Origin of the sequence: Haloferula rosea, assembly GCF_016595525.1 — a bacterium.
In the GTDB taxonomy this organism is placed as follows: domain Bacteria; phylum Verrucomicrobiota; class Verrucomicrobiia; order Verrucomicrobiales; family Akkermansiaceae; genus Haloferula; species Haloferula rosea.
Genome location: NZ_JAENII010000014.1, coordinates 1 through 56,312, shown reverse-complemented (window position 1 = coordinate 56,312; position 56,312 = coordinate 1). Strand labels below are relative to the sequence as shown.

General features: G+C 60.8%; 51 protein-coding genes (1 of these 51 running past the window's edge). 27 read left to right on the top strand and 24 right to left on the bottom strand.

Annotated elements, in window-relative coordinates; genetic code table 11:
• Together JIN81_RS15860 and JIN81_RS15855 are read left to right on the top strand one after the other, a co-directional pair.
• Positions 1-171, top strand: the 3' portion of a protein-coding gene (locus JIN81_RS15860) for a hypervirulence associated TUDOR domain-containing protein (RefSeq protein ID WP_200282122.1). It extends 51 nt beyond the left edge of the window; 171 of the gene's 222 nt are visible here — the last part of the coding sequence; the start codon falls outside the window, past its left edge; it ends in the stop codon at positions 169-171.
• Between the two features lie 52 nt (positions 172-223).
• Positions 224-805 (top strand): DNA-3-methyladenine glycosylase, encoded by a 582-nt coding sequence (locus JIN81_RS15855; protein WP_200282119.1) that lies wholly within the window; start codon positions 224-226, stop codon positions 803-805.
• A gap of 57 nt (positions 806-862) precedes the next feature.
• Here the strand turns inward: JIN81_RS15855 and JIN81_RS15850 are convergent, their stop codons facing one another.
• Entirely contained in the window at positions 863-1,621 is a 759-nt protein-coding gene (locus JIN81_RS15850) for an SGNH/GDSL hydrolase family protein (RefSeq protein WP_200282116.1), read from the bottom strand.
• A gap of 119 nt (positions 1,622-1,740) precedes the next feature.
• Between JIN81_RS15850 and JIN81_RS15845 the strand changes: the two genes are divergently transcribed.
• Positions 1,741-2,022 (top strand): hypothetical protein, encoded by a 282-nt coding sequence (locus tag JIN81_RS15845; RefSeq protein WP_234045074.1) that lies wholly within the window; start codon positions 1,741-1,743, stop codon positions 2,020-2,022.
• A 73-nt stretch (positions 2,023-2,095) separates the two neighbouring features.
• Here JIN81_RS15845 and JIN81_RS15840 read toward each other — a convergent pair whose 3' ends face one another.
• Both JIN81_RS15840 and JIN81_RS15835 read right to left on the bottom strand, forming a co-directional pair.
• Positions 2,096-2,974 carry a 3'(2'),5'-bisphosphate nucleotidase CysQ family protein gene (locus tag JIN81_RS15840; protein WP_200282110.1) on the bottom strand — a complete coding sequence of 293 codons (879 nt, stop codon included), beginning with the start codon at positions 2,972-2,974 and terminating at the stop codon, positions 2,096-2,098.
• On the bottom strand, positions 2,971-4,050 hold the full coding sequence (locus tag JIN81_RS15835) for a phosphotransferase (RefSeq protein ID WP_200282107.1): 1,080 nt from the start codon (positions 4,048-4,050) through the stop codon (positions 2,971-2,973). Before JIN81_RS15835 ends, JIN81_RS15840 begins: the two co-directional genes overlap by 4 nt.
• Before the next feature lie 65 nt (positions 4,051-4,115).
• Here JIN81_RS15835 and JIN81_RS15830 point away from each other — a divergent pair, with 65 nt between their 5' ends.
• The gene (locus JIN81_RS15830; protein ID WP_200282092.1) at positions 4,116-4,514 is read left to right on the top strand and encodes a hypothetical protein; all 399 of its coding nucleotides are present in this window, start codon (positions 4,116-4,118) and stop codon (positions 4,512-4,514) included.
• Positions 4,515-4,597: 83 nt separating this feature from the next.
• Here the strand turns inward: JIN81_RS15830 and JIN81_RS15825 are convergent, their stop codons facing one another.
• Positions 4,598-5,527: a sialate O-acetylesterase gene (locus JIN81_RS15825; RefSeq protein ID WP_200282087.1), complete on the bottom strand. Its 930-nt coding sequence runs from the start codon at positions 5,525-5,527 to the stop codon at positions 4,598-4,600.
• Between the two features lie 310 nt (positions 5,528-5,837).
• On the opposite strand from JIN81_RS15825, the gene JIN81_RS15820 reads away from it, so the two are divergent.
• The 4 genes from JIN81_RS15820 (at position 5,838) to secA (ending at position 11,667) form a co-directional block, all read left to right on the top strand.
• A complete protein-coding gene (locus tag JIN81_RS15820) occupies positions 5,838-6,536 on the top strand; it encodes a hypothetical protein (protein WP_200282084.1) in 699 nt (232 codons plus the stop codon).
• Positions 6,537-6,671: 135 nt separating this feature from the next.
• The gene (locus JIN81_RS15815; RefSeq protein ID WP_200282081.1) at positions 6,672-8,015 is read left to right on the top strand and encodes a right-handed parallel beta-helix repeat-containing protein; all 1,344 of its coding nucleotides are present in this window, start codon (positions 6,672-6,674) and stop codon (positions 8,013-8,015) included.
• 187 nt (positions 8,016-8,202) lie between these two features.
• Positions 8,203-8,511 (top strand): hypothetical protein, encoded by a 309-nt coding sequence (locus JIN81_RS15810; protein ID WP_200282078.1) that lies wholly within the window; start codon positions 8,203-8,205, stop codon positions 8,509-8,511.
• A 213-nt stretch (positions 8,512-8,724) separates the two neighbouring features.
• Positions 8,725-11,667, top strand: a complete 2,943-nt coding sequence (gene secA, locus JIN81_RS15805) for a preprotein translocase subunit SecA (RefSeq protein WP_200282075.1) — start codon at positions 8,725-8,727, stop codon at positions 11,665-11,667.
• 86 nt (positions 11,668-11,753) lie between these two features.
• On the opposite strand, the gene JIN81_RS15800 is transcribed toward secA, so the two are convergent.
• From JIN81_RS15800 to JIN81_RS15785, 4 genes are all read right to left on the bottom strand, one after another.
• The gene (locus JIN81_RS15800; RefSeq protein WP_200282072.1) at positions 11,754-12,053 is read right to left on the bottom strand and encodes a GYD domain-containing protein; all 300 of its coding nucleotides are present in this window, start codon (positions 12,051-12,053) and stop codon (positions 11,754-11,756) included.
• Positions 12,054-12,279: 226 nt separating this feature from the next.
• Entirely contained in the window at positions 12,280-13,242 is a 963-nt protein-coding gene (locus tag JIN81_RS15795) for a hypothetical protein (protein WP_200282069.1), read from the bottom strand.
• A 196-nt stretch (positions 13,243-13,438) separates the two neighbouring features.
• Positions 13,439-13,768, bottom strand: a complete 330-nt coding sequence (locus tag JIN81_RS15790; RefSeq protein ID WP_200282066.1) for a hypothetical protein — start codon at positions 13,766-13,768, stop codon at positions 13,439-13,441.
• Positions 13,769-13,865: 97 nt separating this feature from the next.
• The gene (locus tag JIN81_RS15785; protein WP_200282063.1) at positions 13,866-14,417 is read right to left on the bottom strand and encodes a nucleotidyltransferase family protein; all 552 of its coding nucleotides are present in this window, start codon (positions 14,415-14,417) and stop codon (positions 13,866-13,868) included.
• A 46-nt stretch (positions 14,418-14,463) separates the two neighbouring features.
• Here JIN81_RS15785 and JIN81_RS15780 point away from each other — a divergent pair, with 46 nt between their 5' ends.
• The gene (locus JIN81_RS15780) at positions 14,464-14,814 is read left to right on the top strand and encodes a hypothetical protein (protein ID WP_200282060.1); all 351 of its coding nucleotides are present in this window, start codon (positions 14,464-14,466) and stop codon (positions 14,812-14,814) included.
• Between the two features lie 325 nt (positions 14,815-15,139).
• On the opposite strand, the gene JIN81_RS15775 is transcribed toward JIN81_RS15780, so the two are convergent.
• On the bottom strand, positions 15,140-16,015 hold the full coding sequence (locus JIN81_RS15775) for an HAD hydrolase family protein (RefSeq protein ID WP_200282057.1): 876 nt from the start codon (positions 16,013-16,015) through the stop codon (positions 15,140-15,142).
• Between the two features lie 137 nt (positions 16,016-16,152).
• Between JIN81_RS15775 and JIN81_RS19360 the strand changes: the two genes are divergently transcribed.
• The 6 genes from JIN81_RS19360 (at position 16,153) to JIN81_RS15745 (ending at position 23,059) form a co-directional block, all read left to right on the top strand.
• Entirely contained in the window at positions 16,153-17,547 is a 1,395-nt protein-coding gene (locus JIN81_RS19360; RefSeq protein ID WP_200282054.1) for a UPF0149 family protein, read from the top strand.
• A gap of 124 nt (positions 17,548-17,671) precedes the next feature.
• A complete protein-coding gene (locus JIN81_RS19600) occupies positions 17,672-17,833 on the top strand; it encodes a PDDEXK family nuclease (protein WP_200282052.1) in 162 nt (53 codons plus the stop codon).
• A 131-nt stretch (positions 17,834-17,964) separates the two neighbouring features.
• Complete coding sequence (locus JIN81_RS19595; protein ID WP_343217942.1) at positions 17,965-18,246, top strand: ribbon-helix-helix domain-containing protein; 282 nt, start codon at positions 17,965-17,967, stop codon at positions 18,244-18,246.
• Between the two features lie 108 nt (positions 18,247-18,354).
• Positions 18,355-19,671 (top strand): DNA cytosine methyltransferase, encoded by a 1,317-nt coding sequence (locus JIN81_RS15755; RefSeq protein WP_200282048.1) that lies wholly within the window; start codon positions 18,355-18,357, stop codon positions 19,669-19,671.
• Complete coding sequence (locus tag JIN81_RS15750) at positions 19,643-20,824, top strand: MvaI/BcnI family restriction endonuclease (protein WP_200282046.1); 1,182 nt, start codon at positions 19,643-19,645, stop codon at positions 20,822-20,824. The genes JIN81_RS15755 and JIN81_RS15750 overlap by 29 nt, the downstream gene beginning before the upstream one ends.
• A gap of 858 nt (positions 20,825-21,682) precedes the next feature.
• On the top strand, positions 21,683-23,059 hold the full coding sequence (locus JIN81_RS15745; protein ID WP_234045072.1) for an ATP-binding protein: 1,377 nt from the start codon (positions 21,683-21,685) through the stop codon (positions 23,057-23,059).
• A 34-nt stretch (positions 23,060-23,093) separates the two neighbouring features.
• Here the strand turns inward: JIN81_RS15745 and JIN81_RS15740 are convergent, their stop codons facing one another.
• The gene (locus JIN81_RS15740; RefSeq protein ID WP_200282043.1) at positions 23,094-24,449 is read right to left on the bottom strand and encodes an HNH endonuclease family protein; all 1,356 of its coding nucleotides are present in this window, start codon (positions 24,447-24,449) and stop codon (positions 23,094-23,096) included.
• A gap of 350 nt (positions 24,450-24,799) precedes the next feature.
• Entirely contained in the window at positions 24,800-26,080 is a 1,281-nt protein-coding gene (locus JIN81_RS15735; RefSeq protein WP_200282040.1) for a DUF2726 domain-containing protein, read from the bottom strand.
• Between the two features lie 210 nt (positions 26,081-26,290).
• Here JIN81_RS15735 and JIN81_RS15730 point away from each other — a divergent pair, with 210 nt between their 5' ends.
• Complete coding sequence (locus JIN81_RS15730; protein ID WP_200282037.1) at positions 26,291-26,929, top strand: PEP-CTERM sorting domain-containing protein; 639 nt, start codon at positions 26,291-26,293, stop codon at positions 26,927-26,929.
• A 397-nt stretch (positions 26,930-27,326) separates the two neighbouring features.
• On the opposite strand, the gene JIN81_RS15725 is transcribed toward JIN81_RS15730, so the two are convergent.
• The 5 genes from JIN81_RS15725 to JIN81_RS15705 all read right to left on the bottom strand — a co-directional run bounded on the left by JIN81_RS15725 (position 27,327) and on the right by JIN81_RS15705 (position 31,836).
• Positions 27,327-27,659, bottom strand: a complete 333-nt coding sequence (locus JIN81_RS15725; protein ID WP_200282034.1) for a DUF5615 family PIN-like protein — start codon at positions 27,657-27,659, stop codon at positions 27,327-27,329.
• A 4-nt stretch (positions 27,660-27,663) separates the two neighbouring features.
• Entirely contained in the window at positions 27,664-27,882 is a 219-nt protein-coding gene (locus JIN81_RS15720) for a DUF433 domain-containing protein (protein ID WP_200282030.1), read from the bottom strand.
• Positions 27,883-28,145: 263 nt separating this feature from the next.
• On the bottom strand, positions 28,146-29,105 hold the full coding sequence (locus JIN81_RS15715; RefSeq protein WP_200282027.1) for a Fic family protein: 960 nt from the start codon (positions 29,103-29,105) through the stop codon (positions 28,146-28,148).
• Between the two features lie 158 nt (positions 29,106-29,263).
• On the bottom strand, positions 29,264-29,713 hold the full coding sequence (locus JIN81_RS15710; RefSeq protein ID WP_200282024.1) for a hypothetical protein: 450 nt from the start codon (positions 29,711-29,713) through the stop codon (positions 29,264-29,266).
• Between the two features lie 269 nt (positions 29,714-29,982).
• Positions 29,983-31,836 carry a TolB family protein gene (locus JIN81_RS15705; RefSeq protein ID WP_234045069.1) on the bottom strand — a complete coding sequence of 618 codons (1,854 nt, stop codon included), beginning with the start codon at positions 31,834-31,836 and terminating at the stop codon, positions 29,983-29,985.
• Between the two features lie 54 nt (positions 31,837-31,890).
• Between JIN81_RS15705 and JIN81_RS15700 the strand changes: the two genes are divergently transcribed.
• A complete protein-coding gene (locus tag JIN81_RS15700) occupies positions 31,891-32,778 on the top strand; it encodes a serine hydrolase (RefSeq protein ID WP_200282018.1) in 888 nt (295 codons plus the stop codon).
• A gap of 265 nt (positions 32,779-33,043) precedes the next feature.
• The gene (locus tag JIN81_RS15695; RefSeq protein WP_200282015.1) at positions 33,044-33,736 is read left to right on the top strand and encodes a spermine/spermidine synthase domain-containing protein; all 693 of its coding nucleotides are present in this window, start codon (positions 33,044-33,046) and stop codon (positions 33,734-33,736) included.
• Between the two features lie 70 nt (positions 33,737-33,806).
• Here JIN81_RS15695 and JIN81_RS15690 read toward each other — a convergent pair whose 3' ends face one another.
• On the bottom strand, positions 33,807-35,042 hold the full coding sequence (locus JIN81_RS15690; RefSeq protein ID WP_200282012.1) for a hypothetical protein: 1,236 nt from the start codon (positions 35,040-35,042) through the stop codon (positions 33,807-33,809).
• 176 nt (positions 35,043-35,218) lie between these two features.
• Positions 35,219-35,932, bottom strand: coding sequence for a 3'-5' exonuclease (locus JIN81_RS15685; RefSeq protein WP_200282009.1), 714 nt, complete (start codon positions 35,930-35,932; stop codon positions 35,219-35,221).
• A gap of 232 nt (positions 35,933-36,164) precedes the next feature.
• On the opposite strand from JIN81_RS15685, the gene JIN81_RS15680 reads away from it, so the two are divergent.
• A complete protein-coding gene (locus tag JIN81_RS15680) occupies positions 36,165-38,420 on the top strand; it encodes a right-handed parallel beta-helix repeat-containing protein (protein WP_200282006.1) in 2,256 nt (751 codons plus the stop codon).
• Positions 38,421-38,446: 26 nt separating this feature from the next.
• Here the strand turns inward: JIN81_RS15680 and JIN81_RS19355 are convergent, their stop codons facing one another.
• The 5 genes from JIN81_RS19355 to JIN81_RS15655 all read right to left on the bottom strand — a co-directional run bounded on the left by JIN81_RS19355 (position 38,447) and on the right by JIN81_RS15655 (position 43,784).
• Positions 38,447-40,492, bottom strand: a complete 2,046-nt coding sequence (locus tag JIN81_RS19355; protein WP_200281983.1) for an endonuclease/exonuclease/phosphatase family protein — start codon at positions 40,490-40,492, stop codon at positions 38,447-38,449.
• 129 nt (positions 40,493-40,621) lie between these two features.
• Positions 40,622-41,158, bottom strand: a complete 537-nt coding sequence (locus JIN81_RS15670) for a gluconokinase (protein ID WP_200281980.1) — start codon at positions 41,156-41,158, stop codon at positions 40,622-40,624.
• A gap of 65 nt (positions 41,159-41,223) precedes the next feature.
• On the bottom strand, positions 41,224-41,898 hold the full coding sequence (locus tag JIN81_RS15665) for a hypothetical protein (protein WP_200281977.1): 675 nt from the start codon (positions 41,896-41,898) through the stop codon (positions 41,224-41,226).
• Positions 41,899-42,005: 107 nt separating this feature from the next.
• The gene (locus tag JIN81_RS15660) at positions 42,006-42,425 is read right to left on the bottom strand and encodes a CBS domain-containing protein (RefSeq protein ID WP_200281973.1); all 420 of its coding nucleotides are present in this window, start codon (positions 42,423-42,425) and stop codon (positions 42,006-42,008) included.
• A 108-nt stretch (positions 42,426-42,533) separates the two neighbouring features.
• Entirely contained in the window at positions 42,534-43,784 is a 1,251-nt protein-coding gene (locus tag JIN81_RS15655; protein ID WP_200281962.1) for a hypothetical protein, read from the bottom strand.
• A 111-nt stretch (positions 43,785-43,895) separates the two neighbouring features.
• Here JIN81_RS15655 and JIN81_RS15650 point away from each other — a divergent pair, with 111 nt between their 5' ends.
• The 3 genes from JIN81_RS15650 to JIN81_RS15640 all read left to right on the top strand — a co-directional run bounded on the left by JIN81_RS15650 (position 43,896) and on the right by JIN81_RS15640 (position 48,651).
• On the top strand, positions 43,896-45,335 hold the full coding sequence (locus JIN81_RS15650; protein ID WP_200281960.1) for a DUF481 domain-containing protein: 1,440 nt from the start codon (positions 43,896-43,898) through the stop codon (positions 45,333-45,335).
• Between the two features lie 81 nt (positions 45,336-45,416).
• Positions 45,417-46,982, top strand: coding sequence for a S1 family peptidase (locus tag JIN81_RS15645; RefSeq protein ID WP_200281958.1), 1,566 nt, complete (start codon positions 45,417-45,419; stop codon positions 46,980-46,982).
• 256 nt (positions 46,983-47,238) lie between these two features.
• A complete protein-coding gene (locus JIN81_RS15640; RefSeq protein ID WP_234045068.1) occupies positions 47,239-48,651 on the top strand; it encodes a right-handed parallel beta-helix repeat-containing protein in 1,413 nt (470 codons plus the stop codon).
• A 34-nt stretch (positions 48,652-48,685) separates the two neighbouring features.
• Here JIN81_RS15640 and JIN81_RS15635 read toward each other — a convergent pair whose 3' ends face one another.
• Positions 48,686-49,606 carry a hypothetical protein gene (locus tag JIN81_RS15635; RefSeq protein WP_200281953.1) on the bottom strand — a complete coding sequence of 307 codons (921 nt, stop codon included), beginning with the start codon at positions 49,604-49,606 and terminating at the stop codon, positions 48,686-48,688.
• 247 nt (positions 49,607-49,853) lie between these two features.
• Here JIN81_RS15635 and JIN81_RS15630 point away from each other — a divergent pair, with 247 nt between their 5' ends.
• The 5 genes from JIN81_RS15630 to JIN81_RS15610 all read left to right on the top strand — a co-directional run bounded on the left by JIN81_RS15630 (position 49,854) and on the right by JIN81_RS15610 (position 55,795).
• Positions 49,854-51,641, top strand: a complete 1,788-nt coding sequence (locus JIN81_RS15630; protein WP_200281950.1) for a fasciclin domain-containing protein — start codon at positions 49,854-49,856, stop codon at positions 51,639-51,641.
• 21 nt (positions 51,642-51,662) lie between these two features.
• Entirely contained in the window at positions 51,663-52,163 is a 501-nt protein-coding gene (locus tag JIN81_RS15625; protein WP_200281947.1) for a hypothetical protein, read from the top strand.
• A gap of 145 nt (positions 52,164-52,308) precedes the next feature.
• On the top strand, positions 52,309-54,024 hold the full coding sequence (locus JIN81_RS15620; protein WP_200281944.1) for a CIA30 family protein: 1,716 nt from the start codon (positions 52,309-52,311) through the stop codon (positions 54,022-54,024).
• A 136-nt stretch (positions 54,025-54,160) separates the two neighbouring features.
• The gene (dusB, locus tag JIN81_RS15615; RefSeq protein ID WP_200282318.1) at positions 54,161-55,213 is read left to right on the top strand and encodes a tRNA dihydrouridine synthase DusB; all 1,053 of its coding nucleotides are present in this window, start codon (positions 54,161-54,163) and stop codon (positions 55,211-55,213) included.
• Positions 55,214-55,294: 81 nt separating this feature from the next.
• Complete coding sequence (locus JIN81_RS15610; protein ID WP_200281941.1) at positions 55,295-55,795, top strand: phage regulatory CII family protein; 501 nt, start codon at positions 55,295-55,297, stop codon at positions 55,793-55,795.
• The last annotated feature ends 517 nt before the right edge of the window (positions 55,796-56,312 follow it).

The window sequence follows — 56,312 nt, the reverse complement described above, 5'->3', positions numbered from 1 at the left end:
AAGGGCGAGGTGACCGAGGTGTTCCATGAGAAAGTGACGCGGACGATCGATGGGAATGAGGTGACCCGTGATGCAAGTGAGGAAGAGCCTGCCTATCTGATTCGTCAGGACGACGGTGCGCAGGTCCTCAAGTCTGCAAGTGAGGTGGAGAGATCGGATGCCGGGGAGTGAAACCGGGTGATCCAGCATTGAAGGTTCGGACGGCCTTGTCTGGAATCCTTCCATGAGGGCAGGAGTTGATTTCTTTGACCGGCATCACCTCGATGTCGCCCGTGAGCTGATCGGGTCACGCCTCGAATGGGACGGTTGTGCCGGGGTGATTGTCGAAACGGAAGGCTACGGGAGCGAGGGGGATGAAGCCTGTCACACCTTCTTCCGCCGGAGTGCCCGCCAGTTCTTCGAGGAACACGGTCCGGGCACGGTCTATGCCTATATCAACTACGGGATCTACTGGCTTCTCAATGTTCTGGCCAAGGATGGGATCGTGCTCATCCGGGCCCTTGAACCTGTCGATGGCCTCGACGAGATGCGTCGTCGACGGGGTTCGAAGATGAGCGATCTACAACTCTGCTCAGGGCCGGGGAAGCTGGGGATCTCCATCGGGCTTGGTCGGGAAGACCATGGATCCTCGTTGGTGGACCATCCAGATCGACGGATTCTCACGAGACCGGAGGGGGCGGAAATCCAAGTGGCTTCGGATATCCGGGTCGGGATTTCAAAGGCGACGACTCTGCCGTGGCGCTTCCTGATGAAGGACAGCCCGCATGTCAGCGTCCGGCACGGGCGCGTGCGGGTGAAGTCCTGACAGTTTTCCCGGGCTCCGTTCCTGTTCATGCGGATCGGAGACTCGGCCTAAAGTCGACTACTCGGTGGAAGTCTTCGGGAGTTGGTTCTGGATTTCCTTCGCCACTGCTTCGGCGAGGAGGGCCGAGCCTTCGGGCTTGAAGTGGACGTCGCCGGGTTTCTTGCCGTAGCGGTCCATCTTGTCGGCCATGATGGCGTGGAGGTCGTTGATCTGGATTCCGTGTTTCTTCATCACGGCAAGGGCGGCCTTGTTGTAGATTTCGTCATCGCCGACCTTGCGCCCGGCTTCGCCTGCGGGCACCGGTGTGGTGGTCGCGAAGATGAGGGTGGCTCCGGTCTTCTCGAGGCGTTCGACGATGGCTTCGAGGTTGCGGGCGTAGACTTCAGGGGTGTGGGTGAGGGTTCCCTTCACCTTGTCTCGCTTTCCCTGGTTCTTGGATTCCGGATGGCGGTAGCAGAGGTCCCAGAGTCCCCAATTGAAGTGGATCAGGTCCCATGACCCATTCTTCTCATCGAGCCACTTGTCCAGATTTTCGATGCCCATGCCGGTGTGTCCGGCATTGCCCGGGATCCGGTGCACGTTGGCCACGCCCTCGAGCTTCTCGCGCACTCCGGCCGTGTAGCCGATGGAGATGGAATCCCCGATGATGAGGACTCGTGGCAGTGCCGGGTCATCGACGACCTCGCGGAAGGCGGGGTTGGTCTGCCGTTGTTTCTTGGAAGCCTCTCCGGGCGTAATGACTCCCTGCTGTGCGGATACCACCGGAATCAGGAGGAGGGAGACACAGGAGGCAAGACGTCTGAGGAAGGAATGCATGGGTGTTGAAGCTGATGGGTTGGGAAGCGTGTTTCAGCGGTTCGATCGTCGTGGTCCGGTGGTGGAACATCAATTCAGATTTGCCATCATGCGAATGCATCGGATCATGGCCGGGTCTCATGCCATCGCGCGGTCGTCACCAAAGCACATCCAAGGAATGCCTTGCGATCCTAAAGAGGATCGAGGCGATGGAAGGGGTGGCGGGAACCATGATCGGTCGTTCCTACGGAGGGAAGTCACTGGGGCGCGCGAGTCGCACCGGATCGGTGCGCATTCAACGCCGGCAATCCGGAGGCTTGAAGGCCGTGATGCAGTCGGAGAAGGGACTGCAGGAGCTCTTTATCCGCATCGATTCAGGTTTCGAGGAAGCCGTCGAGCAGGCGGTGGAAAAGATGGCCTAGCTTTTCTCCGAGCCATGGGCGCGAAGATCGGTGGCGTCACCGTTCGGGTCGTCCTTCATTCGTGCGAGGGAGTTCAGCCTTTGCCATGAGCGTCCCTCAGGGCTGCAGCCAGATCCGGGGTGGAGGCGAAACACACACCGCGGTGATTCATGTAGGTCGAGTCGGGGCGGTTCAGGTCGAGAGGTAGGCCGTCGAAATCGCGTGCATGGAGTCCGGCCTCATCGAAGAGGCAGGCGGTGGCGGCGAAGTCCCACAGTGACCCGCCACCCTGCTGCATCTTCGGCTTCTTGAAGTAGCAGGCCGGGCCATCCGTCAGCACGTGGCAGGCGTTGAGCACGCCACCCGCCCCTTCAATCACTTCGATCCCCGGGTATCCCTCGCGAGTGGCGACTTGTGCGACCTCCTCGATCAAGGCGTCGCGCTCGGGATGCATGGGAAAGGTGCAGTCGCAGAAAAACTTGAGGGGGCCGTCCGGGCGCAGGATTGGCTGGAATGCCTGACCGTCGATCTCGACACCCGCTCCCGCGACGGCGCGGTAGAGCTTCCGGGTGACGGGGTCGTAGATCACGCCGATCATCGCACGACCATCGTTGCGGACGAGGGCGATCGAAACCGAGTAACCCGGGATTCCCCGGGTGAAGGGAAGGGTGCCGTCCAGCGGGTCGACGCACCAGAAGTAGTCCTTCTCCATCCGTCTCTCATCGTCTTCTCGTTCTTCCGTGAGAATGGCGAGGTCATGGGCTTCGATAGAGGGGTTGAGAAGGTCGACGATGAGAGCTTCGCTCCGTTCATCGACCTCCGTCACGACCTGGGAGGCGAGACCACTACCGGCATCCTTTTCGCGGACCTCCACGTCGTGGTGACAGTAGCCGGCAATGAGTGCCCCGGCCTCCTTGGCGGCGTGGCAGGCCTGGTCGGCGAGGTGATGGAGGTGGTCCGAAGTGAGCTTCATGATTCTTGGTTGATCTGTGCGAGCACCTGTCTGGCGAGGCGTTCGCTGTAGCTGTGGATCTTCCAGTGCCCGGGGCTCCAGCCTTTGAGGAAGCGATGGAAGTCGGTCCAGGCAACCGGATAGAGGTCGCGCCACTCGGATTCGAGGGCATCGGCATCGACATCACTGCCGAGCTCAATGAGCGCGGTGCGCAGTTGTTTGAAATAGACGTCGAGGAGTCCGGGGGCGTGGCTTTCGCATTCATCCTCACCGAAGCAACTGCCGATGAAGTAGGCGACATCCTTCATGCCGCATCCCTTGCCGACATACTGGAAGTCGACGGCTGCGACGTCGTCCCCCTGCGGTGAGAAACAGAAGTTGGCCAGCTTGGCATCGCCATGGACCAGGGTCTGATGGGTGGCATGTCCGAGCATTGCATCCAGTGCTCCGGCAGCCTCCCACAGGACGGGATCCTCCGTGGCGAGCTGCTCCATCTCGTCGGGCCGTGTTTCCAAATGCCAATAGGTCCCGCGTGGCCATAGCCCGTCGGCAGGGCATCCCATGTAGGTGGCATGAAAGTGGGCCAGCCAGGCGAGGCAGGCGTGCAGTTCCTCCGTGCGGACGGTGGTCTTGCGCATCGGGAAACCTGACGCGTCGAGGTCTTCGAGAAGGAAGAGGATCTCGTCGCCGTGCTTGTCGATGGCGAGGCACTCGGGGAGTCGGCATTCGTCTCCCGCGCGCGCCGCGAACTGTTGATACCAGACCGATTCGATCTGGTACGATCGGAGTTTCCGCTGATGGGAGCGATCGGTATTCCATCCGCGTGGATGATCCGACGCTGCCGGCGGAGATATGTGCTTCACGATCAGGCTCTTTCGCGGGGTGCCATCCAGTTCGTAGCGCAACACCCGACCATACCCGCTCCACAGCCGCTGGACCATGCCGATCTCCCGGCAGCGGGTTGCCCCGGTTGCCTCGATGATCCGATTCTCCACCTCCAGTGCCATGCGGATGCGAGGCTGGGCGGAAACCGTCGATTGGTCCAGCACCTCGGCGGACTCATCGGTACCACCCTCTCGCTGCGTGGACTCGGCCAACTTCCGGGTGCTGCCTGCCGGAATCGCTTGGCAAGGTCGGCACGGACGTTCTAGATCCGCGCGCGATGCTTTCCCAGGAACCGATTGAATGGCCGGACGAGATCGAGGTGCTTGTCGACCGACTTGAGAAGGAGGCGGCCGAGCGGGATCTCAGCCGCGAGGAACGCGCGGTGATGGATGTCTATGAGACGGTCCCGGTGCTGGAGAGCGAGGACTGCCTGCACGAGTTCTGGCAGAGTGGGGTGGACCACCAGCGGGTGATCAATTCCTTCGACCTCGTGGGTGCGGCCACCTTGGTCGACCCGCTCAATGCCAGTCGCTGGTGTGAAACGCGTAGCGAGGATCGCAACGACTATACCGAGACCGAATCGGAATACCTCGCGACCATCGAGGAGGAACTCCCCGCCGGCATGGATGAACTCGTCGATCTTCTTCTCGAGTTCATCGAAGAAGAGCTCGGGTGAAAGTGCCTTCTTCCGCGCTCAGCGGGCAGATCGCATGGGCTCCTTCGATCCCGACCGCTTGGGTACGGTGGATCTCGTAGAAATCAGGGCTGCGGTGCCGGGTTGGACCATTTTCGCGCCTCCACATCCTTGAGATAGGCTTTTGCGAAGGCCTCACCGATCGCCATGGTGCCCTTCGCGTCGAAGTGGAGCAGGTAGGGGCGGTAGTGCGCTTGTTCGAGCATGCTGAATTTCCGCCCGTCGATGTCGACCATGGTCGCTCCCTTGACTGACTCCGAGACCTCGGCCTGCTGCTTGCGGATCAGTTCGTAGTTGGCGACCAGTTTCGGGTCTTTCGAATCGGTGTAGATTGTCTGGCTGCTGGAGATCCGTGAGAAATAGAAGCGCAGATCCTTGCCATAGGTCAGGCGGACATCGTTGATGAAGGCTTCAAGGTTCGCGGCGTAATCCTTCGCGCGGTCATGACTGAGATCGGCCTCGCCCTGGACCCAGAGCATGGCCTCGATCCGGTGCTCGTATTCTTTCAGTGCGGGATCGTTCTTCAGGGCCTCGAGTCCCTGGCCGATGACCTTCTGGAAGTTCCGATAGACCGACCCGTCACCCTCGGTCGTGGCATCACCTCCCGCCTTCCATTGCGAGTACAGGTTGGTGCCGCCGCGGGCGAACTTGATGATTGCGACCCGATCGTTCGAAACCTTCCCGTCGTAGTAAGATGCGACCTCTTTGCCGAAGGAGATCTCCGGACCCACGCCATCCTCCACGTGGGAGGCGCCGGGGCGGAGGGTGGTGTAGACCGGTTCGTGCATCGCACCGCCCTTGTGCGGGACGACCGCGTAGTAGAAGGGGATGTCCTCCTGCGGTTTCCGGAGCGAGGAAGGCAGGCTCTTTGAGGAGTCCTGTCCGACGGCGTTGGACTGCCCGCCGACAAGCACGATGTGAAGCACTCCCTTCGCTGCGGCGGAAGCGTTCGCGAGAGGAAGTAGCAGGGAAGCAAGTAGCAGGAGTTTTTTCATCGGGAGGATCGAAGCTCGCTGCGCCCGGGCGGCAAGACAAGGACCCGCTCGGCTTATTGGTTCACACGGTTGCACAGGCGTGCCGGCATTCATGTTGCATCGTGGCTGGAGCGTCCCGCTCCAGTCCGTTGCGGTGGCGTCCCGCCGCGGTCGTTCCCAATGCCGGAGATCGGCATTCCATGGGGGACGCTCCCGCTTGCTCATTTCCATGGTTGGCGCCGTGGTGTCCTCAATTGTGAGGCAACACGGTGACCGGCGTAGGTTCCCTATTCTGCTCGCTTGGCCGGAGGGTGGGTGGCTAGGCTTTTCTATGCGCTTGCTCATCGCACTGCTCCTACCGCTTCTGATCATCTCCTGTGACCGCACGCCGAACACTCCGGAGGCTGTGGCGGAGAAGGTCCTGGCCCGTCTGTCATCGAACGACATCGATGGTGCGGGCAAGCTCTTCGTGCGCGGTGAGAGTCAGGTCAGGTGGTTCAAGCGCTACTATGACGAGCAACCGATCGACCAATTGTTCAGTGGACCGGTCGGCAATGTGTTCATCAACGGCGATGAGGCGGTGGTCACCTACACGCCCGCGAAGACCCTCTTCAATGCATTTGGGAAAGAAGACCTGATGCTTCTCAAGAAGGAGGATGGCGAGTGGAAGGCGGACATCGAGGCCGCCGGTCGGTTCAAGAATGCAGTGAATGGCGGAGGGGTGAAAACGAGCCTGAGCCTGGTGGGTGACAGCATTGACGAGGTGACCCGGAAGCTGGGGCGCGCCCCGGCAAGCGTGCAGGAGATCGTCGACCATCTGGAGGTTGCGGGTGCCCAGTCGATGGTGCGCAATTTCACCCGCAACTACGACTATCACCCGGAGGGCAAGACCATCGATGGTGTGTCAGGTGTGATCTTCTACTCGAAGAGACCCTACCGCTACGGGATGCATCTTGGCGCGACCAAGGACCGCCTGTTCTTGAGCGGCGACGGTCAGGTGGTGATCGATGAGAAGATCTCCTTGTTTTAGGACGAAGTAAGGCTTTCTTGACCGGCCGCGGCGGCAAGCGGTAGGGGCGAGCCCACCGGTCCGCCCGATAGATTCCCGTTGCCATGGCTGTATGCGGGAATTCAGTCACCCATCCATTCCCCGCCGTCGACAAGCATGCTCATTCTCAGATTCCTCGTTGCCATCACGCTTGTCGTGCTTCCGGCGCTCGGCGGCAGCATTCATGTCAGTTCACTGACTGAACTGAATGAAGCCATCTCGAAGAGTGGCAACACCATCCGGATGAAGCCGGGCCGCTACGACCTGGAGCAGCTGCCACGGAAAGAGCGCAAACTCGAATTCTCCGGTTCGGACAACACGGTGGATCTGAGCGGTGTTTACGTCAATGTGACGGTCGGGCTTGTCGATCGCTCCTACATCGAAGTCACGGGAAACGACAACACGATCATCGGCGGGGAGTTCGAGGATACCTACAGGAATGGCGTCACCTTTGTTGAGGATTTCAGCGCCTACAACAAGGACCGCAGGAACCTTGCGGCCGGGCTTCGGGGTGAGGCCGTCATGGATGTGGATGGTGACGGAAATCTGGTCAAAGGGCTCAAGCTGACGGTGAGGGGATCCTGGCCCTACGGCTATGGCAGCTTCTTCGGGATCGGTGCGCCGAGCACCTTCGGGCTGAACAAGCGGTGTGGGATCCTGATCCGAGGCGTGGGCAACACCCTGGATGGCATCGAGCTGCAGCAGCGAGCCTTCGGTCACGGCATCTACATGCAGGGCAAGGCGGACAAGACTGTCATCAAGAACTGCCACGTGGAAGGGCGGGTTCGAAAGACCGGGGATCTCTACGAGGAAACGGACCCTGAAGATCTGCCGAAACGAGCCGGCTATCGATTCCCGAACCGGGACGACTTCAGGATCCAATCCCCCGGAAGTTATCCGATTCCCAAGGACCGGGTGCATTCCCTCTGCGAGGATGGCATCCGCATGTACAACATCCGCGGCAGCATCACGGTGGAGAACTGCACCGTCACGAAGATGCGCGGGGGCATCCGGCTCTATCTGGGCGGCCCCGCGACGGTCAAGGACTGCACGGTGACCTTCTGCGAGTACACCGGCTACAACCTGCCGAGCAAAGGGCAGGTGGAGAACTCTTCGGGCGACTTTGCCTTCGGTCCTTTGACCGACTACCGGGGAGGTCGCGGAGGCAGCCGAGCCGAGTGGACCATTCTTCCCTCCCCTCGTGCGTCGGGCAGCCACAACATCATGGATATCCTCGGCAACAAGCACCACATCACGCTGAATCGGGGGAGGGGACCAATCGTCCGTGACGAGGAGCGGGCCATTGTCATCACGGGCGATGATTCGACTATCATCAACCACACCGAATACAAGGTGGTGCTGGAAGAGGGGGCGAGTGGGAATCAGGTGACCAGTTACGGGCCGGTCAGTGGTGACCTTGGAAAGAACACGGTCAAGAAGCTGGATTCCCCCGGACCGTAGATCGGATTCAGGGAGGGCATTCGTCCTGTCTCCCGGATCGTGGAGCGTCACTCCGCGATGGTGACGCCTCTCTGAAAGCATCGTTTGACAATCCTGCACCCACCCCGATCCTAGTCCGGTCGTTCAGCAGGGAGAAACCCGCTGCACTCCGATGACCGCCTTCCGTCAAAATCTCAAGCCGCACACGATGATCCCATGGGTCCTCGCCCTGCTCGCTGTGTTCGGATGGAATCTTGTTGCCCAGCAGCAAGTCCCGCTGAGGAAGTCGGCTCCCCTGAATGGTGGCAGCGTGACGCAGCTCGCCAGTGAAGCGGCCCCCACGTGCGCGCCCGGTGATCTCCAACTCGGTCTGGGCGGTGGATCCTTCGATGGCATCCGCCTCAGGCAGCCGGATGCCCGGCGTCTCGCCATTGCACCCAGTCGGGAAATTCTCGGCGAGACCCGCCGCGATGCCGCCGTCCAGGGCCGGGCACCGCCGCTGCCTGCCGGTTGCTGAACCGCTTTCCCGCGCCGTCCGTCGCTCGCCTAACACAGGTTGGAGTGCCGCTTGCTCCACCGGGAATCCAGCGCATCCCCGAGCTTCCTCCCGATGACGAGGAAGCCTTCGCCTGTCCTTGTGGCGGGCTCCTGCCGTTTTACGGCTCCCTGAATCCAACAACTTCTATTTTTCCCCGGCGGGGTGCAGCTCCGCCACCACTTATTTCGATCCATGATCACCTGGTCCATTCCATCCATCTTCGGCAGCAAGAACGAGCGTGAGCTTCACCGCATCCGCCCGATCGTCGGCCGCATCAACGACATCGAAGCCAAGCTCCAGAGCGAGCCGTCTGAGAAGCTCCGTGAGCTCACCGACAAATGGCGGGAGCATCTCGCCCGCTACCATCCTCTCGACCTTGCACCGAAGTCCGCCATCGACCGCATGGACGAGGCCGGGCTGAAGCAATGCGCCGAGAGTCTGCAGACCCGCTTCAGTATCCTACGCAAGGAGTTCGCCTCGCTGCCCGCGGAAATTGCGGCCACGCCCGAAGCCATCGAGCAGGCCAAGGCGGCCTTCCACCACATCGAGGATCGCTTCGCCAAGGCGCGTGCCAAGTATCTCCTCCAGATCCTCCCGGAAGCCTACGCGGTGGTGAAGAACGCCGCCCGCCGGCTATGCGGTAGCGAAGTCCTCGTCAGCGGTCAGCCGTTGAAATGGGACATGGTCCACTTCGACGTCCAGCTCATCGGCGGCATCGCCCTGCATCGCGGGCTCATCGCCGAAATGCAGACGGGTGAGGGCAAGACCCTCGTCGCCACGCTGCCCGTTTACCTCAATGCCCTCACCGGCCTCGGCGTCCATGTCGTCACCGTCAATGACTACCTCGCCAGGCGCGACTCCGAATGGATGGGCGCACTCTATCAGTCGCTCGGGCTCAGCGTGGGCTGCCTGCAGAATCAGATGCCGCCCGCGGAACGCCGCCGCACCTATGCCTGTGACATCACCTACGGAACCAACTCCGAGTTCGGCTTCGACTACCTGCGCGACAACGGCATGGCGCAGAGCCACGCCGAGCAGGTCCAGCGCGGCCACTACCTCGCCATCCTCGACGAGGTGGATTCCATCCTCATCGACGACGCCCGCACGCCATTGATCATCAGCGGCCCTGCGGAGCAATCCGCCCAGCCACTTCTCGCGCTCAAGCCCGGCGTCGAGAAACTCGTCAAACGCCAGACCGCGCTGTGCAACCAGCTCGCCGCCGAGGTCGAACAGCAACTCAAGGCCGGCGACGAAGCGGCTGCCGGTCTCGCGCTGCTGAAGCTGAAGCTCGGCCAGCCGCGCCACCGTCGCTTCCTGCGTTTTCTCGAGAGCCCTGAACTCCGCCGGCTCCTTGAGAAAACCGAGCTCCGTTACCAGCGGCAGTCCTTCCAGCGGAACATCCATGGGGTGAAGGAAGAGCTGTATTTCTGTGTCGATGAGAAGCGCCGCGATGCCGACCTGATGGAGAAGGGTCGACTCTTCCTCGCCCCGGAGGAGCCCGACACCTTCACGCTCCCCGACATCGCCGGGCGGCTCGCCGCCATCGATGCCGATCCGGCCCTCAGCCGCGATCAACGGGCCGCGGCCCGGCAGACCCTGCATGAGGAACACGGTGACCGTGCCGCCGCGATCCATGGCATCTCGCAGCTGCTTGCCGCCTACTGCCTTCACGAGCGCGACGTCCACTACGTCGTCCGTGGTGGCAAGGTGACGATCATCGACGAGAGCACCGGTCGTGAGATGCCGGGCCGCCGCTGGTCGGATGGGCTGCATCAGGCGGTCGAGGCGAAGGAGGGCGTCGAGATCGAGGAAGAGACCAAGACCTATGCCTCCATCACCATTCAGAACTATTTTCGCCTCTACGAAAAGCTGGCCGGCATGACGGGCACGGCGGAAACGGCGGCTGCGGAGTTCCACGACATCTACCGCCTCGATGTCCTGCCCATCCCGACCCATGCGCCGAACCTCCGGATCGATCGCAATGACCAGCTTTTCAAGACGCGCCGCGACAAGTACCAAGCGGTCATTCGCAGCATCGATGCCGCCCATCAGATCGGCCAACCCGTCCTTGTCGGCACCGCTTCGGTCGAAGCCTCGGAGACGCTCTCGCGCATGCTCAAGCTCGCGCGGATCCCCCACGCGGTGCTCAACGCCAAACACCACGAACAGGAAGCTGGCATCATCGCGCGGGCCGGCGAACGCGGTGCCGTCACGGTATCGACCAACATGGCAGGCCGCGGCACCGACATCAAACTCGGCGAGGGCGTGGCCGAACTCGGCGGGCTTCTGGTCATCGGCACCGAACGCCACGCCTCGCGCCGGGTCGACCGCCAGCTGCGCGGTCGGTGCTCACGCCAGGGTGATCCGGGTGCCTCACAATTCTTCATTTCTCTCGAGGACGACCTCATGCGCACCCACGGCGATCCCGCGCAGATGGCGGCGCTCATCGAGCAGGCCAAGCGCGGCGGCGCGAAGGCCCCGTCACTCGGGAAACTCGTCGAAGCCGCGCAAACCCAGCTCGAGCAACGCGATGCCAAAGGCCGCAAGCAGGTGCTCGACTTCGATGACGTCATGAATCTCCAGCGTGAGATCGTCTATGATTTCCGGAGTGACGTGCTCACCACCGAAGGCATCCACGGGCTCGCCCTGCAGACCATCGAGGAAAGTGTCGCGAGAAGCGCCCATGCCATCGTGGCCGACGGAGATTCGGTCATCGAGTGGGCAGGCGATACCTTCCTGCTAGAGACCGACGAGCTCAGCGGGCTCGCCCCGCAGGAACTCATTCCGGAGATCTCGCGGCGGGTTCGCCGCAGCCATGAGCAACGCCTTGCCGACGTGCCTCCGGAATTCCTTGAAGCGGACGAGCGGCGCGCGCTGTTGTTTGCGATCGACCATGGCTGGCAGGAGCACCTCGCCGACATGGAGGAACTTCGCGAAGGTGTGTTCCTGCGCAGCCAGGGCCAGAAGGATCCCCTGGTGGAATACAAGAACGAGGCCTTCGGCTACTTCAACGCGCTGATGGACCGGATCAAGAACGAGGCCAGCTTGAACCTCTTCCACCTCGCTGCCAGCGTGGAAGCCATGAGGGCATCGAAGCAAGTCACCCCGCCTTCAGCGACGAGGATGCGATCTTGATCGGGCGCTGTGACGGGACATGGCACGACATCGCCTTCCACCCGCAGTGGAAGGCGGTCGCTCCAAGGTGGTGAAGTGGAATCGGTTCAGGCCTGGCCTGCCTTGGCCAGCACCGCAGCGAAGGCGTCGTCATCGAGCGCCCGCATGGTCTGGGTTTTGACGAACCCGGTTGCATTCAGGTCCAGCATCAGCGCGTCGGCGGTCATCTCGTCGGGCGCATCGAAGGAGATGAGTCCGTCGTAGGGGCCGGTCGTCCAATAGAGCGCATTGATCGTCACGCCGGCTGCTTCGGCGCTGGCGCGGAAGGTGGCGACCCTTGCAGGGCTGTCCTTGATCGAGGCGAATCCCTTCTCGGTGAAGGTGAGGAGTGCAATGTATCGTTTCATGGAGTTGCCGGGGTTTCAGTTTCCCGACCACTATCCGTCTCCGCCATCCGGACGACAATCCACGCGGAGTTTGAGGGTCAACAATCGCAAGATCGGCGGAGTTCCGGCGCCGTCAGGCTGGCTCGTCATCCCCGGGTGGGACACAAAGAACCCCCGGACGAGATGCGCGTCGTCCGAGGGCTTTTTCGAAATGGCAGCCAGGCGACTGCCATGAATTTCAGGCGGGTCAGAACCTCCAGACCAGGTCGGCGGTGAAGCGATCTTCGATGATGCCCGTTTCCTCGTCGGTGAGTGGGAACTCGTAGGCGAAGCCAAGATCGACGCTTTCGGTGATGCGCGAGCGGAAGCCCACTGCGGCGGTCACCAAGTCACGGTTCTGCGAGGCATTGGCCGCACCGAAGTTCAGCAGGTCATTGCCCTCGAAAGTGGCCACCACCGGCACCGCGCCGCCTGCTTGGGAGAAGAAGCTCGCCCGACCGTTTCCGGCTTCCAGCACGTGGTGCCAGTTGAGTTCGACCAGTGGGATGAACCATGGCACCACCTCGTAGCTCACGTGCGTGCTGACGAAGGTGTTGGTCGACATCTGGCCGTCGAAGGGCAGCCGGATCCCTGCGCCACCCGCGAACTGCCAGCGGTCCCACATCTTCAGACCGGAGACGATCAGGTTGACCGCGCCATCACCTTCCCCTTGGAATACATCCTGGTTGCCCGTGGGGAATTCAAAGGTCGCGGAGCCGCTGAGCACGAACTCATTCACCGGATCGAGGATGAAGGCATACTTCAATCCCCCGGCCAGGTTGGCAAAACCCTCCTGCGCCGACCACAGGCCCGGAGTGTCCGGGCGGAAACGCACGTATCCATCCTTGGTGGCCACCAGCGAGAGCCGGTCGGTCAGCGCCCACTCGAGTTGCAGGGCGTAGATCTCCACGTGCCCTCCCATCGCCAGCGGCCCCAGTGTGGTGTCCGCGAAGTCGGGCAGGCGGTGATACATGAAGATCGGGTGCACGTTCGACTGCGGCAGGGCGTTGTCGAACAGGGTCGGGTTCGTGATCGGTCGACGCGTGTTCTCGAAGGCGGTCGTCGTGGTGGCGATCGTGGCTGGCTCGAGGGCCACCGTGCCCGCCAGGGCTGAAACGGCGCAGGCACTGAAAAGACCGGCGGTTTTCGCGACAATGGATGTTCTGTTCATGGTTTGGTTGGTTGGAAAGGAGGCCCGGGATTCCCGAACCACATTCCAATTACCCCCCATTCGAAACCGCGCCACTAAAAAGCGAAAAAAAGTGCATGTATTGTAAGGCGTGTAACATGACTCGTGTAAATGTCAGCTGGTTCATGTGATTCCCTCTGATCCGGGGGGCGCCGTGGTGGTCCGCCGGGTGGTCCGGTCATTGGAGCACCACCATGCAGGAGCCGAACCAGAGGCACAGGCAGAGGATGACCTGTCCGAGGAAGTAGCCGATGGACGTGAGGACCAGGGTGCGGCCGCGGTAGCGGATTCGGAAGACCCGGACGAAGAAAACGAGACAGGTGATGATGGCGATCAGGCCGATCGGCAGCATCCACAGCATCTCCGCACCGTAGTTCCTGCTCCCGAAGATCATCGACATCACGAGGGTGCCGATGGTGGTGATGGCGGGTGGGATCGCCAGAGTCGTCCATAGTGATTTCCGCGGGATCTCCGGGGGAGGGGCGGGGATTTCAGGAGCTTCGTTCATGGGAAGGGTGAAGCTTCAGCTTGCCCGGGATGGCAGGCGGGGAACAGGAGTTTTCCGCGCATGGCGACCGTGACGGAGGCGAGGCCGATCAGGATTTCTAGGAATCTTGAAGCGCTTGGCGAAGCTCCTCATACACCGCAATCGCCCCTTCCGCCTGACACCACCGGCGGATGATCTCGAACTGGACTCGCTGGGACTGACGTCGGCACACCAAGACGGCTTGATCAAAGTTGGCGCGGGATTTCCAGTGGATGTAGCCGGCGAGCCGGTCCTTGACGCAGTCTGTTGGGGACAGCAGTTGAAGGGCACGACCATGGACCTCGAGTTCGTCGGGTACCACAGGGAACTCCTCACCGATCTCCACGGGGCCGGGAGGGAACTCAAGGAACAGGTGCCGGCATTCCGGATGCTTGAAGTAGCGGGACTTGCTCGGAACGAATCCGAGTGAACTCAGAACCCCCTTCAACGCCTCGAAATCGAATGAATCTGCGATCAGATCGAGATCACCAGACCGGTAGAGACCCTCGGTGTAGATGGCGACGACTGCACCGCCTACCAGTACTGAACGGATCTCGGCCCCTTCGAGATGCCAAGCCACGTAGTGCCATAGTTCGGCTTCGCTGCATTGCTTCCAGTCGGGTGGCTCCATGATCTTATGACTTGATTATTGGGTCAAATGACCTTTATTTCGGGTCATGTCTATCTCGGTGCTGGCAGATCTTTTCGGGAGTCGGGCGAGTGAGGCGGTGCTGTTGCATCTTCATCACCATGGCGAAACCTATGGTCGTGCCGCATCGAAGGATTTTGGCGTTTCACTGGATTCCGTCCAGCGACAACTCGATCGCTTCGAGCGTACCGGGGTGATGGTCTGTCGTCGGCAGGGCCGAACCTTGTTGTACACGTGGAACCCGAAGTCCCGGATATCCAAACGGGTGCAGGATCTTGTCGCCGTGGCCTATGAAGGTCTCGGCATCAAAGCGAAGGAATCCGTTTTTGCCGAACGGCGCCAACCGCGAGCCAAGGACAAACCTGTCATCCGTGATTGAGCGTTGCCCGGAAGGGAGGACTGCCGTCCCCCTGAATGGTTTGATGAGCCTTCCACCTCTTTGGAGTGCGGTGGCCTGACACCGCTTTGGGAGTCGCCCTTGGCTCACGCCCGTGATCACGAGGGGATCGCTTCACGGGGAAGTGCCGTCAGTGGATGCTCGTCGGAATCTCCCGCGATGAAATGGAAGCCGCGAAAGGACGCGAAAGGGCGCGAATGAACAGGGAGCCGGGGAGTCGATGGCGGTGCTCCCGTTTGCTCACGCCCTTCGGCGCGAGGCTGCTCCTGTCGCGCCGCTGCGGCTCACGGTGTTGTCACCGCCACCATCACGCCACGGACGACGCGGCCGGCGAGGGTCCCATGCTTCGAAGGAGGTCGAGCAACGAAGCACCGTAGGCTTTGTCGGACACATGGCCATGGCCTCCTTTGCTCCGGGTCAGCGACTGGATCCGGGGATGGGCGTTGGCCGGGCACATGACATGCGGGAATCCCTCGAAGATCGGCAGGTCGTTGAGGAAGTCGCCGACCGCCAGAGCCTCGTCCAGCTCCACCTTCAAGTGGGCGCTCAGCAGGTGAATCCCGTCCAGCTTGTGAATCCCCGGCAGGATGTCGATGTAGCGGTCCGATCGAAGGAACTGCAGCGGTTCGAGGATCCGGGGCTCCAGCTGCGTCCGCGCGAGGGTTTCGATGGCCGCCAGAAATTCCTCACCATCGAGCGTGTCCGGAACCGCGATGGATAGATTGCCCACCTTGTCGAGCGCCGGCAACGGGCACTGGTAGCGTTTTTCCAGACGGGCCTGACCTTGATCGCGGTACCAGTCGAAGAGCCGATGGATGTTTTCCACCTGGCGGTAGCGGGCATGCAGCTCGTCGAGGTCACATCGGGACGCCAGCTCCGCGCAATCGACGTAGTCTCCGCTTTCACGGTCGAAGAGCACGCAGGCATGCTCAAGCAGGACGTAGCGAGCCTTGCGGGTCGGCAGGTGGGCGGCAATCTCCTCGACCAGATTCCACGGACGGCCGCTGTTGAGGATGAAGTGCTCCACCGGGGAGGCGTCCACCGCAGCATTGATCTCGGCAAGCATCTCCGCCTGGGCGGGCGAGGGGGGCTCACCGGGAGTCACGCTGAAATGCTCGCCATCGGCCGGGTTCAGGCAGCCGTCGATGTCCTGAAAAATGATTCTGGGTTTCGTCCGCCGCACGGCGGAGCGAGTGACACACCGGCCGACCGATGTAAATGACCACGTTCGTGGTGAACGCAGTAAGGAGCGCGGCTTTCCAAGCCGCTTCGTGAGACCACCGGCTTGCGTGGGAGAGCCCATGTCCGCATCCTGTGGCGGTGAAGAATCTCCGTGAACGCCTGCTCGATCTCCCTGCCCCGGAACCGGACCGGGTCATGCCTGCGACCTTCTATGCCGAACAAGGTTTCGGGGAGAAGGAAGCAGTCGGCCTGATCGAGCAATGGATGGACCTCGAACTCGAGGAGGAGGAAGAGGAGGTCACCGACGCCGCACTCATGCACGCCTGGAGCATCCTCGCGTATTTCGGAGGGAAAGAAGGGCGCGAATTCATCATCGAGGAACTTCGGGTGGCATGCCGCGTCGATGACGAATTCTTCATGGTGCGGTTTGCCGACCTCATGATTGCCGCTGGCCCGGAGGTGGTCCCCGAACTCATCGCCGAACTGAAGGAAGCCCGGGACCACGAAGCCATCCTTCTCGAATTCGCCAGCGCCCTGACTGAGTTTGCCCGACAGGGCATCGAGCGGGATGCGGCGCTTGGGGCGCAGGTCGAGGTGCTACGGGGAGATCCCTCTCACCGGCTCCTGAAAGGACTCATCATCGCCGGTCTCATCGAGCTCAAGCAGGACCGCTACCTTCCGGAAATCCGGCAGGCCTTCGAGCAGAACCTCGTCGATGTCTCGATCAACGGTGATCTGGAAGACGTGGAGATCGCGCTCGGCGCGCGTGCCGAACGCTCCAGCCCGGCGCCGAATTGGGTCGAGCTTGAAGCCGAGCTTGCCAAAGAGGCACTGGTTCAGCGTCTCGGACCCCTTCCGCAGGAAGGCGACGATGCGGGCATCATTCGCTACTTCCTCGGGCTTTACGGTGGGCCGCCCAGCGTGAAAGGCCTCGCCGAATTCGATGGCTTGATGCTTGGCACTATCCTAGCCCCTGAAATGGTCCCGCCCTCACGCTGGCTGCCTTCAATCTGGGATCCCGAGAACCTCGCCCACGATCCGGCGTGGCGCGATGCGGAAGAAGCCCAGCTCTTTCTCGACGCCGTGCAGAACTGGCACAACGGCATCATCCGCCGACTTGATGAGGGGAATTACGTTCCGCCCATCGAACCGCGGTCCGATCCCCGCGTCCCGACGGAGGAGGAAGTCGAATGGGGTCGGGGCATCCTTTCCAGCATCATGAGTTGGCACAGCTCCCTCACGGATCGCTCGGAAGGTCATCAAGCCCTGATGGCCTGTGCCTTCCATCTCATTCAGCCGGGCGACGACACCCCCAGGGAGGAATTGATCCAGGTCAATCATGTCGTCCGGGCAGCGCACATGCTGCGCGATGCACTCCAGTCCGGCGGGGACTTTCCTTCATCCGCCGCGGGCTCCGGCGGCTACGGCTACAGCACCGCGGAGACCTACGAACGGGAAGCTCCCAAGATCGGTCGCAACGACCCCTGCCCCTGTGGGAGCGGCCTGAAATACAAGCGCTGCTGCATGAATTGAGCCCGATGAACTTCGGAGCGCGGCTTTTCAAGCCGCTTGGTTCTGAGGGCAGAGGCAGGGGTTTCTGGGAACAGGACTTCCTGCTTCCGGGTTGCGAAGATGAGGCTACCTTGAATTTGCTCCCATGACCGACGTCTTCACCCCAACGAAACGCAGCGAGGTGATGTCGCGGATCCGTGGCCGCGACACGAAGCCGGAACGGGTCGTTCGTTCGATGCTCCATCGGCTCGGCTACCGCTTCACTGTCAACGGCCCGCGGAATCGTCAATTTCCTCACATCAGGTGATCTGGTCGCGGAGCGGTCGCAGTGGATGCATGGTAGGGTAGCCCCAAGGGCGAATATCGGGAACTCCTGACTGGATTCAAAATGGTTGTGCCACAAATCACGGACCGACCTTCGGGACATGACTCCTGAGAATGGCCTCACCACAGTCAAAACTTGACTTGCATCAGAGTGATGCAATAAGATGCGTCATGCCTCAGAAACCTACGACGACTCCCTCAGGCGCGACTGAATCTACCCGCATTACCGTCACCCTCCCGCGGGAGGATTACGAGCAGGTTTGCCGGATCGCACAGTCGAAACGGGTGTCCGCCTCCTGGGTGGTGCGAGACGCCGTCACGGAATACCTCCAGCTTGATATTCCTCTTCTCGGACGTGTCGAGAGTTCAACTTCAAGTAACTCTGACCAAAGATGACGCGGGTTCGCAACTGTCATCTTTTGAGAGAGTTTTCTCCGGCTCTGCCCGCCTCAACGTCCGGTTTTGCTTCGGCGCGATTTTTCTCAACCACGACCGTAATTCATTATGAAAGATAACATTTCAACCGACCGACAACTGTCGATGATCGACTTGTTCGCAGGTTGTGGGGGATTATCCCTAGGATTCGAACTCGAGGGATTCACGCCCCTACTGTTCAGTGAAATCAACTTAAACGCCGCCCAGACCTACATGATGAACCGGCCGAAAGATAATGTAGTTCCTGTTGGTGATGTTTACTCCCTAACGAACGACAACCTCCGCTTGCTTCGCGAAATGTGGAGGCTGAAGGGCATCAGTGAAATCGATGTCGTTTGCGGCGGCCCTCCGTGTCAGGGGTATAGCGGGATAGGTCACCGGCGATCATTTGATGTTGAGAAAGATGCCATTCCCTCGAACCAGCTCTTTAGTGAGATGGTTCGGGTGGTCAGCTTTCTGCAGCCGAGGGCCTTTCTCTTCGAGAACGTCAAGGGTTTGTTATCTGGGCGCTGGACCAAGAATGGCAAAAAGGGCGAGATCTTTCGCGATGTCCTGTCTGCATTCCAGTCCATACCTGAATATAGCGTCGGTTGGGACTTGTTGCATGCCAAAGACTATGGAGTGCCGCAGAATCGGCCACGGGTGGTCATTGTCGGCTATAGGCAAGACGTGCTAGCCGAACGAGCCAACCCCCTGCTGAATGGCTTCAGTGAAGATCCCTCTCCTTATCTCGGCAGGGGGGATGCCAGAGACCTTGGTTACATTCCCGTGGGCAACGTGAAGGCTCCCACTCTATCGGAATTGCTCGGAGACCTCATAGATCCTTCCTACCGCGAAAAAGGGATTACTAAAAGGTATCCCCACGCCGCCCAGAACCAATTCCAACGCTGGTTAAGAAAGAGTCCGGAAGGAAAAGTTGCGGGTAAGGGGGCCCCGCTTACGGAACACGAGTATAGTAAGCACTCTCCCGCTGTGATGAGCAAGTTCGCGCACATGATTAAGAATGACGGAGAAATTCCGGAGTCTATGAGGACCAAGAAGTTTGCCCAGCGTGTCTTGCCCGAGATCTGGAACAGAAGCGGGCCGAACATTACTGCGACCTCCTTGCCCGACGACTACGTTCATTTTGCTCAGCCCCGTGTGCCCAGTGTCCGGGAGTGGGCACGAATCCAGACGTTTCCCGACTGGTATCAGTTTGCCGGACCAAGGACGACGGGTGGGCGTCGGCGGGCTGGAGATCCGGACGCGGGCTTATGGGACCGGGAAGTTCCGAAGTACACGCAAATTGGAAATGCGGTTCCGGTCTTCCTTGCCCAACACATTGCAAAACACATGAAATCGATTCTCTCCGGTTCCAATGAATTCACGGCCGCTAGACAAGAGTGAGTCCTCGCGGCTCCGAGATATCAATGAGGCTGGACTTGAGAGTGCCTTGCTCTTCGTGACCGAGACTGGACTTCAAAAGAACATTCTGGATGCGACCGCTCCACACCGGGAGCTGTTCCGTGACAACGGCTTTCACTGCTACGACACGCAAGGGCAGGGGGAAGCAAACAAAGTCACTCGCGACGCAGTGATCTTCGATCACGGCCAGAAGGTTGGGATCCCGATTTTCCTCTACCGACCGAAGACTAAGAAGGGAGACCCTAGGTTTTGGTTGTCGCGGTTGAGGCGCTTTGTTGATCCGGGCGATGTATTAGCGGTGTTCTTCCATGATGGAGTCCCTCACTTCGCCAACCTGACGAAGGACGATGAGGTTAACTTGGAAGCTCCGGAGACCGACTGGGACAGGTTGCTTGAATCCCTACGACTGAATTACGAAGCTGTTGGCATAGAGCTGCTCGGCAAGCTGCGGGATCTTGCCGCCTCTGGTCCGATTCCAGCGGATGGCACCGGCGATACTTCAATTGGACGGACGATCGAGACAGCGCTCGGAATCCAGATCAATTCCAGCCAGTCGCCTGACTACAAGGGCATCGAACTAAAGTCCAAGCGGTCCCGTTCGAAGACCAGAAACGGTCTATTCGCGAAAGTCCCAGATTGGCGCATTAGCGATGTCGGGGATTTTCGTGAGATGCTTGAACGGTTTGGGTATCCATCGCCAGACGGCTTGAGACTCTACTGCACGGTTTCGTCAAAATCTCCGAATTCTCAGGGCCTGTTACTTAGGGTGGACGAGGACGCGGAGGTGCTTCATGAGCTAGCAAGATCCAGCGCTGGGGACAAAGCCGTCTGTGCCTGGAGACTGTCAACCCTTCACGTCAAGCTCCAGGAGAAGCACCGGGAGACATTCTGGATCCGTGCGGACGAGCTGAAGGTAGGGGCGCAGCCGTGTTTCCAACTAACCGAAGTGACACATACGAAGCGTCCTTCGAACATTCAGTTCGACCGGTTGCTTTCAGAGGGAAGTGTCACTGTCGATCACATGATCAAGATGCTTCCGACCAGAGTGCATGAGCGAGGTCCACAGTTCAAGGTAGCGCGAGGTGAGCTTCACGAGCTGTTCCTCGGCGCCCCAAAGATTTACGATTTGACCTAGAGATCTGTTAGCAATCGAATCGATGGGTGCTCGCTGGTGGAAGGAATCCGCTGGCAGTGTTGGCGGTCTAACAAAAATTACCCAATTTGTTCTGGATCGATGCCTTGCCAGCTTTCCGTACTGTGGCGTGATCACCTATCATCTGTTCTCGGCCAAAGCATTAGCTGCGACTTGGAATATCTAGGCGATGAGCAGTTTGCCGGTCGGCAGCAATCAGGGATGTATGACAGCAAGATCAATAGCCCATACCCATCACCTGCTAACTTGATCTAGAATTCTTGAATATGGTGTATTTCCTCTGTGCAGCGTGGCGGTCAAAACGGATGACCTCGATTTCCTTTAGCGGAAACCGCTTGAAGGATTTCCGGATGGGACGCTTCTGCAAGAAGTTCTCGTTTGCAGGTTGTCTCAGACAATAGTCCCTGTTGGACCGTCCCAATTTTGTCTTTAAACCTGAAAGACTTGCCGTGTTTGTAGGCGATTTTTTTTGGCGCGGCTTCCCCGTTGCTACAGCGCTACCTCGACGAGAAGCGAGTTATGGCAAGAGAATGTGTAAGCCATTCAGAGAAGGGGCTGCTTAGTAGTAGCGCAGTTGGGAGGGCGTGGATCGAAGGTTGCCAGAGTTTAGGAGCGCTCGTTGCCGCAATGCCCTGAAGCATTTGCAGTTGTCCGTCGAATCGAACGAATGTTAGTTGCGTGCCATGAGCGACTATCCTAGTGCTCATACCACGAAATCTGAGCAGAAGGAATCTATCTGGTGTCTAGGGATTGTAGCAAAGGGCGAGAATTGCTCTTCAATTGCCTTGCTAGACGGTGGAATAGATGATTGCCTAGTTCTGATCTAATTTGCACAGCTTGATGTGGGAGAATCTAGGATTCAGGGAAAGTCCATATAATACAAATCCCCTGTTTGTTCGCGAAGAGGATGTTGACCTCCTCGTTGGCAGAGACAACGAAGTAGCTTCTCTCTGCACGATCCTTGACAAAGGAGCTGAAGGTGTTGTGGTTATCTCTGGCTCGCCCGGTGTCGGAAAGACGAGCTTTTTGAACGTCCAGCAGTTTTTGCTCGAATCTGAGCGTGCGCTTTTCGGCCCTAAGCTGATGGCTGCCCGCAAGCTCTTGCCGGTAGCCCCTGGGGCAACCGCCCTTGAATTGGCTTTTGGCGCACTCGACAGCTTGTTCAGATCCGTCGATGCGTATTGTATTTCAGCAAGTCGCAAATTGCCCTCCCAGACCAAAAAGATCGGTAAGTGGTTAACTCAACGAGGTGGCGGAAGCGTGAATGTCGGCCTAACCATTGCAGGCTTTGGGGGCAGCTTGGGGAGAAGCGTAGACCTCCCTCCTGTGAAGGACGCAGGCGCAGGGGTGATTGCAGATGCTTTCGAGGCAATCGTTGCTGACGTCTCAAATGAACTTGGGTTTGATGGCGCGATCGTTGTGTTTGACAATCTAGAAAACCTCAAGCCCTCTGAGCTTCAGAGCGTTCTTATATTCTTTAGGGATACTTTCTTTGCGCTAAGCGGCATTTGGTGGATCTTGATCGGTCAGGCGGGGCTCGCAAGGTTAATTCAGACGCTTGATCCGAGAGTATTTGAGAGGATCGAAGGTTCGGGAATAGACATTCTGCCGGTTCCAATGGAGGAGATGGACACCGCTATAGCGAAACGAGTGAGTCGCTTTCATTCCGCTGCTGCTGAGGGCAAGGCCCCGCTCCCGATGGAGGTGCATAGGCTGCTGTATGATGCATCTGGCGGAGAAATGAGATTCGTTTTCAAGTATAGTGATACAGTTTGCACAAAGTTTGTTGAACGGATGCGGATCGAAGCAATAAAGCGCTTAGCAAGCGAGGGAAAGGGAACAACCCGAGAAATGCTCGCAGAAGAGCTCAATAACTCCATCGGTACTGATCTGGTCGAGAATCAGATTGATCAAGATATGGCGTTCAAGATCCTTGGCGATGTCGCGGAGTTGGAGGTCCAAGGGTTCCGCCTTGAGGATCAGCTCATTCGCCTGCTAGAAGCGGTGGGGAAGTGCGGCGAAATCTTGCCGGCGGACTACGAACGTGTCGGAGCGGAATCTGCTGATTGGCTAGAGGCGAAGCTCTCCGACTTGAGCAGAAGGAACTTGGTATTCTGTAAGGAGCCTGAACAGGAAGGAGGTTCTATCAGATTCTCGTTGCGCGGTGTTGTGAAGATTGCCTTTCAGCTCTCACGATTGGGCAATTGTTCCGCATAAGAGATCCAGTTAGACCAGTAATCCGCGCACCATCTCAGTTTATACCCGCTTTCTGGTTGCACTTGGCATGCTCAACTTGTCCATTGGCCACGACCGATCTCCCTCCGTGCGCCCGAGCGACCTTGTGGCCGGCGTGAAATTCCTTGTAAGCTACCTCTTCGCCGCACCGAGCACAGATCTTTTCTTTCGAGCGGGCCCAAATTAGACAGCGCTGGAACTCCGAAAACGAACTTGAATCGATTTCCGCGATTACGTCATTGATAACGTTTGTGAACACTTCAATGCGACTTGCTCGCTTCTTTTCAGAGTTCACTTGGCCACCCAAGAATGTCGTCGCGTAGTCCTTAACCTCTTCCGCATATGTATCCTCGCCTTCCCCCTCACCACGGACCATGGCGATGTAAAGCTGAACTTGTCGCCTAAACTCACGTATTGTATCCCGTAGCTCTGCTCCGTCTTTCTTTAATTGCGCTTGTGTAATGAGCCCCCTTCTTTTGAGCGCGCCGACGAGGGCGTAGAGGTCATTTTCTGCGTTTTTCGGAAAATTCAGATCTTGAATCTTCTGTCCTTCACAAAGTTCCCAGATTTGCTCGAAGGCCTTTCGCAAGAACTTGATCGCGTCATCGAGTGCCTTCTGAGCATCCTTGGGCTCCCTGTATAGATCACAGTAATGGTCGATCGTATCTCTTCGATGCTGGGGGCCGTGGAGCACAAGAATCATGCATTCTAGGCTAAACTGCACATCCTGCATCCGCTTCCACGCTTCGCTTGTTACGACGCCGACGTCGATGAAGTATGAGTCGCTATTTGCAAGCTCTCCTGTGAGAGTCTCACACAGTCCGATCGCAGCATCCAAGAATGCCGTTTTGTTAAAAACGGCATTTCTGATTTCCTGTGGTTTAAGACTGTAAAGGTTCGTATTCATCCGGACAAAGGCCCGAACGGCTTCGGCTCTCTTGCCCGTGACCTTGAATACTGGGAACTCGTATTCATCGAGCGCCATTCGCTCCTCCAGAGCGAGCTCGTTGTAAGTCCCTGCTGCAATCACTTTTTCCGCGAGCTCCGAGTCGACGTCGGAGAGATCATCCTCGGATTCTACCTGTGCGGTTATCACGCTTTCCCGGATCTCGAGTTCTCCTTTGAAATATTCGCTCAACGCCGTCAATCGCTGCCGACCATCGATGACTTCGTATTTCTTGTAGGGTCCCGAGTCATCTTCGAATACGGTAATTGCACCCACTGGAATACCCCTTGCCAAGGAGTCAATAAACAGGGTCTGCGTCTTGGATGTCCAAACTGCCTTTCGCTGGTATTCGGGATCCAGCAACAACCTTGCGTCTGATAGGTGTTGTTTGATTTCTCCGATACGCCACTTGTCAACGCTGATCATGGTTCTATTTTGCTGCGGACTTCCTCTCTTGCCGTTCAGTGATTAGGAGTTCTCCTTTAGCTGCTAAACAGCGTATGTATTCGTGGACGCCGTGCAATCTGAAAGCTGAGGAAGAGGCGTCGAGGGTCCGGCCCGCAGATCGCACACAAGTGGAGACTCTCCCGCGATCAAGGCTGTTTGAGAACTTCCATGCAGGGTGAGCGGTTGTCGGATCTTGGCTTCCTTCGCGGGCGGGCAAGGATGCCCCACTTCTTCAAGCCTCGTCCTCTGAAGCGGCTTGCAAAGCCGCGCTCCCGATTTGAGGCAAGTGCGGCTGGCTTCACTGGTATCGGTCGTCAGAGCCTTGTTCCCTAAGATGCATGCAGCGCTTGGGGTGGCATGTAGGCGGCTTCGGTGAGGGGGATGTTTCTGGAACGGAGCGAACGCTTGAGGGAATCCGCATCGTGCATGGATGAGACGGGGACTCGGAGGAGGTCGAAGGGTGCGCTGGCGAAGAGCGTGTCGACGAAGCGGTCCCGTTCCTGTCGGTCGGGTCGCTGGTGGGAGGTGTCGTCGAGTTCGATCGCGCAGAGGATGCGGCTGCTGGCTTGATCGATGATGACGAAGTCGATGTGTTTGCTGCAGATCCGGTTGAAGGCGGTCTGGTGGTCTCTGCCTTTGGGGGCTTTGAACAGGTCGGCGAGCCGCACTTTTCCGGAGATTGAGCAGGACGGATCGATCAAGCTCTGGAGGCGCCGGTGGAAGATCTGCTCGGTTCTGGTGTGGAGGAAGGTTCGGGCGATGTAGGTGGGGTTCCCGGTGGGAGTCGCGGTTGCTTGCGGATTGCGCGAAGTCCCGGGGCTCATCCAGCCCGGTGTGTCGGTTGGGGGAAGTGGCGGAGGTGTAGGGCGTTTGCGTCTCGCTCGCCGGATGCAGAGCGGAAGGATGACTGCCAGAGCTGCGCCACTGCCAAGGAGGAGGAAGGGTGACACGGATGGACCGCGGACCGGGGCGGGAGTGGGCTGTTTGGGTGAAGACCCTCCTGCCGGCCGGGATTGGGTAACTGGGGGCTTGGGTCGGAGCGCGGGTGCCGTGCGCGGTGGGGCGGCGGCGGGTGGCGCCTTCAGCTTGGGCAGGGTGCTGGTTTCCGAAGGGATGGTCAGGGGGCGGTCGCTGACGGGACGGAGAAAGGAATTGATGTTTGAGGAGGCCGTCCAAGCACCGTTGCGCTTCGCGACCCAGATCATGGCAGGGATGTGGTAAGGGCGTCCGTTCATCCACTTGCCCCAGACGCCGTTGGTCTCCAGGAAACAGTGGGAGTCGACCTTGATGGAGACCTTCAGGCGGGCTTGGATCCCATTCGCTCGATCGGCTTTGGAGAGGGCGTCGTAATAGATGGTTGAGAAGCGGAGCCCTTGCAGGTTCATCCACTTGCTCGTTCCCGCCAGAGTGGCGCAGCTGTAGTGGCCCGCACTGCTCTTGAGGTAGGGGGCGAGATGAGCCGTGGCGGCTTCAGTGACTTGCCGGGCGATGTCCTCCGGAACCGGTTTGCCCAGGGCGGCGACGTCCCTCAAACCGAGCCAGAAGGGGTCTTCGGCACCGACGATGGGAGCAAAGCAGAGGGACAGGATGAACAGGATGTGGCGACCCATGGAGGGATTCTAACCATTCGCCGTTTTTCTGAGACCTACGCGATGGCGGAAAATTCCGCTGAGGTGGACGCGCTGGGGAGGAGCAGACGGCAGCGGTGTGGTGGGGAGGGCGGGCGAATGAGGGGGCTTTTTCAGGGACTGCGGCATCCTGTTCGATCGTCACGTTTTGTTGCTAGGCAGTCATGAAAAAGCATCCTAGGTTCCCCGCCGATGAATCCGAGAACCGCGGGGCTGTTGCTCTTTGTCAGCTTGATTTCCCCATCGACGGCCGCCAATGTTTTGGTCAATGGCGAGTTCGAAGATCCCGTCTTTGTGTTGAATGGCTCGTTCCAGAGCTTTGCTTCGATCCCGGGCTGGGACCCCTTTGGAAGCGCGGTCGCCGTCTATCTTTCCAAGCCGGGACATGGCATCGGGACGTGGCCAAACGGGGGCGCCGAAGGATCCAGCCAGTTCGCCGATGTGGGGAATGCACCGAATACGGGCATCCAGCAGACCTTCACCCTCGGCAGCGAGCTGGTGGCTCCGACGCTGTCATGGTTTGATGCCACCTCGGATCGTGTGGCGTCCGGACTGATCACGGTTTCGAGCTACGTGGTCACGCTGCGGAATGGCTCCGACCAGGTGCTTGTCAGTCAGTCTTACGGAACGGACAGCAAGGTGTGGACCCAGCGCTCGTTGCCGGGCATCCCGACGCTGGCGGCCGGGACCTACACGCTCTCGTTCGAAGCGACCAGCGGGGAACGGCAGAAGGACCTCTTGCTGGACTCGGTGAGCCTCATCCCGGAGCCGGGTTCCACCCTCTTGCTTGGCCTCGGCAGCGCTCTCCTGCTCAGGCGCCGTCGTGCCTGAGGAAATCGTTCCTTGGGATCGAGCGGGTTTTCCTGACGGCTCGTCATGGACCCGCCGTGTCGTGGGTCGAGGGTCTGTCCCGCGGATCGCGCACAGGTGAAGATTTTCCCCGATCAAGGCGGTTTGAGGACCTCCATGGAGGGTGAGCGGTTGTCGGATCTTGGCTTCCTTTGCGGGCGGGCAAGGATGCTTCAGTTCTTCGGCAGTGAGGGGTTTCGGCGCGAATTGATTTAAGAAGTCTTCGGAGGCTGGAAGCCTCCGAGACGGCCTGCGGCAGGATGCCGCAGCCACGGGCTTGGGATGCTGGGAGAGTAGGGAGGCGGGACACTCTTGTCCCGCGTATCAGATCATGACGACAGAACTGTCGGCACCCTCTATTTCACGCGCTGAGCCTTCCTTATCGAATCTCAATGAGTTTGTCCCCTTGCTCCACGAGCTGCACGATCCGAGGCAGCAAGGGCTCGAACCATTCCAGCAGGGCACGGCGGCTGGTGTTGCCGACTCTCAACCAGACGACGGCGGGTGCCTTTGGTGGACTCTGGCTGAGTCTGTGGGGGAAGTCTTCGTCCTTGGTCACCAGAATGGCTTGATGCATGAGGGCATAATCCCAGATGGCGGTATCATCGGCGTCCGCCATACCAAGGTCGATCACGTGCTCGGCTTGGTGTCCGTGGCTGGCAAGGCTACGTGCCAATGCAGGAGGCAGCTGGGCATCAACGACAAAGTGCACAAATTCAGGAGGTCAAAAGGACGGGATGATCGGCTTCACTCGCCGCGTATTGGAGGCATGCGTCGATGTCCTCGTCTTCAAGATAGGGGAAGTCTTCGAGGATTTCCTGTCGGGATACCTTTGACGCGAGCATGTCGAGGACATCTTTGACTCTGACCCGCAGGCCCCGGATACATGGCCGCCCTCCGCACTGTTCCGGATTGAAGGTGATTCTTTCGTTCATGGCGGTAGGGTAATTCACCGTAGAGGTCAGTTCCAGCGCGTTTCCGCCGGGTGCCAGTCAGTGCTGCTGAGGGGTGCAGGTGCTTGAGGCGATGAACCCATCTCGGGTCTCTGTCGAGAGGCCCGCAGGTCGAGCATTCTGAATCACGCTCCTTCTGCCGACAGGGAGGTGGGACACTCTTGTCCCACTGTTGAGCCAATGACGACCTGGAGTGCCGTCACGCCCTCTGGGCTTCCGCCCTCGAGTCGGGGAGAGGGCAGGGATCACCGGAAGCGGTAGGTGGTCAGAGCCTTGCTCCCGCTTTTGTTCAGGAGTCCGCTCTCGACGCCCCGCTTCAAGTCGCGGCTGGCGGTGGCGGTGGAGATGGTTCGGAAGTGGCGGAGGTAGTCTTTTCGGGAGAATGACTTGTCCGAGAACTGACTGCGGGCGTTCCCGAGGCGTTCTTCGGCAGTGAGGGGTTTCGGCGTGAACTGATTCAAGAAGTCTTCGAGCGCGCGATGGATCATCTTCAGGGCGAATTCGACGAAGTGGGTGGAGTCGCCAACCCGGTCTGACGTTTCGAGAGAGTCGTAGTAGGCCTGTTGATGGGTCTTGATCAGAGACTCGACGGGGATGAACTCAAAAGCGGGATGGTAATGGTAGAGCAGAACGCTGTGCCAGAGACGGCCGATTCTTCCGTTTCCGTCCTGGAAGGGATGAATGAATTCCAACTCGTAGTGGAAGACGCAGGAGCGGATGAGCGGGTGGGATGGATCTTCTTTGAGGAATTGGAAGAGTTCCGCCATGAGGAAGGGGACCCGGTCGGCCCGGGGCGCGATGTGTGAAACCGTCGAGCCCTTCACGACGCCGACATTCTTGGTGCGCCACTTTCCGGCATCGGGGATGAGACCCTCCATCAGGATGCGGTGGGCTTTGAGGAGGGCCTTGGCCGAGTAGGGGGAGAAGCCGGTGATCTGATCGTAGGCCTGGATGGCGTTGAGCACTTCCTGAATCTCCTCATGCTGCCCGATCACCTGCTTGCCCTCGAGCAAAGCGGTGACTTGGTCGAGGCCGAGAGTGTTCCCTTCAATGGCCAAACTTCCCTGAACCGTCCGAACGCGGTTCGACTTCCGCAGATGAGGCTGAGGCTTTGGGTGATCCAGTCCTTCGATCCGTCCGATGAAGCGCTCGATCCGACCGATCTCATCCAGCATCCTGGGGGTGATCGAAAAGGGGGGCTTCATGAAATGATAGTATCATGTGATACTATCATGGTCAACTTGGCAGAGGACCTGAGAAGGTCAGAGGTCTGATGGGCTTCGTTCAGGAGCCGGTCAGCAGCACGTCCATAAAGCCTGTTCCCGGGGCGGCTGAGGTTGCAAGGCTTCGGGTGACTGCAGTTCTATCCCCCGGCTCGTTCGAGTTCATCCAAGTCAGCGAGGTCCTGCGGGCGAGCTGCGGTCTTCTTCGCGGAAACGAGATCGGATTTGCCGAGAAAGTGGATCGGGATGTTGTCTTCCTCGGCACTGCTGCGTCGGCACCAAGCTTCGTCAAAAGAGGGCGCCCCCGGTAGCGATGTGAGAAAGTCGATCTGGCACGGCGGCATGCCGATCGCATACTGGAGTCCCTCTTGCTCGAAGTCCTGCTGAGTGACCTCGACCAGTGGAAGGCCGAAGCGATGAAAGGCTCTCGCGACTCGTTCCGCATTCTCGACCGACGGCTTGATCCAAAGATCGATGTCCTTGGTGTAGCGTGGCTGGGTGTAGTGAATGACGGCGTAAGCACCCACGGTGAGATACTCAACCCCCTCTTCGGCGAAGATGCGTAACAGATCTTTGAAGTCGGAGTTCATCAGGATGCTTACCTTGTTTCTTGATCCAGTAGTCGGTGACCAACTCCCACGTGCCAGCCAGTCGTGCCGAGCAACCGGCTTGTTGCCATTGCTGGATCCGATACGCTCTTACTTCGTCGAAAGAACTCAACTTGGCCTGGGCCCAGTGCGAGCGATCTTTCTCTGGTGCAACACCGTCCACGGCAGCGAAAGTAGAGCAAATCGACCCATTCGGCAATGCGGCATCGAGGCTTGATGGCGAGATCGGTGATGAATGGTGCGGGCTTTGTTCAGGAGCCGGTCAGCAGCACGTCCATGAAGCCTGTGCCCGGGACGGCTGAGGTGGGGGTGGGGAAGCGGAAGAGATAGAGGTCGAAATCACCATCAGCGGTTGGAGTGCCGACTTGAATCGCATTGCCGGCCCCGGCGGCAAGACCGGCGAGCGTGTTCGCGGCCCGAACGGTCCAGGTGAAACCGGGCGGTAGATCGCGGCGGATTCGGACTTGGAGTGTCAGGTAGTCATTCGTGTCTCCTACGAGCCCGAGTGCGCTGCCCGGACTGAGTCCTGAGGCGGGAAGCTGGCTGCGATCCGGGACGGTGGGATCCATGCCCATCATGAACTTGGTCAGGTTGTCGACACCGTCCATGGCGGGATTGTCGGTGAAGTCCTGGTCGGCGGCAGGGAGCACGGCGGCCCATGATGCGTAACTGAGGCCTCCAGCAGGCGGAGGGAAGGAGCCGACGCCCACCCCTTGACTGAAGGTGGATGTCTGGCCGGTCATCTCTTCGACTTGATAGGTGTTGAAAGCGAGGTAGTCGCCGGTTCCTGCGAGAAACGGACCGCTGATGTAGTCGACATTGCCACTGTTTGTCGGAGAGCTGGAAATCAGCGTCGTCGTAGTGCTTCCGGCCGAACCCAGATCGACGCGGAAGACGTCGAATTTGGCACCGTCGGTATCCGGTGCGAGAGGATCGAGTTTGGGCGAACTGGAAGCGAAGGCGAAGGTGCTGCCATTCGAGCTGATGCTGAAACGGGGGCCGAAGAATCCGGCGTGCGCAGTCCCGTCGGTGGTGGCGGAGGCGAGCCAGACCTCACCGGTGTCGAGGTCCTTGACGAAGGCATCATTGCCAAAGTTGGCGGGTATTCCGGTGATCATCGGGTTGGCAGGCTTGAAAATGGCCACGAAGCTGCCGGCAAATCCAACGCGTGAGCCATCGTCGCTGATCCTGGGGCCGACGAAGTTGCCGTCGACGACATTGCCGGCGGCATTGCGGTTCACCATGACCACGGTGCCCGTCGAGATCTCGCGGCGACAGACGGCAAGGAACCCGGCCGTCATGTTGGCGCTGCGGTCCGGGTGGGCGTTCACCGAATCGGTGGTGAAGACCACGAAGCGTCCATCGGCGCTCAAGTCGTAGGCGGCTACGGTGGAGGCACCGGTGGTTCCTCCGATTCCGGTCAGTGGCGATCCATCCGAGGCGAGGGAGACGATTTCGAGTGATTCAGTTTGGCTGTCGTAGCGATAGACGGCGGATCGGCCGTTCGTGCTCGGCAGCCCGGGGTCGGAGGGGAGGAGGTTTCGCGAGGCGCTACTAAAGGTGACGTAGCGGCCATCCGCGGAAATTTTGGGTTCATTGCAGGGTTCCTCAGCCAATCCGGTGATCAGGCGGGTGGTGCCGGTCTGGCGGTCCCGCCAATAGACATGCTTGGCGTGGTTGCTGGAGCCACTCACGGCGTTCGTGGTGGAGCGCCAGGCGACGAAACGGCCGTCGTCGCTGACTGCGGCATCGCCGACGCCGACATAGGTGCCGCTGTTTCCCGAGACATACTCGAGCGTGTCGGCGGAGATCTGCCGGAGATGGAGGCCGCCTTGGGTGATGCCAGGTGTGGACCCGGTCACCGGAGGACCGGTGACGATAGCGACCCAATCGCCGTCTGAGGAGAGGTCGACAATGTCGGCCGAACTTTCATGGGTCTGGTTGTTGGCGTCTCCGGTCAGGAGGCGCACTTCGGCGTGGAGCGGAATCAATCCGAGGGCAGTGAAGGCCAAGAGGTGGGGGAGTCTCATCGCGCTGTAATTTTCCTGATGGGTGGGATTCGTCGAGTCGAAATGAACCCGCGAGCACTGGAGAATATTTTGCATCTCCAAAATGATCGATTTCCTGTATGGAGTCCGGGCGTCGCCATGGTATCGTTCATGAATTTGCCCTTTCGATCCACCCGTTTCTTCCGTTTCGGCCGCTCGTTGCCGGTCATGGTTCTCGTGCTGAGTTTCTTTGCCGGGGCGTCGGGTCCTGCGGCCAGGGGCAGTGATCTGGAGGCGGAGATCAACGGGTATGTGAAGTCCTTGCGTGCCAAGCGGGTGATTCGCAGTGATGAACGGACGGCGTGGTTGGTCTATGATTTCACGGCGCGGGAGAAACTGGTCGGGATCAACGAGAACACGTCGCTGCAGGCGGCGAGCATGGTGAAACCCTACCTGGCGCTGGCGTTCTTTCATCAGGTCCGGGCGGGCAAGCTTCTGTATGGGCCGACGAGTCGGCGGCACATGGAGTTGATGATCCAGAAGAGCAACAACGCCTCGACGAACTGGGTCATGAAACAGACCGGCGGGCCGGCGGCGACTCAGGCGCTGCTGAAGCGGCATTACCCGTCGCTTTGTCATCAGCTCTCGCTGGTCGAGTACATCCCGGCGGGTGGTCGGACCTACCGCAACCGCGGGTCGGCGGGCGACTATGCCCGCTTCCTGGATGCCCTCTGGAACAAGCGACTGCCCGAGTCCACCGAGATGCTTCGTCTGATGGGCTTGCCGGGAATTGATCGCCTCTACACCAAGGCGAAACGGGTTCCGAAGGGGACCATGGTTTACAACAAGACGGGGAGCACGGCGATGTGCTGTGGCGACATGGGCATTCTGGTGGCGCGGGGAAGCGACGGAAGGTCTTACCCCTACATGCTCATCGGCATCATCGAGAGCGGGAGCCGGAACCGGGCTTATGGTCCGTGGATCTCGAGTCGCGCGAATGTGATCCGTGAGGTGTCGAACCTGACCTACTTGTCGATGAAGAAGCGCTATTCGCTTTGAGCAGCCTGTGGGCCCGCCTGTGAGCCCGCTGCGCGGGAGTGGTGGCCCGCTGCGCGGGAGTGCCGAGTGAAAAGTGGGGAGTTGTGTGATGGGCGCGATGCGCGACTGGAGTCGCGCGCTCCGTCCGAGGCTGGCATCGCTTGGCCCCTCAGCCCCTCAGGCCCTAACCCCTTGGGTGGAGTGGCGTGGTGGGTCTGAGACGCTTGAGTGTCGGGTTCCCTGCCAATGCTCTTGCCGGGGGAGGGACTCGGAGATACTTGGGGCCGTGAGCTCTTACATCGAAGTGGACAAGGCGACCCTGCCGGACGGGACGATTCTGTCGTTGCATTTGGACGGCAACGACTTCGTCCTGGAGTATGATGGCCTGGAGTTGATGAGCACGAACCTGACGCATTCCGAGCAGCTGCTGGCGGAGTTGGGTTGCGTGGATATCGTCGAAGGGGCGCCAACGCGGCCGGAGCATCCGCGGGTGCTGATCGGCGGACTGGGGATGGGCTTCACACTGAAGCGGGTGCTGGAACTGATCGGCTCGCCGGCCACGGTGGAAGTGGCGGAGTTGATGAGTCAGGTGATCGAGTGGAACCAGACCTATCTGGTGGATCACAATGGCCCTTTGCTCGAGGATCCGCGCACGGTTGTGGTCTTGTCGGATCTCCACGACTGTCTCGGCGAAGGGGACACCTATGATGTGATCCTGATCGATATCGATGACACGCCGGATGAGGTGATCACGATGGGCAATGTGAAGCTCTACACGCCGGAGTTCCTGGCGATGCTGCGCAAGTCACTCAATCCGGGGGGGCGTCTGGCCTACTGGGTCGCCGAGCCATCGCCGAAGCTGGAAATGGTGCTGAAACGTGCCGGGTTCTCGGTGACGGAGCATCTGGCGAAACACCACGAGGATGCCGAGGAAGCATGGCACCGGATTTATGTGGCAACGGTCGAGCCGGGAGATTGAGAACCCGGAGGGTTGAAGTCGGGGGAGGGGAGACTTGAGCGTTGCGCGGGTGGTGGTCCTTCAGGCGGGGCTACTCGGGGGCGGGTGCTGGGTCGGGATCTTCGCTGACTTGATAGAATCCGCGGGGTGGGGTCATTTCGACGGGGAATTCGATGAGCTCGCGTTCGGCATCGGTGCTGGTGCGGCGGGTGGCGATGGGGAGCCAGGGGTCGGTGAGGGTGCTGCTGTGGCGGATGGTGTAAAGGTATCCGGGGGTGGCGGGGAAGCTGATGATGCCGCCATCGGCAACCGCGGGGTCGGCGGTGAAGGTAAGCCCGGAGGTGGTGAGGATGGGGCCGAAGGTGGTATGGGAGTAGCGCCAGAAGGCATAGTTCTCGATGTCGGTGGCGCCGGTGGTGTCGTAGCCGTCGACGGGGTCCTCAAGTTCACTGAGGATATTCATGAAGGTGGGCCAGTTCGGCCAGATCTCGCCGGGACCGACATGGGCCTGGATGGCGACGCGGCATTTGCCGACGAAGGCGGTCTCTCTCTCGAACTCGGTGGCGTCATCGATTTCGGCAAAGGTATCCTTGGAGGTGGTGAAGGTCATGAGGCTGACGCCATCCAGCACGGCATTCACGGAGGCATACCAGGCGTTGCGGTCGGGTTCGTCGACCCATCCGGCGGTGGTGGAGGGGAATTTCCCCCAGTTCCACGGGATGTCGGCGTAGATGGGGAGGGACGCGTAGCCGGCGCCATCGAGCAGGGCGCGGACGTCGAGGTAGAGCTGGAGGAGATCGTCGAGGAAGGCGCGCCGGATGGCGGGGGTGCCGCCGCCGGAGTCCTTCCAGGCATTCAGGGTCTGCGGTTCGACGTCGAGGTGGAGGGCGTCGAATTTTTCTTCGGGCAGGGTGGCGACGTCGTTGAAGTCGATCAGTCGTGCCTGGATCTTGTTGAGGAGGGAGACGGGGTTGGTGAGTTCGGTGCTCGGGTCACCGGGGTCGAACTCGCTGAGGAGGAGCTGGGACTCGATGCCTGCGGCGTGGAGCTTGGCATTCCACTCGCGGTATTTGGCGCGCTCGGCGTTGATGCCGGGTCCGGTGCCGTAGCTGCCATAAACGCGGGTGACGCCCCATGCGGTCATGAAGGCGATCTCGGCATCTTCCTTGGCGCTGTCGCCCACGACGACGCTGGAGCCATGGGGGCTACTGCCGGTGGGAACGGTGGTGTTTCCCCAGAACCAGGTGCCGCGCTCGGGGGTGGCACGGGTGAGGAGGGTGAAGCCGAGGAGCAGGGCAAGCGTCGTGAGTTTCCGGTGGATCGGCATGATGGGAGGGGAGAGTGGAATGGGGAAGTGTGCCGGATGGAGGGGGATTTTACGACTGGAAAAGGTGGTGGGGGAATGAGGTGGGGAAGAATCGGAGCGGGACGCTCCGAAAACGGACTGGAGCGGGACGCTCCAGCCACGGGGGGCGCTCCAGCCACGGGGTGCCCCTGAGGGGGTCACTTTTTGAGCAGGCCTTCGTGGTCGAGGTGCTCCATGATTTTCAGGGCGGCGTAGGCGTCGTTGGCGGCGTAGAGGAGTTGGGCGCGGGTCAGCTCGCGCCGGGACCAGTTGCTGGTGGTGGTGGACTTGGATTTCTTGAATCCCAGTTTCAGCAGGGCGCCCATGGCACCACGCACGCCGATCTGGCCACGGTAGCCGAGCTTGCGGAAGGTCTGGTCGAGATCGAGGACGTGGTTGAGCGCGATGCCGAAGCGGCTGCGGATCTGACCGTGGTCGTTCTTCAATCCGAAGCCGACCTTGAGGAGTTTCTTGGAGCTGATGAGTTTGGCGCAGGCTTCCTCGCATTCCTTGCGATGGAGCTGGAAAAGGTAGGCGCGGTCGGTGAGTGCGAATTGCATGAGGTGGGGCCCATCGCTTTTCTGGCCCACGCGGAAGGTTGGTCGGGCTTCGGTGTCGAAGCCGGCCACACCGGCAGCGAGGATTTCATCGACGGCGGTCCGGCACTCGGCGTGGGTGTGCGGGACGTGGATGTCGTCGAGAGTGAGCCCGGGGAAGGGGGGGAGCAGCGCGGTCTCCGCCTTGGTCGGTGCGGTGGGTCGGGCGGGCGTGGAATCTCCCGTTTTCTTCGCGTTGCCGGAGGCTTGGGGCTTCGAAGCTGAAGCGGTTGAGCCGGGCTTGCGGCGGCGTGGACGGGATTCGGATGGACTCATCTTTCGGGATCGGCGGGGTGTGGTGGGGGAGACTTTGAGTGGCGGGAAAGCCGGGTTGGATGGGTCTGGCGGTCTAGCAGCCCGGTCCGCGTGGGAAGGTCAACAGGTTGACCGCGATGATCGCAAGACCGAAGGACCGGAAGCGTAGAGGGTGGGATCACCTTTTTGGGTTCACCGCTCTCGATCGGCTGGTCTCGGGGGCGACGGATTTTTCGAAGCAAAGCAGCAAGTCATGATGAAGAACATCCTCAAAACGGTGGCGGTGGCTGCCTTGGTGGCACTCGGGTCAGAGGTGCGGGCTGCGGGCGGGGACGAAGGTCCTGTGGTGCTCGGGCGCGGTGTCGGGTTGTTTGAAGTCGGCGGGTTGCTGGAGTCGGATGACTTCAAGGACCTGGACGATTGGGTGGTGCAGCTGGAGGACAAGGAAGACGCCGGGAAGGCGAAGGTCGAAGCCCGTGAGGGGAAGCTGGATTGCTTCGTGCCCGGGGTGGGATGCACGGTGTGGTTCAAGAAGAAGCTCAAGACGCGCACGGCGATCACGTATGAGGTGGTTTGTCCCGCGCCAGCCTCGGAGTCGCGTGATCTGGCGCCGAGTGATCTAAATCAATTCTGGATGGCGACGGATCCTGCGGATGCTGGGCGCGGGTTGTTTGATGCGGAGCGGTATGACGGTGGATTCGGGTCTTACGACAAGATGCATGGCTACTACGCCAGCACCGGTGGCGGGCGGAACACGACGACGCGTTTCCGCCGCTATCCTCGGCAGGTGGATGGCAAGCCGGCGGACCACCTGGCCTTGACCGGGCGGGACGGTCAGGAGGAGTTCATGATCGCCCCGGACAAGGTGATGAAGGTGCAGCTCGTGGCTTATGATGAGGTGATCCAGTACATCGTGGACGGAAAGCTGATCTACGAGGTGGCTCCGGGCGATGAGGTGCAGGTCGAGTCGCGCGACGGCAAGGGCGCGAAGGTGAGCAAGCCGGCGGTCTATGGGGAGGAAGCTTTTCCTTCCTATCGGGAAGGGTTCTTCGGCTTCCGAATGGTTCGGACCCACCACCTTTACTCGAACTTCCGCGTGCATGAACTCAAGCCGGCCCGGACCAAGGTGGAGGTGGACTCGATCGAGGAGCTCCGCGCGGCAGGTTCGAAGAGCAACCAGCATGTGGTGATGAAGCCGGGGACTTATGTCCTCGAGGATCTGATCAATGGACGGGTGGGACTCGAGTTCACGGGATCGAACAACCACTTCGATCTGTCCGGCGTTACGCTGATCACACCGCTGCGGGTCTTCCAGGGGCGCGATGTGAACCGCCGGCGGAGCCGGGGAGGGTTGGGAACGATCGAGATCAGGGGGGACAAGGTGAGCTTCGTCGGTGCGACCTTTGAGAATACCTATGCCGAGCCGCTGGACCCGGTGATCGACTTCGGCAGCTACAACCAGAACCCGGACAACTATCCTTCTCGTGGGGTGACGGAGATGCGTCTTCGTGGTGATGACATCCGGGTGGAGGACTGTCGTTTCACGGTCAGGGGATCCTATCCCTACGGCTACGGGAACATGTATGGCATCGGCGACGATCCGGCGGTGCCGCTGCGCAAGCACTGCGGCATCCTGATCACAGGTGACCGGGTCATCCTCGATGGTTGTTATGTGAAGATGGAGGCATTCGGCCATGCCATCTTCGTGCAGGGCGGGGACGAGATTATCGTCCGCAATACGGAGGTCGAGGGGGAGGTGCGGCCAAGCAATGATTTCCTCGAGGAGAATGACGATGGCGATCTGGCGAAGCGCTTCGGCCACCGGATCCAATGGCCGGAAAACGTGAAGGGTCTGCCGGTTTGCGGCGATCACATGATCAATCTAACGGAGGACGGGATCCGGGCCTACGCGGGGACGGGAAAGATGACGGTGGAGAATTGCAAGGTCACCAAGTGCCGCGGCGGCATCAAACTGTACATGGCGAAGAGCGCGACGATCACCGACAGCGAAGTGCGTGACTGCGTGATCCAGGGGTTCTCGATTCCGAGTCGCGGGGAGATCATCCGCTGCAAGGGGAACGCGGCTTACGGGCCCTTGCTCTACGTGCACATGGACTCGCACTCGTCCCAAAAGATCGACCTCGAAGTGCTGCCTGCGCCCCATGCCCTCGGGGATCATCCGCTGGCGGCGATCAAGGGGCAGGGGCACCACATCCGTTTGTCCAGCAAGGGAGCCGTGGACCTGCAGCGGCCGGTCATCATCGGCTATCCGATGCGCTTCGATTATCTAACGGCCGACTTTCCGAAGGTCCCGGAGGCCTATGAGGAGAACTTCAAGAGATTCGCGCCGGATCGGTATCGTGCCACGGACATCCGGCTGGAGAACCGTACGGCGATCCCGGTGGTCCTCGGTGAGCAAGCCGAGGGGAACGAGGTGATCAGCGACGGCAAGGTCCGGGATCTGGGACGGCGGAACCGCCACGTCGGGCTGGTCTCGGAGAAGAACTAGAACGGGCCTGCTCTGGCCGGCGACCTTCAGGTGCCTTCCCCGAGGACTTCCACGCGGAAGAGTCCGCTGGTGGAGGAGGTGGTATCGACCGGGTGGCTGGTGGTCGGCAGCGTGGCGGGGATTTCCCCGGTGGCGGGGACCCATTCGGAGTTCACGGCCGACCATGTGAGGATGCGGTAGGTCTTCCCTGCGACGCCGTCCCAGCGGATGGAGGCGGCGTTCGGGCTGTCTTGTTCGATCCATGCGTGGAAGCGTGAGGCGGAGTCCATGGGGTCGGTGCCCGCGCGCCATTCGTCGATGTCGCTGGTGCCATCGCGGTCCTGGTCTTCGAGGGGGCCACCGGAGGAGGTGGTCAGATCTCCGAAATGGGTGAGTTCCCAATCGTTCGGGAGCGGGTCACCATCGTCGGTCGTCGCCGACAGCGCGGCGGAGGGCATGGATTCGTTGGCGTTGGCCGAACGGTCCCTCGTGGTCACCGTGTAGGCATAGGTGGTGGCGGGTGAGAGACCGGTGTCGGTGAAGGTCGGGTCGAGCTGCCAACCACTGTCGTGGGATCCGTTGGGGATGGAAGTATTAGAGAAGTAGTATTCCACGCCGGAGGGATCGCTGGCCACCGTGGCGGCCATGGTGATGGAGGTGGTTCCTGCTTCCGCTGGTGCGGATGCCCAGGTGGCGGCATCGGGAGTCGGTGCGGCGAGGTCCAGGGCTGCCCAGACACCGTCGTGATCGGAGAGGCTGCCGCTGCTGTAGACGCCGGAGCTTGAGAAATGGGACATGCTGGCGACGTGGTCGACCCAGTCGGTTTTTCTCTGCACGAGGTCGGGCATGATGCCGTCGAGCAGGGTGCCGTTGATATTGAAGTCGCCGAGCATGAGCACGCGGCCCTGTTGGGAAATTGCGTTCGGGCCGAGTCGTTCGAGGACGTACTCGCGGAATTTCACCATGCCGGCCTCTTCCGATGAAGTGCCTCCATCAGCGGGGTCGTAGGTGTTGTGGTAGTTGAAAATGTGGACGATCTCGCTGCCGATCTCGATCTGCACGTGCTGCCCGTGGCGCTCCCACTTGTCGTAGGTGGGGTCGGTATTGACCAGCTTGTGGTGGGTGCTGACGAAGGGATATTTCGAAATGATGGCGACCGAGGTTTGTTTCGGTGTCTCCCAGAACCAGTAGTCGGTTTCCTGATTGATTGTGCGGTAGCGGTAGGGGTAGTCGGCGAAGACGGATTGCACGGCGGCCCAGCAATCGCCATTGTCGACCTCCTGCAGGCAGAGCACGTCCTCGTTCTGCATCAGGGTGTCGCGGAATGCGGTGAGATTGGCGAGCGGGGTACCTTCGCCGTCAGGGCCCTTGCCACCGTGGATGTTGTAGGTGAGCACCCGGAGCTTGTCGGAAATGGTCGCCGCGCTGCCGGAAATGTTGATCGCGCCGATCCGGGTGGCGGCCTGGCCGTCGTTGTTGGGGCGGGTCCGGTCGGTGAAGGCGATTCGGAGGACCACGAGGTCTCCCGCTGCGACCTCACGGGTATCGCTGAAGGTGACGGTGCCTTGATTGCCGTTGCTGGTCGGCGAGGTGAACAGCTCACCAAACTGGGAAAACTCGTCGCTCGATACCTTGACGAAGAGACCGGCGTCGCGGGCTCCGTAGTTGGAGCCGTTGTTGGAGTTGTTGTACAGTTTGAAGCTCAGCTCATCGAGGACCATGTCCTGCGCGGCGGTGAAGCTGACTTCGATATACGGTCCGTTGGCCATGTGGGCCACCCGGAGGGTTCCGGACATGGTGCCGCTGCCACCTGCGCTGGAACCGAAGCGGAACTGTTTGTCGAGCCCGTCACCCAGGCCTTTGACGCGGTATTGGCTGCCATGTTCAGCGAAGAACACCGCGTTGCTGCCGAGTGTCGTGGTCGCGGAGGACGATGCGACAAGGTTGCCATCGGTCTGTCCGTCGAGGCGGTCCAAGGCATCGGCCGTGCCGCCGCTGACGCTGTCGTAGTAGAGGATGGTGTCTGCATCGGCCTGCGGAGACGCGATCCACCCGAGTGCAGCGGCAGTGATGCAAGTGAGGGCGAGCTTCATGGGTTTGGGTTTCAAAGCGGTAAGCACCTACATTGGGTGGTGAACGCGATGGATTGGGACACCAGAATCGCGCAGATTGGCGATCTTGCAACCGGGTTGGCGGGGCTGGGTTGTGGGAGCGTGGGCCGTTTATCCCCGCGGAACTCCATGCCGGAGATGGGACAGGGCGAGATTGGCGAGGGTTTCAGGGGTGTCGGTGATCGCCAGTTGCCAGGTGAGGGCTTCGTGTTCCGGGGGTTCGAGGGCGTCGAGCTGGGAATCGAGCAAGGAGCCGGGCATGAAGTGGTCGCTCTCCGCGGCCCGGCGGGCGAGCCGTTCGGCGAGCTGGTCGCGGGAACCGTGGAGGTGGATGAAGGCGGTCGCTCCGTCGCTGCCTCGCAAGCTGTCCCGGTAGGCGCGCTTCAGGGCCGAGCAGGCGAGAACGAGGGGAGGTGCCTCGAGGGGGTGCGCGGCGATGCGAGCCCGAAGGCTTTGTAGCCACGGCTCCCTGTCGGCGTCGGTGAGGGCGATGCCCGATCGCATTTTGGCGATGTTTTCCGCCGGGTGGAAGTCATCGGCATCAAGGAAGGGGCCGCCGAGCCGCTCTGCCAGCAGGGGGCCCACGGTGGATTTCCCCGAGCCGGACACGCCCATGATGACGATGGCCTGGATGGGGTGATCCTTCATGCGGACCAAGCTAGCGTCTCTCCGGGTCCGATGAAAAGAGCGACGCCCCGGAGGACGCAGCGGCCTCAGCGTTTCTCGACCCGGCCGTCCGGGAAAACCCGGCGGGTGCAGGCGACACCCTGGGAACACCGCTGCGCGACCACGCGGACATCGACGTACTGGGCGGCCCTCGAGTTCTCTGCCACTTCATTGCCCACGCGGGTTGCGATGGCGGCACTTCCAAGTGCGGCAATGGGCGGGAGCATGAGGAAGGCCGCCCGATCCATTTCGGCGCTGGCTCGGAAAAGACCGCCGGTGGCCGCATCCAGCGTGCCGGGTTGGGTCAGGCGTTCGGTGTAGGGCGGATAGACGTCGTAGTAGATGGCGTAGATGGTGTTCGGGCGGGTCTGGAACTCCAGGTCGACCTCTTCGTCGCCTCCTTGTGGCCAGTTGAATCCCACCCGCACCCGGTTGTGCCCAGGCCGGAGTGCTTGTTCGGTGCCACGGACTTTGCGGTCGTTGATGGAAACGAGTTCAATGCCGTCGATGCGATCACGGTGTTCGGCGTCCGGGGTGGCATCAAGCACCGCCATGCCAGCGGGCGGTGCCTGCTGGATGGTGCTCCCGCAGGAGGCGAGGGCCACGCATCCTGCGGCGAGGGCAAGGCGGGCGAGGATGGGCAACGCACGCCGGGAGCGATGGCTGTGTGGCTCGGCTGATGGTTCCGTGGATGGACGGGTCTGGAATGGATGTGGCTTCATGGAATCGGGAGGTCATGGAGTGGCGATCCTGCGAGGGATCTCACTCATGGGCTCCGGATTCCCGGATGAAGGTTACACAAAAACTGACTCGGGCCCGGGACGGGGCCTCAGATCAGGTCGTTGAGATAGGAAATCAGGTCGGACGAGGTGACGATGCCGACCAGATGGGTGCCGTCGACGATGGGCAGCGAATGGAAGTCGGCCTTGGCGAGGATCTCGGCGGCGTCGCGGATGGTGGCGGTGTGGGGCAGGGTGACGGGATCACTCTGCATCAGGTCCTCGAGGGTCATGCTGTGATCGAGCGTGGCGTCCACGGCGGCGATGGATTCGCCGAAGGCATCACCGAAGCTGACGCGCATCAGGTCGGTCCAGCTGACGATGCCTGCCAGCTGTCCATTGTTGACCACCGGGAGGTGTCCGACGCCGGACTCGGTGAAGGTTTGGCGGACTTTCGAGATGGGATCGCCGTGGGTCAGGGTGATGACGTGACGGCTCATGATCTTCGAGATGGGTTCGTTCCGTTTCATGGTTGTCCACAGGGTAGGGGCAAGCCTAGCCGGGCCCATCGCCTGACTGGGGAAAGGGTCCGCATATTTTCGGAAAAGGCCGCGCTGCGGCCCGACCTGAGAGGGCGTTCAGCGCAGGATGCGCTTGGTCAGGTTCTCGGGGAGGACGTCGACGTTGTTGGAAGCCCATTGGCGGGCGGCTTCGGCGTCGGACTTCATCCAGTTGTTGAGGTAGCGGTTGTAGTAGCCTTCGCGGGCTTTGGTGTCGGCGAGGTTGGAAACGAAGTTGAGTGAGGTTTCGGGATCCTTGCGGAAGGACTCGCTGATGAAGACGCGCTTGGCACCGTCGTAGTCGGGATCGTTGCCGAGTCCTGCGAGCCAGTTGGCGGCTTCGACGGGGTTCTGGCGGGCGTAGTGGCGGGCGATGCCTTCGGCGGCCTCGCTCTGGGTGTCTGACGGGAGGGTGTCGACCCACTGGCGTGCGGCATCGAGGTCCTGGCGGGCCCAGCGGTCGGCGACGGTTTCGGAGACGTCGCGGCGGGTTCGGGTGTCTGCGATGGAGGCATTCCATGCGCCGGCCTGGGCGGGGTCGAGGTCGACGAGTTCGTCGGCGAAGCGACGGGATGCCTGGGAGCGCAGGCCGTCGTCGGAGACGCCATTGATCCAGCTGGAGGCGTATTCGAAGCCGTATTGGGTGATGTAGCGTTCCATGCCGCGGAGTCCGCGCTCACGGGTTTCGCCGGGTTCCATCTGGACGAGGTAGTCGCGGGCGAGGTCGGGATTGACGGCGGCCATGCCGCGGAGTGCGCCGATGACCCAGTTGTTGACGGATCCGGCATCTTCGCTGGAGGAGGCCCAGGCGAAGGCGCCTTCGGGATCGGTGGCGGCCCAGGTGCTGACGGCGGTTTCGCGTTCCCAGTCTTCGGCCCCGTTTTCCTGCAGGTGGCCGAGGGCTCCGAGTGGGTCACGCTCGGCCCATGCCTGGAGGACGAGTGAGCGTTCCGATCCGCGCAGTTGAGACTGGGGCGAGGAGGCGATGGCGAGGTAGGCTTCGGCGAATTGATCGGTGGGGAGCCGGTCGAGGTAGGCGAGCAGCCTTTGGGTGCGTGCGAGGCGGCTGGTGGAAGCGAGGATGTCGTCGAGTTCCTGGATGGCGTTCATGCCTTCCGGGCGGCTGGTGTCGGTGGAGCGTTCGCGGCTGGTGGCCTGTTCATTGCGCTGGAGGCGTGACGACGGGCGGTCGCGTGCGGGGACTTCCGAGCGGGCGGACTTGCTGGATTCCGAGTCCGATGAGGTGGCGGTGGTCCGACCGATCATGATGCCGGCAGCGAGAGCGAGGCTGACGCCTCCAGCGGTTAGGGCCCAGGATGGAAGTTTCATGGTGGTGAATGAACGCTTCCGGGGGGCTGGATGTTTCAAGGCTGACACTTTGCGGTGGTGGGACGTATTCCCTTGTGCCGAACGGCGGATGCAGGGCAGGCAGAGGGCGAGATGCCGAAGTTGCGATTGATCCCTGCCCTCGTTCCGCTCGTTTTTTCCATCCATGCCGAGGATGCGGCGCCACCGCCGTGGGAATTCACCGGGGCCGCGGGCCTGGCGGTGTCGGATGGCAATTCGGATTCGGTGGCGTATTCGCTGCAGTTCCTGGCGTCCTATCTGGCGGACGGCCATGAGGCTTACGCGGGGGTGGACTACTTTCATGCGGAGGACAACGGGCTGGAGAGCACGAACAATCTGAAGCTTTTCGGGCAGTACAACCGTGACGTCAGTGAGCGCTGGTATGTGGGTGGGCGCGGAAGCTATTTCCGGGATGAGGTGGCGAACCTTGACTATCGGGTGGACGCGGGGGTGTTGGCCGGCTTCCGGGCGATCGATGCGGAGCGCATGAAGCTGAGCTTCGAGGCGGGTCCGGGGTATGCGTGGGAGAAGCAGGCCGGGCGCTCGAGGGACTTCGTGACGTTCCGGCTGGCGCAGCGATTCGAGTATCAGTTCTCGGAGGTGTCGAAGTTCTGGCAGTCGCTCTCGTGGGTGCCGCGGGCGGAGGACCTGTCGGACTCGGTGCTTGAGTTCGAAGCCGGCCTGGAAACGCGGATGACGCGGCAGCTGTCGCTGCGTGCCTTCCTGCGGCACCGCTATGACGACACGCCGGCGCCGGGGAGCAAGAAATCGGACACGGCCGTGCTTTTCGGGATGGCCTACGATTTCAACGGGCTACCGGAGCCGGAGGAGGATGGCGGGGGGCGCCGCAGCCTGATGCCGGGTGACGAGGAGGAAGCGGAGAAGAAGGACGGCTGGGGCACGACGGCGGCGCTCGGGGTGTCGCTCAATCAAGGCAACTCGGATCGCTTCGGCTACCATCTGAACTGGAACACGCTGTTCCGCGATCCGACGAAGGAGTTCATCTTCGACTTCGGTTATCACTATTCGGAGGACAACGGGCTGACGTCGACGGACCGGCTGACTTCGAGAGTCCAATACAACCGGCTTTTCGAGGGCCCATGGTATGTCGGCGGGGGCATTGGGTTCCTGCGCGATGAGCCGGCTGCCATCGACTACCGGGTGGCGCCGACGGTGCTTGCGGGCTACGCGCTGATCGATTCGGACGCGACGGCATTGAAGTTTGAAGTGGGTCCATCCTACACCTTCGAGAAGACGGGCGGAGTGACTGCGGATTTCCTGTCAATGGTGGCGGCGGAGCGATTCAGCCATCAGTTCAGCGAACGCTTCGCCGTGAGCCAGGCGCTGGTTTACACGGCCGAGCTTGCGGATTTCCAGAACTCGACGGTGGTCGCATCGGCGGCTCTGGACACGAAGGTCAGCTCCCGCCTGATCTGGCGACTTGGGGTGGACTACACGTATGAGAACCAACCTGCTGCGGGCCGTCAGCGGCACGATACCTTGCTCAGTAGTTCGGCGGCGGTGAAGTTCTGAACGGTCCCGGTTTCATCGCACCGGCCGGGATCGGTGGGAAAATGTGGACAAGAAGCGGGTGCGCTTGTCGCTCTGTCCGGCATGCGATCCATTCTCTCCTATGCGCTGGCCATCTGCGGTGTCTTCGGCTCGCCGGTGGCGGCAGTCGATGCTCCGGGGGCTGGCCACATCCAGACGCCGCAGCTGCTGAGTGACCAGCTGAAGCAGAGTCTGGCCGAGGTGCGGGCGAGCTGTGTGGCGGTGAACGCGGGTGGCACGGCGAGTGGGGTGATCATTTCCCCGGACGGGCTGGTGCTCACTGCCGCTCATGTGACGCGCATGGCGAAGGAGGATGTGGTGTTCAAGATCACGCTCGAGGACGGTCGCAAGGCGGAGGCTGAGCTGTTGGGGTTCAATCGTGAGACGGATTTCGCGCTGCTGAAGATCACTGAACCCGGTGAGGTCGAGTGGCCGCATTGCGAGCTCGCCGAGACGTCGTCGGTCACCGGGGATTTCTGCTTCACCGTGGCGCATCCGGCCGGGCGGAAAAAAGGCAGACCCGCCCAGGTGAGGATGGGGCGGATCACCACGCACAGTCTCGCTCGAGGGCGCCCGGATTATCTGTTCGCCGATTGCAACATCCAGCCGGGGGACTCCGGTGGGCCGTTGTTTTCGATGGACGGGAAGCTGATCGGTTTGGACAGCAGTGCGGCCGGCATCCTCGGGTTCAATATTTTCCCCGCCATCGACCAGTATCACCTCGACCGCGAGCGCCTGGAGGCGGGTGACCGGTGGGGGGATCGGGAGAAGTCGCCCGACGGGCCGCGCTTCACCAAGATCGAACTCACTCCGGACGCCACTGAGGCGGTGCAGGCGGAGTTCATGAGACGTCTTGAGATGAAATACCCGCCGACGCTGGACTTCGTGCAAGGACTCGCGAACGAGGAGGGTGAGGTCACTCTGACCCCGCAGACCATCGTCACGCACATGACCAAGGCGGCCATGGCCATCGCCAAGGAGCAGCCGCTGAGTCTCGGCCTCGATGATCCGGCGCTCACGCTCGCTCTGGATGCCCTGCCCGAAGATGCGGTGAAGGGGATGCCGCTGGTGGTGGATGGCGAACGGGTGGGCTACTCGGTGGCCGTCGGTCCGCGGCATTTCCTCACCAAGGCCAGTCTGTTAGGGGATGAGGCGGAGGCGGGGGTCCGCTGCGACGATGGCGTGCTGGATGTGAAGGTGGTGGCACAGGATGAGGAGTGGGACCTTGCCTTGCTCGGACTCAGCTCCGGGGAGAAATTCGAGGGCATCGTGTGGCCCGAAGTGCCGGCGACGATCAAGGCGGGTGATCTGCTGGTCGCCCGGGATCATGCGGGACGGTTGGTGTGGAATGTCGCCACGGATGAAGCGCGTCCCGTGACGAAGGCCATTTCGGCGGGGCCGTTGGAAGACAAGTCGATCATCAGCGGGCATCGGGCTCCTTATCCCATGGCGATCCGTCATGCGCTTCCGCTTGAAGCCCGTGATGCCGGCACTCCGGTGTTCGATCGGTCCGGGGAGCTGGTCGGGATCCACATTGCCCGCTTGTCGAGGACGCTGGGACTCATCCTGCCTGCTTCGGCTCTGCGGGAACGGGTCGGCATGCTGCTGGAAAAGGCCGAAGACGAGTAGCGAGCTCCGCGCATCACCCTTTTGAGGGATAGGCAGGATTTTCGGATCGGGGCATCCTTCGATCCAGCGATTGGGCTGACTGGATCGGTAGGGTCCCAATCGGGCTTGAGAGGACTGGCGTTGCAAAACGAACAGATCCAGGGCGGAACATGGAGATGGGTTCTTCCGTGTTCCGCCCCCCTCTTCGTGCAGGAGAGCGGCTTGTGGATGAGGCCCGTTGAAAGATTCAGGCGTGAGAGCGGTTTATCCTCAGGTCATGTGGGGTCGAATGCAATGGACGGGATTGTGGAGCATGATGGCAGGTTTCCTGCAGGCAGCTCCGATTGCGGATGTGGATGAGCTCATTCGCGTGCTCGGGGAGGCCGGGGAGGCCGGTGAGGGCGATGTGGTCGAGCTGGGACCGGGGAGGTTCGAACTGAAGGCTCCGCTCAAGGTTGCATCCGGGGTGACTCTCCGTGGGGCCGGCATGGACCAAACCACCCTCACCGGAGAGGCGGGCTGGGAGGGGAATCCGGCGACACTGCCGGACCCGGAAACCCAGCGCGAGAAGTTCGACCGCAGTGGCTACCTGATCCACCTCGAGCCGAAGGGGTCAGGAATCACGATTTCCAACCTCCATCTAACAGGCGAGCGCCTGCATGGAGCGATCTTCGGTTCGGGGAACAGCAACCTGCGCTTGGATCATCTGAAGATCGAGGATTTCCTCTACTGTGGGATCCGTACTTATTCGACGACCGGGGCGTCCATTCACGACTGCGTGTTCATCGATGCCGGTCAGCGCTGGGAGCGTGGCAAGCCGGGAGTGAAGGGAGGCATCACGGGCGGTGGGATTTTTGCGATCTGGATCAAGGACAGCGAGATCTTCAACAACCGCTTCCTGCGGACGAAGACGGCTCCGAACGAACACTACTATGGCATCAAGGGGCGCCAAGGGAAGCGGCTGCGGATCCATCACAATACCATCGAGACGAACTTCTCGATCGAGTTTCCGTTCGAGAACGACGAGGACGTGGAGATCGACCACAACGTCCTGCATGGCACAGTCTCGATTCCGAAGCATGCGGGCGGGCCGGTGCCAACGAGCGGGCGGACCTTCCACATTCATCACAATCTGTTTCAGAACAGTTATGCCATCGAGTTCGTGAGGAACGGGGTGGAGATCGACCACAATCTGTTCGACTTCGACCCGGCGAATGACCACGGCAACCTGATCTCGGGATTCGGCAAGGCTGCAGCAAAAGGGCCTGCGGTTTTCCACAACAACCTGGTCCGCAATCCCGGCAGGGGAGTGATTTGGATCAATGAGCCGTTCTCGAACCTGGTGGTCCGCAACAACCACATCAAGGCGGTGACCACGGGGACGCCTCGCAAGGACGGGTTGTTCGGGTTCCATCCTGAGTCAGGTTTTCCGACGATCGTGATCCGTGACAACCGGATCGAGTGCGAAGGCGTGGCCCGCCCCCTCTTGAGAAACAAGGAAAGCCTGAATGCCGGGATCGAGAACAACGGTCTGACCGGCGTGGCGGACGAGGACGACTATGCCAATCCGAAGGCCGATCGTCCGCAGGGCCTGCTGGAGCCTCTGGAGTTCGCCTGCGGTGTGGACGGTGAAGTGCGCGTCGAAGGATGGTCGGTGACTCCGGCAACTGACGCAGGTCGCGAGGAATGAGCCGCCGCGCCGAGCTATGGGGTGGCCCGTCGGCTCAGTAGTTGGTGGTGCGGTCGAGCTTCAGCTGCCTCATCGCCTCACCGTCCTCCATCTTGAACTGAAACTGGCGGAACTTGCCGGTCTTCTCACCGCCCTGGTAGAGCGGGAATCGACGGACGAACGTGTTCTCGACGAACTGGAACTCGTCGCCACCGCGGTAGCCGTCGAGTGCTTTCCCGTTGGTGACATCCTGGAAGTTGACCATGCCGAAGGACTTTTTGGAATAGCTCGTGAAGACCTGTGCCGAGCGCTTGCCGTCGTTCGCTTCGACAATCACCGCCACCTCGGGTGAGTCGTCGCCGGTGATGTCGTCGCAGAGGACGTCGATCACCTTGCCTTCGATGCCGACGTTGAAGGTGTCGTCCGCTTCGGTCAGGCCGGTGGAGGCGATGTTGAACTCGCTGTTTCCCGGCTTGGCGGGAAAGGTCACGGTGAACTTGATGTCGCCGTAGTTCACGGTCTTGCTGAATTTTTCAGCTGCCGGTGAAGGAGCCGGTGCTTTGTCGGTGATCTGCAGGCTCAGGCTGAAGTTGGCGGTTTCGGAGCGGCGGGCAGCGGCGCGATTGAGGAAGACGCAGATCTTGTGCTCTCCATCCTTGAACAGTTGGCCGTTGTAGGAGTTGTCGCCCAGGGCCGAGGCATAGAGGGCGTCGTCACCCGGGCCCTTGCCGGGGATGTAGACGTTGAAGTCCGCCGAGAGGTTGTCGGTCTTCAGGTCGACCTTGAGAAACTGTCCGCTGCGGGCCCCGAGGGTATAGACGATCGACTCGCGCCCGGTGATCGAACCCTTGATGTCGGCTCCCGTTGTGCCTGGCTTGAACTGAACGGGGATGGTGCGTGTTTCGTCGGCTGCGGCAGCAATCATCAGAGGGCAAAGAAGGGCGGCGAGCATGGACCGGCACAGGTTGATCTTCATGAGGACCATGGAAGCTCCGAATCCCTCCCCGTCAATCGCGAACCCCACCGGGGCATGGCGAGTGAATCGGATCGAAAATCCACTTTTTCATCCTCTGGTCCTTGCGTCGTTGGGTTCCCGGTATCCCCTGCAACCGGGGTCCGGTGGCTCGAGCGGCTTGGACCAGCAGAAAAGGATTTGCGCCGAAGAACGACTGAACGACTCTGGGTGGTCGTTACCATGTAGATACAAGAATCAACCCCATACCATGAAACCATTGCACAAACCGTTCCGCAGAAGCCTGACAGGGTGGGTCGCCTCATCCCTCTCCGCTCTGGGTCTCGTCATCTCAGCCAGCGCCGAAAACATCGTCGACGTGCTGGCAAGCAAACCTGAGTTCTCAACACTGGTCAGCCTGGTCCAGCAGGAGGGTCTTGAGAGCACATTGAGGAATGCCCACGGGATTACGATCCTCGCGCCCACGAATGCAGCATTCGCCCAGAATGTGCCGGCCGGTGATGTTGCGGATATCCTGCAGTATCACGTCCTGCCCAACGAACTACGAACCAACGAATTTGCCAACGGGCTGCTTCCCACCTTGCTGCCGGATTCCCCGGTCCGGGTCAGCCTGAGCCGGTTCTTCTTCTATCGTTTCGTCAACTTCGACAATGCCCGCGTCACCTTCGGGAACATCGAGGCGGACAATGGGGTGATTCATCAGATCAACGCGGTCCTTGATCCCGCCGTCGGAAACCAACCGACCTTGTTGGAGGCGGTCGCAGCCGATCCGCAGTTCAGCACGCTTGCGGGGCTGATCCAGCAGGCCCGCCTCACACGGACCTTCGCCAGGCTGGATTCGGCCACGGTGTTCGCGCCGACGAATGCCGCCTTTGAAGCGGTGCCCGCGGCTGATCTTCAGGCCATCGCATCGAACCGGCGGCTGCTGCAGCGGGTCCTCCTGAACCACGTGGCCCGTGGTGAATTCGACCAGAGCGAGCTGCTCGGGGAAGGTTCCGTCCAGACGCTGACCAACAAGCTCCGCATTTCCGGAGACGCCTGGTCGCTGGCGGTGGATGGCGTTCCGATCGTGGGGACCGATGCAGGCATTTCGAATGGGATCGTCCATGTGGTCGATCAGGTTCTCGTGCCGCGCGGTCCGGAGTCGCTGGTCGATGTGGCATCGAACAACCCGGACCTCAGCACCTTCGTCCAGGTGCTTGGTGATGCCGGGCTCGCGCCGACTTTCGACAGCACCCGTGGACGTCCTACGTTCACCGTATTTGCTCCGAACAACCGTGCCTTCGGGAATGTTCCTTCGGAGGTGCTCACTTCGCTCCTGAATGATCCGACCGGTGCCCTTGCCGACGTCCTGCGCCTCCATGTGGTGCCCGGCACCCTGAATGCCAATGATCTCTTCGACGGTCAGATCCTCACGAGTTTGGCGGGGGACAAGCTCCTTGTTGCCATCGATCCCCACGTGGGTGTGACGGTGAACGGGGCCCCGGTGGTCGACCCTGACTTCCATGCTGCCAACGGTGTGCTTCACGTCATGGGAGATGTCATCTCACCGGTGCCGGTGACCATTGCCGACCTCGTGCGGTCCAATCCGGAACTGTCGACCCTTGGAACGGCTCTCGAACTCGCCGGGCTGGACGGATTGGTGGCTGACGCGCATCAGGACCTCACGGTGTTCGCACCGACGAATGATGCCTTCGATCGCTTGCCCGAGGGCGTGCTCGACGGACTGCTGAACGATCCAACCGGCGGACTGGCCGACGTGCTGAGGTATCATGTGGCACCCGGAGGTCGGACGGCTTCCGAACTGCTGGCCGAGGGAGCGGTGCCGACTGCGCTGGGCCCTGACGTGACCATCGAGAACCGGAGACCCCGCTTCTTTTTCTTCTTCTTCAATTTCTTCAACCGCAACGTGGTGGAAGTGAATGGAGTGCGCGTCGAAGTCGCCGACATCGAGACTGACAATGGAGTCATCCATATCATCCGCGATGTCTTGATCCCGCCCACCCCTTCGAGGATGGAGCCCGACCTGGCCCGCTGATCCCTGGAACTCCAACCGATCATGAAACCCGTCCACGTCTTGCTGGTTTGTGTGGCCGTGGCCTCCTGCTCGGAGAAGCAGGAGCCCGTTACCGACGAGTCCGCTCCGGAAGTCCGTCAGCTGTCGTCGCGCGGTTCTGCCACGGATGAGCTGAACGGGACATCGTTGCACTCGATTGGGCGCCTTCCGGCCGAGAGCAGGGCGGAGGCGTTCCGGATGCTCCTGTTGGAGGCTGCCGATGCCGACCTCGATCTGGCGATGGAGGCGGTGGAGACGTTGGAGTCCGCTGATGAGAAGCTGGATCTGCTCTATGTCTTCGCCGATGACCTCGTTGGTCGTGGCGAGATGGTCCGCCTTCCTTCGCTCTTCTGGGTCGCGGCCCATCCAGCGGTGGATGAAGGTCTGAAGACCACGGTCCTCGCGGACCTGCGCCGTGAGCTGGGTCTGAGCTGGCAACCTGATCTCGCCACCATGGCGCTGAAGCTCGAAGAGCACCTGATCGCGGAGGGAGCGATGCAGTAGGCGGGTTTCCAGCGATTGGATTCACGGCGGGGCCCCTGTTGGGTCCCGCCGTTTCTGTTGGTTAGGGGGCGTTCGAGTCGGGCTAAATGGACGAATTCATTTTCCTGCTTGCGGAGGGCCGATCCGATGCGTCCTTCCAGCCAGAATGAAGAAGAAATTGTATTCCATCCCGATGGCCATTGCGTGCCTTGGTTTCGCCGGGCTTCCAGCCCAAGGAGCAAAGCATTCCGTTGCGGAATTCGACCCCAAGGAGGCGGAGTCCCTCGGTTGGCGCGTCGTGGATGACGGAGTGATGGGAGGGCTCTCGAAAGGAAACCTCAAGGTGTCGAAGGACGGAGTGCTCAATTTCAAGGGCAAGCTCTCGCTCGAGAACAACGGCGGGTTTTCCTCGCTGCGGACGGAGAAGCTGAGCATGGATCTCGGCGATGCTGAGGGTCTGGTGGCCCGGGTGAAGGGAGATGGCAGGACCTACCAGATCCGCTTCAGCACGGACGCTCGCTTCCGTGGGATGGAGGTTTCCTTCATGGCCGAGTTTCCCACCACCAAGGGGAAGTGGACGGAAGTGAAGATCCCGTTCGACGACTTCACCGGCAGCTTCCGTGGAATGAAGCTCAAGGATCAGAAATTCAACCCGGCGAAGATCAGTCGTCTCGGATTGCTGTTGGGTGACAAGAAGGCCGGGCCGTTCGAGCTGCAGGTCGATTGGATCCGCACTTATGGTGCCAAGGAATCGGGCTCGAAGGATGTGGTGGCGCTCGCGCTCGCTGACGGGCGCTTCAAGGTGCTGGCTACGGCCTTGACCGAGGCAAAGCTGGTCAAGGTGCTGCAGGGCAAGGGCCCCTTCACGGTGTTCGCGCCGACCGACGAGGCATTCGCGAAGCTGCCCAAGGGAACCGTGGAGTCGTTGTTGAAGCCGGAGAACCGTGAGAAGCTTCAGGCGATCCTGAAATATCACGTCGTGCCCGGGGCAGTGGATCTGTCGGGGGCGTTGAAGGCCGGGAGTGCCAAGACGGTATTGGGCGAGCCGGTGAAGATCGCTTTCTCCAAAGGCAAGGTGCGGGTGAACGATGCCAGCCTTGTCGACGCGGACATCGAGGCAAGCAACGGGGTGATCCACGTGATTGATTCCGTGATCCTGCCGCCGGAGCCGAAGAAGGATTTGGCGAGCGTGGCCAAGCGGGCCGGCAAGTTCAAGACGCTGCTTGCGGCCATCGAGGCGGCGGGTCTGAGCGACGCGCTGGCGGGTGATTCCCCTCTCACGATCCTTGCGCCGACGGATGAGGCCTTCAAGGCCTTGCCGAAGGGGACGGTGGAGTCACTGCTGAAGCCGGAGAACCGGAACAAGCTGCGTGAGATCCTGATGCTGCATGCCGTGAACGGCAAGGTGTCGGCAGGGGACGCATTGAACGCTGGATCGGCCAAGGCACTGAATGGTGACAAGCTCGGTTTCACGATCGACAAGGGTCTGTTCAAGGTCAACGGGGCGACGATCCTCAAGACGGACATCAGCTGCGACAACGGAGTGATCCATGTGATCGACAAGGTTCTGCTGCCTGCCGAGAAATCGGAAGCATGTGAATCCTGCACGAGCTGTGAGCAGACGGCCATGGCCCCGGCCGACCGGATTCAGGCGGCGATCGACAAGGGGGTGCCGATTTTCAATCGCGGTGACCACGCCAAGTGCGCGGAGATCTACGAGGCCTGTTTGGTGGAACTCGCGAAGGACGAGCAGATGGACTCCAGTGTCCGCCAGGCGATGGGCTCGCTCATCGAGCGAATCCGCAAGATTGAGGATGCGACCGAGCGGGCGTGGATGTTTCGCCAAGGTCTCGATCACATCCATGCCGCGGTGTCCCGCTGAGAGGGATGCGTTCGCGCTTCGCCCCCGAGGGGGTGTGGCTTGATCGATACGAATTCCGGGGAGGTTCGGGCCATGGGCTCGGCCTCCCCTTTTGGCATCCATGGGGGTGGGTGGCGAGGCACGGGAGGTGGGTGGAATGGAGCATATTCCGCTTTGCGCGACGGTCAGGCCGTGGCAGGGGTGGGGGGTGCTGCCTTGGTTCCAGAACGATGCCTTTCCCCTCTATCTCGCCCCGATGGCGGGGGTGACGGATGTGGTGTTTCGTCAGATCTGCAAGGAGCTGGGTGCGGATGTGATGGTGACCGAGTTCGTCTCGGCCGAGGGGATCATGGTGGCGGATGACCGGACGAGGAAATACACCGAGTTCACCGATGAGCAGCGACCGGTGGGAGTACAGCTTTTCGGCGCCGACGGGGTGCGGATGGGAGAGGCGGCACGCAAGGTGGTCGACTGGAAATGCCCGGACTTCATCGACATCAACTTCGGATGCCCGGTCAACAAGGTGGTCTCGAAGAACGGCGGGTCTTCCTTGTTGAGGGATTGCCCGGTGCTCGAGTCGGTGGCCGCCGGCGTGGCGAAGGCCTGTGAGGGGGTGGTGCCGGTGACGGCCAAGATCCGCATCGGATGGGATCAGGATTCCGTGAATGCCGTGGAAGTCTGCAAGATCCTCGAAGGTGCCGGGATGCAGGCGATCTCGATTCACGGCCGGACCCGGTCGCAAGGATATGGGGGTGAGGCCAACTGGGAGGTGATCGACGCCTGTGCGCGGGCTGTCTCGGTGCCGGTGGTGGGGAATGGCGACATCGCTTCCGGAGAAGACCTAGCCAAGCGAAAGCGGGAAACCGCGGTGAGCGGGGTGATGATCGGTCGCGCCGCGATGCAGAATCCGTGGGTGTTCCGGCAGGCGAAGCATTTCCTGGCGACCGGCGAGCAACTGCCACCGGTGCCGTTGGAGGAACGCTGGGATCTGGTGGTGAGGCATTGCCGGATGGCGGCGGAAAGCAGCCGCTACGGAGCCGAACGCCACGCGATCATGGCCATGCGGGCCCGCCTGATGGCCTACTGCAAGGGATTTCCCGGTGCCAAGGAGCTGCGCCAGAAGCTGTGCAAGGTCGAGAGTGTCGCGCAGGTGGAGGACATTGCCGAGCAGTCGCTTGTGGCGGCGGCGTCATCACCGCAAAACGTCTGAAGCCTGTCAATCGCCGGAGAAGGCGGATTCGGGTCGACTTGGGGCTTTCCCGCCATCGCCTCGCGGTGATAGAGGATGCACATGGAAAGTCACGAAGTGCTCCGTCAGGCGTTCGCCAAGACGACGCCGAAGGCGGTCGCGGCCGATCTCGGGGTGTCGCTCTCACTGGTTTACAAGTGGGCGGAAAAGCAGTCGGCGGATGGGTCGGGCAGCCGGAACCCCATCGACCGGCTGGAGAAGATCATCGAACTCAGCGGCGACACGAAGATCATCGAGTGGTTGTGCCAAAGAAGCGGCGGGTATTTCGTCCGCAACCCGGAGAGCTCGTGCAAGAAGGGCTACGAGGTGCTCCCGGCGACCAATGAAATCGTCGGGCAGTTCTCCGGCCTGCTGCAACGCATCTCCGCGGCGGCGGCGGATCACTCGATCACTTCGGACGAAGCCTCCGAGATCCGTGAGTGCTGGGACCAGCTCAAGAGCTACGCCGAAGGATTCGTGTGCTGCTGCGAGGAAGGCGACTTCGACCAGCTTGAGAAGATTCCGCCACCGTCCGAAGGACCCAAGCGGTATTACACGGACTAGCACGGCACTGCTGCTGCTTCACCCGCGGACTGCATGGCCGTCGGTGCCATGCCAGTGAGGTCGCTGCGCTCCGTGAGGTGGGGGATTGCGGTTGGATGACCGCAGCCGCATTCAAACCCAGCTGGGTTCTCATCCCAGTCTCCATGTGGCGGGCCGAATGGGCGGCGGGAGAGGTGGCGGGTTCCTCGAAGCGAAAGGGAAAAAGTACGCGGACTGGGATTGCCCCTCCTGCGTCGGTGCCATGCCAGTGAGGTCGCTGCGCTCCGAGGTGGGGATTGCGGTTTATTGACCGCAGCCGCATTCAAACCCAGCTGGGTTCTCATCCCAGTCTCCATGTGGCGGGCCGAATGGGCTGCGGGAGAGGTGGAAGTTTCCTTGAAGCGAAAGGGAAAAAGTACGCGGACTGGGATTGCCCCTCCTCTGTCGGTGCCATGCCAGTGAGGTCGCTGCGCTCCGAGGTGGGGGATTGCGGTTGGATGACCGCAGCCGCATTCAAACCCAGCTGGGTTCTCATCCC

What these genes read in the sequence shown, in the direction of transcription:
- JIN81_RS15780 (WP_200282060.1), top strand. Translation starts at nt 14,464, where the DNA reads ATGTCTATCTCGGTGCTGGCAGATCTTTTCGGGAGTCGGGCGAGTGAG.
- JIN81_RS19595 (WP_343217942.1), top strand. Translation starts at nt 17,965, where the DNA reads ATGGCCTCACCACAGTCAAAACTTGACTTGCATCAGAGTGATGCAATA.
- JIN81_RS15845 (WP_234045074.1), top strand. Translation starts at nt 1,741, where the DNA reads ATGCCATCGCGCGGTCGTCACCAAAGCACATCCAAGGAATGCCTTGCG.
- JIN81_RS15735 (WP_200282040.1), bottom strand. Translation starts at nt 26,080, where the DNA reads ATGGGTCGCCACATCCTGTTCATCCTGTCCCTCTGCTTTGCTCCCATC.
- JIN81_RS15745 (WP_234045072.1), top strand. Translation starts at nt 21,683, where the DNA reads ATGTGGGAGAATCTAGGATTCAGGGAAAGTCCATATAATACAAATCCC.
- JIN81_RS15855 (WP_200282119.1), top strand. Translation starts at nt 224, where the DNA reads ATGAGGGCAGGAGTTGATTTCTTTGACCGGCATCACCTCGATGTCGCC.
- JIN81_RS15820 (WP_200282084.1), top strand. Translation starts at nt 5,838, where the DNA reads ATGCGCTTGCTCATCGCACTGCTCCTACCGCTTCTGATCATCTCCTGT.
- JIN81_RS15655 (WP_200281962.1), bottom strand. Translation starts at nt 43,784, where the DNA reads ATGAAACTTCCATCCTGGGCCCTAACCGCTGGAGGCGTCAGCCTCGCT.
- JIN81_RS15645 (WP_200281958.1), top strand. Translation starts at nt 45,417, where the DNA reads ATGCGATCCATTCTCTCCTATGCGCTGGCCATCTGCGGTGTCTTCGGC.
- JIN81_RS15850 (WP_200282116.1), bottom strand. Translation starts at nt 1,621, where the DNA reads ATGCATTCCTTCCTCAGACGTCTTGCCTCCTGTGTCTCCCTCCTCCTG.
- JIN81_RS15625 (WP_200281947.1), top strand. Translation starts at nt 51,663, where the DNA reads ATGAAACCCGTCCACGTCTTGCTGGTTTGTGTGGCCGTGGCCTCCTGC.
- JIN81_RS15830 (WP_200282092.1), top strand. Translation starts at nt 4,116, where the DNA reads ATGCTTTCCCAGGAACCGATTGAATGGCCGGACGAGATCGAGGTGCTT.
- JIN81_RS15785 (WP_200282063.1), bottom strand. Translation starts at nt 14,417, where the DNA reads ATGGAGCCACCCGACTGGAAGCAATGCAGCGAAGCCGAACTATGGCAC.
- JIN81_RS15790 (WP_200282066.1), bottom strand. Translation starts at nt 13,768, where the DNA reads ATGAACGAAGCTCCTGAAATCCCCGCCCCTCCCCCGGAGATCCCGCGG.
- JIN81_RS15740 (WP_200282043.1), bottom strand. Translation starts at nt 24,449, where the DNA reads ATGATCAGCGTTGACAAGTGGCGTATCGGAGAAATCAAACAACACCTA.
- JIN81_RS15750 (WP_200282046.1), top strand. Translation starts at nt 19,643, where the DNA reads ATGAATTCACGGCCGCTAGACAAGAGTGAGTCCTCGCGGCTCCGAGAT.
- JIN81_RS15665 (WP_200281977.1), bottom strand. Translation starts at nt 41,898, where the DNA reads ATGAAGCCACATCCATTCCAGACCCGTCCATCCACGGAACCATCAGCC.
- JIN81_RS15715 (WP_200282027.1), bottom strand. Translation starts at nt 29,105, where the DNA reads ATGAAGCCCCCCTTTTCGATCACCCCCAGGATGCTGGATGAGATCGGT.
- JIN81_RS15840 (WP_200282110.1), bottom strand. Translation starts at nt 2,974, where the DNA reads ATGAAGCTCACTTCGGACCACCTCCATCACCTCGCCGACCAGGCCTGC.
- JIN81_RS15705 (WP_234045069.1), bottom strand. Translation starts at nt 31,836, where the DNA reads ATGCAAAATATTCTCCAGTGCTCGCGGGTTCATTTCGACTCGACGAAT.
- JIN81_RS15620 (WP_200281944.1), top strand. Translation starts at nt 52,309, where the DNA reads ATGAAGAAGAAATTGTATTCCATCCCGATGGCCATTGCGTGCCTTGGT.
- JIN81_RS15710 (WP_200282024.1), bottom strand. Translation starts at nt 29,713, where the DNA reads ATGAACTCCGACTTCAAAGATCTGTTACGCATCTTCGCCGAAGAGGGG.
- JIN81_RS15755 (WP_200282048.1), top strand. Translation starts at nt 18,355, where the DNA reads ATGAAAGATAACATTTCAACCGACCGACAACTGTCGATGATCGACTTG.
- JIN81_RS15720 (WP_200282030.1), bottom strand. Translation starts at nt 27,882, where the DNA reads ATGAACGAAAGAATCACCTTCAATCCGGAACAGTGCGGAGGGCGGCCA.
- JIN81_RS19355 (WP_200281983.1), bottom strand. Translation starts at nt 40,492, where the DNA reads ATGAAGCTCGCCCTCACTTGCATCACTGCCGCTGCACTCGGGTGGATC.
- secA (WP_200282075.1), top strand. Translation starts at nt 8,725, where the DNA reads ATGATCACCTGGTCCATTCCATCCATCTTCGGCAGCAAGAACGAGCGT.
- JIN81_RS19600 (WP_200282052.1), top strand. Translation starts at nt 17,672, where the DNA reads ATGACCGACGTCTTCACCCCAACGAAACGCAGCGAGGTGATGTCGCGG.
- JIN81_RS15660 (WP_200281973.1), bottom strand. Translation starts at nt 42,425, where the DNA reads ATGAAACGGAACGAACCCATCTCGAAGATCATGAGCCGTCACGTCATC.
- JIN81_RS15630 (WP_200281950.1), top strand. Translation starts at nt 49,854, where the DNA reads ATGAAACCATTGCACAAACCGTTCCGCAGAAGCCTGACAGGGTGGGTC.
- JIN81_RS15795 (WP_200282069.1), bottom strand. Translation starts at nt 13,242, where the DNA reads ATGAACAGAACATCCATTGTCGCGAAAACCGCCGGTCTTTTCAGTGCC.
- JIN81_RS15680 (WP_200282006.1), top strand. Translation starts at nt 36,165, where the DNA reads ATGATGAAGAACATCCTCAAAACGGTGGCGGTGGCTGCCTTGGTGGCA.
- JIN81_RS15635 (WP_200281953.1), bottom strand. Translation starts at nt 49,606, where the DNA reads ATGAAGATCAACCTGTGCCGGTCCATGCTCGCCGCCCTTCTTTGCCCT.
- JIN81_RS15650 (WP_200281960.1), top strand. Translation starts at nt 43,896, where the DNA reads ATGCCGAAGTTGCGATTGATCCCTGCCCTCGTTCCGCTCGTTTTTTCC.
- dusB (WP_200282318.1), top strand. Translation starts at nt 54,161, where the DNA reads ATGGAGCATATTCCGCTTTGCGCGACGGTCAGGCCGTGGCAGGGGTGG.
- JIN81_RS15690 (WP_200282012.1), bottom strand. Translation starts at nt 35,042, where the DNA reads ATGCCGATCCACCGGAAACTCACGACGCTTGCCCTGCTCCTCGGCTTC.
- JIN81_RS15810 (WP_200282078.1), top strand. Translation starts at nt 8,203, where the DNA reads ATGATCCCATGGGTCCTCGCCCTGCTCGCTGTGTTCGGATGGAATCTT.
- JIN81_RS15815 (WP_200282081.1), top strand. Translation starts at nt 6,672, where the DNA reads ATGCTCATTCTCAGATTCCTCGTTGCCATCACGCTTGTCGTGCTTCCG.
- JIN81_RS15640 (WP_234045068.1), top strand. Translation starts at nt 47,239, where the DNA reads ATGTGGGGTCGAATGCAATGGACGGGATTGTGGAGCATGATGGCAGGT.
- JIN81_RS15610 (WP_200281941.1), top strand. Translation starts at nt 55,295, where the DNA reads ATGGAAAGTCACGAAGTGCTCCGTCAGGCGTTCGCCAAGACGACGCCG.
- JIN81_RS15730 (WP_200282037.1), top strand. Translation starts at nt 26,291, where the DNA reads ATGAATCCGAGAACCGCGGGGCTGTTGCTCTTTGTCAGCTTGATTTCC.
- JIN81_RS15670 (WP_200281980.1), bottom strand. Translation starts at nt 41,158, where the DNA reads ATGAAGGATCACCCCATCCAGGCCATCGTCATCATGGGCGTGTCCGGC.
- JIN81_RS15685 (WP_200282009.1), bottom strand. Translation starts at nt 35,932, where the DNA reads ATGAGTCCATCCGAATCCCGTCCACGCCGCCGCAAGCCCGGCTCAACC.
- JIN81_RS15700 (WP_200282018.1), top strand. Translation starts at nt 31,891, where the DNA reads ATGAATTTGCCCTTTCGATCCACCCGTTTCTTCCGTTTCGGCCGCTCG.
- JIN81_RS15800 (WP_200282072.1), bottom strand. Translation starts at nt 12,053, where the DNA reads ATGAAACGATACATTGCACTCCTCACCTTCACCGAGAAGGGATTCGCC.
- JIN81_RS15825 (WP_200282087.1), bottom strand. Translation starts at nt 5,527, where the DNA reads ATGAAAAAACTCCTGCTACTTGCTTCCCTGCTACTTCCTCTCGCGAAC.